This window comes from Ruegeria sp. 6PALISEP08, from assembly GCF_001238295.1.
Lineage (GTDB): Bacteria > Pseudomonadota > Alphaproteobacteria > Rhodobacterales > Rhodobacteraceae > Ruegeria.
Map to the genome: position 1 here is coordinate 113,766 of NZ_LGXZ01000008.1, position 57,457 is coordinate 171,222.

Below are 57,457 nucleotides of genomic sequence, written 5' to 3' on the forward strand. Positions count from 1 at the left end.
TCACACAGACCGGTTTCGTCAAAAGCTCGTGCCACCGTGTCTTAGCCGTCCTGCAAAGCGAAGGGCTGGTCGAATATGAAAGAACTGGCAGAACCTACAAACCCGGTTCGCGGTTTCAGGATTGGGCGCGTGCCGGGTTCCGCCATCCCGATCTTCAGCAAGTTGTGGCCGAACCTGTAGACCGTCTGAGCGAAGCGACCGGTATGAACATCGCGTTGTCTGTGCTGGATGGTGATACCATTCTTTACTTGCGGACGTCTAACCACGTTGCCGTACGGTATGCCGCACGCCCGGGCGATCATGCCCCGCTGCACTGCACCGCTGCGGGTAAGGTTTTTCTTGCCTTTATGTCCGAGAATCAACGCCGTTCCGTGCTCGACTCAGCCGGGTTGGAAAAGTTCACCGAGTTCACCCGGACCAGCCTGCCAGAGCTTGAAGCGGATCTGGATGTCGTTCGGAACCAGAGCTATGCAATTGTGGTAAAAGAGGAATTTCTACAGGTCATGGGCATGTCCGCCCCGATTTGGAATGAACAAGGCAAGGTGGCTGCCTGCCTTTCTGCCTGGACATTTACGGCAGAATACACGCCTGAGGAATTGCTTGCCCATCTCGACATGCTGAAACAAACCGCCGCTGAGATCTGCGCCCGGATCGGAGGCGAGGCCCCGGAAAACTTCGACTTGACGACCTGAGCACTACTATCGAATATTGGAATAACAGTTCTGATATACGAGAGTCTTATGCTCGCAACGCCGCCGCCCATAGCCACACGGCCAAACTCGCTTTGGGCCGCCACTGCGCCGCAGAAACCCGAGAGCCCAGAGTTGTCCGGTGATCTACACACGGATGTGGCCATTCTGGGCGCGGGTTTCACCGGTCTGCGCGCGGCGCTGGCCTTGGCCGAAGCAGGCACGTCTGTTGTTGTGCTTGATGCCGGTGATGTGGGCTGGGGCGCTTCCGGACGCACCGGCGGGCAGGTCAATCCGATGCTGCCCTTTAACTCTCCCGAGGATCTGCGCCGAATGCTGGGGCAGACTTACTTCGAGCGTTTGACCGAGACCTCGTTAAACTCGGCAGATGAGTTGTTTTCACTGATCGACACCTATCAGATCCCGTGTCAGGCGCGACAAAAAGGTTGGTTGAGGGTGCTGCACAATGATCGAGCTTTGCGTAAGGCCGAGGCTGATGTGAAAGCCTGGAACGACTTTGGCGCAGGAATGGAGGTTCTACGCGGCGACGATCTGAGAATCAGTTCGGGCACAAACGCCTATTCCAGTGGTGTCGTGACCCCGCGCGGCGGTGCGGTGCAACCGATGATGCTGGCGCGCGGCGTGGCAGGCGCCGCCCAACAGCGCGGCGTTTCGATTTTTGGAAACAGCGCTGTTACCTCGATGAACAAGGTCGGCGGGAAGTGGCAACTGCGCACAGATCAGGGTTCGGTCACGTCCGACACGGTGATCGTTGCAACCAATGGCTATACTGGACCACTGGTGCCGAAACTGCCCAACAGCATCCTGCCCCTGACACCGATCCAAATCGCAACAGACCCTTTGCCAGAAGATATCGTCGCTTCGATCCTGCCGCGGGGGCACACAATCTCGGACAGCCGACGTATCATCATGTATGCGCGGCGCGAGCCAGACAATCGATTGGTCTACGGTGGGTTGGGTCGCGTGGATCGCGCGGGCAATTTGGGCGGTTTCGACTGGCTTCAACGGGACGCCGAACGCGTTTTCCCTCAGTTGAAAGGTGCCAACTGGTCCTATCGCTGGGGAGGGCGTATTGCGATCACCGACGATCACCTGCCTCACCTGCATGAACCGCAGCCGGGTCTTCTAATCGGGCTTGGGTATAACGGGCGTGGCGTTGCAATGTCACATGTCATGGGTCGGGTGCTGGCCGAGCGTGCATTGGGGGCTGATCCAGGGTCTCTGACGTTTCCAACCACCCCCGTGCGAGCCATGCCCTATCGCTCGTTCAAGGTTGCAGGTTTAGGTTCGGCAGTCTGGTCGATGCGCCTGATGGACTGGCTAGAAACCCGATAGCGCCTATTTTCATGAATCCACGCCATGAGGCTTGGGTGTTTTTTAAGAAGGCCAGAGCGAAAAAGAGGCGGCAAATGCCGCCTCAATCTTAGCTTTTCATTCCGTCCCAAAAGGATTTGACGGAAGAGAAAAAGCTCTTGGATTCCGGGTGGTTGTCTTCACCCAGATCGTCAAACTCGCGAAGCAACTCTTTCTGACGACTGGTCAGGTTGACCGGAGTTTCCACTGCCAGTTCGATGAACATGTCACCAACGCCACCACCGCGTAGCGCAGGCATGCCTTTGCTGCGCAAGCGCATTTGCCGACCCGACTGGCTTCCGGCTGGTATCTGAACGCGACCGCGACCGCCATCGATGGTCGGAACCTCGATCGATCCGCCCAGCGCCGCCTTGGCCATGCTGACCGGCACGCGGCAGTAGAGGTTCACGCTGTCGCGCTCGAATAGTTTGTGCTCGGATACTTCGACGAAAATGTAGAGGTCTCCCGGAGGGCCGCCACGCATTCCGGCCTCACCCTCGCCCGCCAGACGAATACGCGTTCCGGTTTCGACTCCAGCAGGGATGTTCACCGACAAAGCGCGGTCTTTTTCGACGCGGCCAGCACCCTGGCAGGATTTGCAAGGGTTCTTGATGATCTGACCCAGCCCCGAACAGGTCGGGCAAGTGCGTTCAACGGTGAAAAAACCCTGCTGCGCCCGCACCTTGCCCATGCCGGAACAGGTGGGACAGGTTGTGGGCTCAACACCACCTTCAGCCCCGGTCCCTTCACATGATGAACAGGCCACGGCCGTGGGTACGTTAATGGTTTTCTGCAGACCCGAGAACGCCTCTTCCAGCGTCACGCGCAGGTTATAGCGAAGGTCCGAACCTCGCGCGGCGCGACGACCGCCGCCACCGCGTTGACCGCCCATGAAATCGCCGAAAAGATCGTCGAAAACGTCCGAGAACGCGCTCGAGAAGTCGCCTTGTCCGCCAAAGCCACCACCGGGACGACCACCGCCTCCCATGCCGTTTTCAAATGCGGCATGGCCAAAGCGATCATAAGCTGCCTTTTTTTCGGCATCGCGCAGCACGTCGTAGGCCTCATTGGCTTCCTTGAACTGCGCTTCGGCATCCGGGTTGTCCTTGTTGCGGTCAGGATGCAGCGCTTTGGCTTTCGTGCGAAAACCTTTCTTGATCTCATCCGCCGAAGCGCCCTTGGCCACACCCAGCACTTCGTAATAGTCGCGCTTTGACATCAGTATTTCCTTCTGCCTCAACGTAAATAGGCCGGCCCGGCATCCGGACCGGCCCAAACTGGCCCGGTTACCCGTTACTTACGCTTGTCGTCGTCCAGATCTTCGAACTCGGCGTCGACAATGTCATCGTCCGCTGGTGCTGCATCTGCAGCCGCAGGCTCATCTTCGCCTTCTTCGGCTTGCGCCTTATAGATGGCTTCGCCCAGCTTCATGGCTGCCTCCGTGACGTTCTGGATACCCGACTTGATCTTGTCGGCATTCTCGGTTTCCAGCTCGTCCTTCAGTGCGGCGATCGCCAGCTCGATGGCTTCGATGGTGGTCGGATCGACTTTGTCGGCATGCTCTTCCATCGACTTTTCGGTCGAGTGGATGAGGCTTTCCGCCTGGTTCTTCGCCTCGATCAGCTCGCGGCGCTCCTTGTCGGCTTCCGCGTTCTCTTCGGCGTCCTTGACCATCTTGTCGATATCCTCGTCGGACAGACCGCCAGATGCCTGAATGGTGATCTTCTGCTCTTTGCCTGTGCCTTTGTCCTTGGCCGAAACCGAGACAATGCCGTTGGCGTCGATGTCAAAAGTCACCTCGATCTGAGGCATGCCGCGTGGCGCGGGCGGGATATCTTCAAGGTTAAACTGACCCAGGATCTTGTTGTCCGCAGCCATTTCGCGTTCACCTTGGAAACAGCGGATGGTCACCGCGTTCTGGTTGTCCTCGGCGGTCGAGAAGACCTGAGACTTCTTGGTCGGGATCGTGGTGTTGCGGTCGATCAGACGGGTGAACACGCCGCCCAGGGTTTCGATACCCAAGCTGAGCGGGGTCACGTCCAGCAGAACCACGTCTTTGACGTCGCCCTGCAGAACACCGGCCTGAATGGCGGCGCCCATGGCAACCACTTCGTCCGGGTTCACACCCTTGTGCGGCTCTTTGCCAAAGAACTTGGTAACCTCTTCGATCACTTTCGGCATTCGGGTCATACCACCGACCAGAACAACCTCATCAATGTCAGCAGCCGACAGACCGGCGTCTTTCAGAGCGGCCTGGCAAGGCTTCATCGACTTCTTGATCAGGTCGCCAACCAGCGATTCCAGCTTGGCACGGGTCAGTTTCATGACCATGTGCAGCGGCTGACCGTTCGAGCCCATCGAGATGAACGGCTGATTGATTTCGGTCTGCGAGGTTGAAGACAGTTCGATCTTGGCTTTTTCAGCGGCTTCTTTCAGACGCTGCAGGGCCATCTTGTCAGCAGACAGATCGACACCGTGTTCCTTTTTGAACTCGTCCGCCAGGTAGTTGACGATGCGCATGTCAAAGTCTTCACCACCCAGGAAGGTGTCACCATTGGTCGATTTGACCTCGAACAGGCCGTCGTCGATTTCCAGGATGGTCACGTCGAACGTACCGCCACCAAGGTCATAGACCGCGATGGTTTGGGTTTCTTCCTTGTCCAGACCATAGGCCAGAGCAGCCGCTGTCGGTTCGTTGATGATCCGCAGCACTTCCAGACCGGCGATCTTGCCTGCGTCTTTGGTGGCCTGACGCTGAGCGTCGTTGAAGTAGGCCGGAACGGTGATAACCGCCTGCGTGACTTCCTCACCCAAATAGCTTTCGGCGGTTTCCTTCATCTTACCCAGAGTGAAGGCCGAGATCTGGCTTGGGGAGTACTTTTCACCACGGGCTTCCACCCATGCGTCGCCATTGCCGCCGTTGACGATGGCGTACGGCACCATTTTCTTGTCTTTTTCGACTTCGGCATCATCCACGCGACGACCGATCAGACGCTTGACGCCAAAGATCGTGTTGTCGGGGTTGGTGACCGCCTGACGTTTTGCAGGCTGCCCGACCAGACGCTCATCTTCGGTGAAGGCGACGATCGAGGGCGTGGTCCGCGCCCCTTCGGCGTTTTCGATGACCTTCGGCTGTGAGCCGTCCATGATGGCCACACAAGAGTTTGTGGTACCGAGGTCAATCCCGATTACTTTTCCCATTTTTGCAATCCCTTTCTCTTCAAGGCGATGTCCCGAGGACCGGACCCGTTACGGCATCCCGCCCCCGATCTGTTGTGCGCGACAGCACTACCATCGCGCGTCCCGGCGTATATAAGGGCGAGACCAAGGGCCTGCAAGCACCGTAAAAGGCAGGTTTTCGGGAATCTGTGGCCTTTTTTGGCAAGGATTTGGAAAGGATTGGGGTTTCCGGAATGGCGCGGCTGGTTTTGCGGGGGTTCGATATCAGAAAAGCCTATCTGGATCCTGCCGCTCAGACGCAGGTCATCGCTGATTTGCGACCGATTCTGAAAGCCGCGCCCCTGTTTCGCCCCGTTACGCCCTCGGGCAAAGAGATGTCGGTGCGGATGACCTCAGCCGGGGCTTTGGGTTGGGTGACTGACAAGGCGGGCTATCGCTATCAGGATCAGCATCCCAAGGGCGGCATCTGGCCCGGCATTCCCGAAAGTATTCTGGATATCTGGCGTGATTTGGTCAGCGCCGAACGTGAACCGGATTGCTGTTTAATCAATTACTATGGTGAAGGCGCAAAGATGGGGCTTCATCAGGACAAGGACGAGGCCGATTTTTCCTGGCCCGTTTTGTCAGTTTCTCTGGGCGACGACGCCCTGTTCCGCATTGGCAACACGACCCGTGGCGGCAAGACCGAGTCAATCTGGCTAGGCTCGGGTGATGTGGTGGTCATGGGTGGGCCAGCGCGGTTGGCGTATCACGGGGTGGATCGGATCAGGTTCGGATCTTCTCGGCTGCTGCCCAAAGGCGGACGGATCAACCTTACATTGCGGGTCGCGCGTTAACGGCGAGCGTTCCAGCTTTGTGAAACGTGCTGGCGTGTAAAGAACTCACCCATCAGGCCGATCATCAGCAAGGCAATCCCGACCCAGAGCGCGTATTCCCAGCTGGAATTGCGCGGGAAATAATTCTGGAAAATGAAACCGCGACATTGGTCGATGATATGAAATAGCGGATTCCACGCAAACATCATCAGCAACCCGCCGCCCAGTGTATTAGCAACAAACATTTTGCCGGAAAACACCATGTTCAGGCGACGATAGATATTGGTGAGCATTCCGACCGTTGTCGGGAACCACGGTTTGAGTGCCATGAACACCAATCCCACAGCACACCCGGTAAACCAGGCCAGCAAAATCATTGCAAAAGCACCGCCAGGATCCTGAATCTCGATCGGTGCGATTGTGACGCTGTAGATAAAAAGGATGATGAACATGGCCAGCAATTGCTTGTACAGCGTACTGAATGCTGACGACAGGATCGTGACCATCACGTTCATCGGCGAATGCAGCATCATTGGATTATTCGCCGCCCCGACCCCTGAAATCGCGCCGATGGATTGGATATGCATCATGAAAGGAAAAACTCCCGACAGGACGTAGAGTAGAAATTCGCCTCTGATCTTGGGAACACCGCCTCGACCCATCAAAGTCATAAGCAGGTAAAACGTAGTGCCCATAACCACCAGTTGCATAACGTTGATCAGGATGGCCATCACCGCATTGGGATGTTGCGCACGCACATTTCGCACCGAAGCGTGGAACACCAGCTCAGCCGTTGTAAAGGCGCCGCCCAGTAGCGATTGATTGCGCTTGAAGTAATACACTCGAAGGTCTTTCCTGCCGCGTCGCCGCTAATCTGCCACGAATATCTTGCCGTTCCGTAACCGCCGCATCATAAGTCGGTGATGAGTTTGGATCAACAAACCACAGGAACGGAGCATTTTTGTGACCTACGACGCGCTTATTCCCGTCATTCGGCGGCTGGCCCTGGAGGCGGGCGACAAGATCATGGAGATCTATGAGGCGGATGATTTCGACGTCAAAGTCAAATCCGACTCTAGCCCTGTGACCGAAGCGGACGAGGCTGCTGACGCTTTGATTTCCGCCGGGTTGCGCGCAGCCTTCCCGGATATCCTTCTGGTCACTGAAGAACAGGCCGACTCGCATTCGGAAAAAGGCGATACCTTTCTGATTGTCGATCCGTTGGACGGCACCAAGGAATTCATCAACCGTCGCGGCGACTTCACCGTCAACATCGCGCTGGTCGAGAACGGAGTACCGACCCGGGGCGTGGTCTATGCACCAGCACGGGGGCGCATGTTCTATACACAATCGGATGGTCAGTCAGTCGAGGAAACAGGGGCGTTTGACAAGGAAACGCCCGGGACTTTGACCGGAATATCAGTCTCTAAACCGGACAATTCGGCGCTTTTTGTTGTGGCTTCGAAATCCCATCGGGATCAGGCCACCGAGGACTACATCAACAAGTATCAGGTGAAAGACAGCAAAAGCGCGGGGTCCTCGCTCAAGTTCTGCCTGGTGGCTACGGGTGAGGCGGACATTTATCCCCGCGTTGGGCGCACGATGGAATGGGATACGGCGGCAGGCCATGCAGTGCTTGCCGGGGCGGGCGGAAAGGTGGTGCGTTTTGACGACCATTCACCGCTGGCTTATGGCAAAGAAGGCTATGCCAACCCGTTTTTTATCGCTTACGCTCCGGGTGTTGAACTGAAGGAAGCCTGATGTCTGTTCTGATCGCCATCCCTGCCCGCTATGCCTCGACCCGTTATCCGGGCAAACCACTGGTGCCGCTATCGGGTGCCACAGGTGCTGCAATGACGCTGATCGAACGGTCCTGGCGCGCGGCCAAGTCTGTTTCGGGTGTTGACCGGGTGGTCGTTGCAACGGATGACGATCGTATCCGCGAGGTCTCGGAAGGGTTTGGGGCCGAAGTGGTCATGACCTCGGAAAGCTGCCAGAACGGCACCGAACGCTGCGCCGAAGCGCATGAAGTTCTGGGTGGTGGTCATGACATCGTGGTCAACCTGCAAGGCGACGCGCCGCTGACGCCACACTGGTTTGTCGAAGACCTGATCGCCGGCCTGCGCGCCGCGCCAGATGCCGGTGTTGCCACGCCCGTGCTGCGCTGCGACGGGGACGCGCTGAACAGTCTGCTGAACGATCGCAAGAATGGACGCGTAGGCGGTACAACTGCAGTGTTCGGGCGCGACCACAGCGCGATGTATTTCTCGAAAGAGGTCGTGCCTTTTACGTCCGAGACTTATGCAGGCGGCGAACCGACCCCGGTGTATCATCACGTGGGCGTATATGCTTACAGACCCGATGCGCTTGCCGCATATCCAGGCTGGCCCACCGGCCCGCTGGAGCAGCTGGAGGGTCTGGAACAGCTTCGGTTCATGGAAAACGGGCGCAAGGTTCTGTGCGTCGAGGTCGCGGCCAAGGGCCGCCAGTTCTGGGAATTGAACAACCCGCAGGACGTGCCAAAGATCGAAGAGATGATGGCGGCGATGGGGCTGGAGTAACCGATTTTCCCCATGACATCCGGCGGTCCCCATATCTTATGTAAAGGTAACTCGGCTCCAAAGGGCGCATCATGACAACTATCCTAGTGACCGGTGGTGCCGGGTATATTGGCTCGCACGCCTGCAAGGCGCTGGCGAAGGCGGGATATGTTCCGGTGACGTATGACAATCTGGTCACGGGCTGGCAGGATGCAGTGAAATACGGCCCTTTTGAACAGGGCGACCTGCTGGACCGGGCGCGTCTTGACGAGGTGTTTGCCAAACACCAACCAGCGGCGGTGATTCATTTTGCTGCCCTAAGCCAGGTGGGTGACGCGATGCGCCAGCCCGGAGTGTACTGGTCAAACAATGTTACGGGTTCACTGAACTTGATAGAAGCTGCAGTCGCAGCCGGGTGTCTGGACTTTGTGTTTTCATCCACATGCGCCACCTACGGCGAGCATGACAACGTGGTTCTGGATGAATCCACCGCGCAGCTTCCGTTGAATGCATATGGTGCCTCAAAACGCGCAATCGAGGACATCCTGAAGGACTTCGAAGCGGCCCATGGTCTGCGCCATGTCATTTTCCGCTATTTCAACGTTGCCGGGGCGGATCCCGAGGGGGAAGTGGGTGAATTTCACCGCCCCGAGACCCACCTGATCCCTCTAATGCTGGACGCGATTGATGGCAAACGGGATGGTTTGACCGTCTTTGGCACCGACTACGACACCCCCGACGGAACATGTATCCGCGACTATGTACATGTCTGCGATCTGGTGGATGCGCATGTTCTGGGGCTGGACTGGTTGGAACAGGGCAAGGAAAGTCGCGTCTTTAATCTGGGTACCGGATCCGGATTTTCCGTGCTTGAGGTCATCGAACAATCCAAATCCGTCACCAATCGACCGGTACCGTATTCTATCGGACCGCGTCGCGCCGGGGATTGCACAAAGCTGGTCTCAGGTTCTGTACGTGCTGAAACCGAACTTGGATGGTCGCCCAAAAGATCAACGTTAGAGACGATGATCGCGGATGCCTGGCGCTGGCATCAGAACGGGCATTACGAGAAGTGAGTCGCCAGTGACCTCCGGCACAGTGCATAACCTGCCCCGGATCAGTTGGCGGCAAAAGTATCAGCTGCGCTGGAAACGTCGACGGCTGCTGTGGCGGTCCTTGCGCAGTCGGCACCAATTGACCTGCCTGAAAGATCAGACAGGCGAGATCCGCGCTGGTGGAGTGCTGTGCTTTACAACATTGCGCAACGAGATCACTCGCCTGCCCTGGTTCTTTCACCACTACCGCCAGTTGGGCGTAGGTCATTTCCTTTTCGTGGATAACGGCAGCGATGACGGCTCGGCAGAATATTTGTTGGACCAACCGGATGTGTCTGTCTGGCAAACCTATTCCAGCTATCGGGGATCACGATTTGGCCTGGATTGGCTGACCTGGCTTCAGATGCGGTATGGGCACAATCACTGGTGCCTGATGGTCGATGCGGATGAACTGCTGGTCTATTCCCAGTGCGATACCCACCCCCTGCAAGACCTGACGCATTGGCTGGACCAGCAAGGGCGGGTTGGTTTTGGTGCGTTGATGCTGGACCTTTACCCCAAAGGTCCGCTGGGCCATGAGTCCTATGACCCCAATACCGACCCGACGGAGTTGTTATGTTGGTTCGACGCAGGGCCACATCGCGCAGAGCGACAAAGCCCGATGGGCAATCTGTGGGTTCAAGGCGGCGCAAGGGAACGCATGTTCTTCGCCCAAACACGGCAACGATCCCCCACGCTGAACAAGATCCCGCTTATGCGCTGGTCGCGGCGGTATGCCTATGTAAACTCTTGCCATTCCGCCCTGCCGCGTCACTTGAACGCAACTTATGACGGACCGGACGGCTCGGCCCCTTCGGGGGTTTTGCTGCACACGAAGTTCCTGCCGGAGATTGTCGAAAAATCCAAATCCGAAAAGCAACGACACCAGCATTTTCACGACCCGAACCAATTCGGGGCGTACTATGACGGGATAATTAATAAACCGGACATGTGGACCCCACAATCGGTGCGATACGCTGGTTGGACACAGTTGCAGCAAATGGGGCTGATGACAGGTGGGGATTGGGTGTTTTCATGAAAACACGACAATCAACGGCCCGTTTACCCTTTCCAGAATTTAAAGAAGTTGCCTCAGAAGATGCATAGGTGCCATAAACCGATAATGCTTTGTCGTGCCAGCGGTCATGACGGGGTCGGGGAAAGCTCGCGTTATAAAAAGGGTTGGGCAGTCACGTGAGCCTGTTTGAGTCCTACAAGATGAGATTGCGGCGCAAGCGCCGTATTCTGCGTTGCCTCAGACGAAGACGTGAACTCAAACCTGCCAGTAACAATACATCAGCAATCCGCAGCGACGACATCTTGTTGATGAGTGTTATCCGAAACGAAAAAATCCGCCTGCCATTCTTTTTGGAATATTACCGCAAACTGGGCATCAACCACTTTTTTTTCATCGACAACAACAGCGATGACGGAAGCTTTGAGTTCCTGAAAGAACAGGTCGACGTGTCAGTCTGGCGGACGACCACCAGTTACAAACGCGCGGGCTATGGTCTGGACTGGTCAAACTACATTCTGCGCAAATACGCGCACGGGCATTGGGTTCTGACCGTCGACCCGGATGAGTTCTTCATCTATCCATTTTGTGATACCCGTCCGATCCGTGCGTTGACGGATTGGCTGGATGGCAGCGCCGTGCGCAGCTTTGGAACCATGCTGATCGACATGTACCCCGAAGGCCCGGTGGATGCGGAACCCTACCACGAGGGGCAGGATCCGTTCGAAATCGCGCGTTGGTTCGATCCCGGGAATTACATGATCACCAAAAACCCAGATTATAAGAACCTGTGGATTCAAGGCGGCCCAAGGGCGCGAGTGTTTTTCAGCGAAAACCCCTCCAAGGCTCCAGCGTTGAACAAGATTCCGTTGGTGAAATGGGATCGGCGCTATGTCTATATCAGCTCGACCCATTCGCTTTTGCCGCGGGGGCTGAACCAGGTGTATGACGAATGGGGTGGGGAAAAGGCCAGCGGGTCACTGCTTCATGCCAAAATGATAAACACCCTTGGCGACAAGGCGCGCGAGGAACTGAAGCGCGGTCAGCATTATCGCGGGTCGGATGAATACAAAGCCTATGCTGCCCGGCTTGAGGACAAACCCGTTTTCTGGTGCGAATGGTCCGAGGCGTACATCAATTGGCGGCAGCTTGAGATTCTGGGCCTGATGTCCAAGGGGAATTGGGCATGAGCGGTCTGGGCATCGTCATGCTGGTCCATACATCACTGGATCGGGCCGAGCAGGTCGCGCGCCACTGGACGGCTGCAGGATGCCCGGTCGTGGTCCACGTAGATCGCAAAGTACCCGATGGTCTTTACACACGCTTTGTCGCCTCCTGCTCGAATGATCCCAGCATCGTTTTTTCCGAACGTCACAGGTGCGATTGGGGCGGGTGGGGCATTGTTGCTGCCTCGCAAAGCGCATCCGAGATGATGTTGGAACAATTCCCTGAGGTGCGGCACGTGTTTTTGTCCTCGGGGGCGTGCTTGCCGCTGCGCCCGGTTCAGGAATTGATAACATACCTGGCCGACCGGCCCCGCGTGGACTTCATCGAAAGCGCGACGACATCGGACGTCAACTGGACCATTGGCGGGCTGGACCATGAGCGCTTTACCCTGCGCTTCCCGTTTTCGTGGCGAAAACAACGCAAGCTGTTTGACACCTATGTCAGGATTCAGCGAGCGTTGGGATACCGCAGGAATATCCCCGACGGGTTGGTACCTCATATGGGTAGCCAATGGTGGTGCCTGACCCGCCAAACGCTGTCTGCCATTCTTCAAGATCCCAAGCGCAAACAGTACGACAAGTATTTCCGCCATGTTTGGATACCCGACGAAAGCTATTTCCAAACACTTTCTCGGCAATACTCCACACATATCGAAAGCCGCTCCCTGACCCTGTCCAAGTTCGACTATCAGGGCCGCCCTCACATTTTTTACGACGACCACCTGCAATTGCTACGACGCTCGGACTGCTTTGTAGCGCGCAAGATCTGGCCTCAGGCCGAACGGTTGTATCAGGCATTCCTGACCGACCAGAGCGGCGCCATGAAACCGGCCGAGCCCAATCCGAGTAAGATAGATCGCATCTTCTCGAAAGCGGTCGAACGGCGGACACGCGGGCGCGACGGGCTTTATATGCAAAGTCGCTTCCCACGTCACGGTAGCGAAAACGGCCTGACATCTTCGCCCTATTCCGTCTTTCAGGGCTTTTCCGAGCTGTTTGACGATTTTGAATCCTGGCTAGCGACCATCACGGGCACACGGGTCCACGGGCACTTGTTTGAACCCCAACACGCCGAGTTTGCGCAGGGCGAAACCATAACCAACGGGGCCCTCAGCGATTCTGCATCGTTGCGGGATTATAATCCCACAGCTTTCCTGTCGAACTTGGTCTGGAATACGCGGGGGGAGCGACAGTGTTTTCAGTTCGGACCAAGAGACACGCAAGAGATCAACTGGTTTCTGGCGCGCGACAAGAACGCCCAGATCTCGGTCATCACCGGAGCGTGGGCGATTCCGCTGTTCCGCTCGAATCTCAACTTCTCGGATATCCGATGCGAAGCAGCACGGCTGCAGCAGATTGAAACCAAGCAGCTTGAGGTTCTGACCTCGGTCTGGACCAAGGCAAGAGTGCGCAACTGGACGTTGGCGGATTTCATTGAATCGCCGATGGATCCCTTGCAGTCCATCCTTGACGAAATCGGAGTGAATCAGACCAGCCATCTAACCGAAGTGCCCGCTATGGGTGATTTGTCTGGTTTCGGTAAATTTCTACAAAACCTCAAGAATCAGGGTATGCATCCATACCTCATGGGGGACTTCCCCGTGGATGATGTGTTTGGCCCTCAGACGAAACCATTCCGCAAACCTTATCTGGTGCAGTGACGGCCCATGTCAGCCAACTTTGATTATTTCGTTGTATTGGCGGCCATGCGCACAGGCTCGAACCTGCTCGAAGCAAATCTGAATGCGCTGGACGGCGTGACCTGCCATGGCGAAGCGTTTAACCCGCATTTTGCGGGCAATCTGAAATCCGATAGCCTGCTGGGCCTGTCTCTGGAAGACCGGGATGCGGACCCGTTGAAATTACTGAAAGCCATTCGCTCTGCCCCCGGTGACATCAACGGATTCCGATATTTCGTAGAACACGACCCGCGGGTTCTAAAGCCGGTATTGAATGACCCTCGCTGCGCCAAGATCATCCTGACACGCAACCCGCTGGACAGTTACCTGTCGTTAAAGATCGCGCGGGCCACGCAGCAATGGCTGCTGAAGAACGTCAAACGGCGTGTCGATGCTGTGGTTGAATTTGATGCACAGGAGTTTTCGGACTATCAGGATCAGGTCCAAGGCCACCAGCACATGCTTCGGCGGCATCTGCAAAAGACTGGCCAAAGCGCTTTTTTCGTCACCTATGACGACCTGACCGAGCTGGACGTCCTAAACGGCCTGGCTACATGGCTGGGGGTCGACGCGCGTTTGACCAAGCTGGATGACACGCTGAAGCCGCAAAACCCGGCGCCAGCCGTGTCAAAGGTCACCAATCCTGACGACATGACGCGCGCTTTGGCAGATATCGATCAGTTTGGGCTACATCGTTCATATGGCTTCGAACCGCAGCGCGGGGCCGCCGTACCGCAATACGTCGCAGCGCCAAAGTCCGCCCTGATGTATCTACCTATTCGTAGCGGTTTAGAGCCTGTTATCGGCCAATGGCTGGCCGATCTGGATGGCTGCGTGGTTGGCGACCTGATCACCGATCGGAATCGCAAACAAATCCGCGCCTGGTTAAAGGATTACCCCGGCCATCGAAAATTCACCGTTCTGCGCCACCCGTTGGCACGAGCACATACGGCCTTTTGCCAGCACATCCTGAGCACAGGGCCGGGCAGCTATAAAATGGTGCGCAATTATCTGCGTAACCGGCTCAAAATACCGATTCCGGGGCAAGTGCGGGATAACAATTATTCCATCGAGCAACACCGGGACGCGTTTTCGGCCTTCCTGAGCTTCCTGCGCCTCAACCTCAATGGTCAAACGCCAATTCGCGTCGACGGGACGTGGTGCAGCCAATCGCGGGTGTTGGACGGTATTGCCAGTTTCCTAATGCCTGACCTGATCCTGCGAGAAGAAGAGATGGCGGCAGCACTTCCCGCACTGGCGCATGAGATTGGGCATTCGCATCCACCTGCGCCTGGCCCATGCGCGCCCGACGTGCCGTTTACGTTGGACCAGATCTATGACGCGGAACTTGAGGCGCTGGCAGCAGAGGTCTACCAGCGCGACTATGAAGTGTTTGGATTTGCTGCCTGGACGCCAGTGCCGCCTAGGGACGCAAAGTGATCAGCGTACCTTTGTTGACCATCGAATAAATCTCCTCGATCTCGTCATTCTTGACCGCGATGCATCCTGCCGTCCAATCCGGTGTTTTCCGCGCGCGCTTGAGTTCTGACCGAAGATTCGGCTGGCCGTGGATGAAAATATCTCCGCCCGGGTTAACCCCTTCTGCCTTGGCTTGAGCGACATCCTGAGAGTTGGGGTAGGAAATGCCCAGCGACAGATGATAGCGGCTGCGAGGATTCCTGCGGTCGATCAGATAGCTGCCCTCGGGCGTGCGACCATCCCCTTTTTTGATCTTTGTACCTTGAGGCGCAAATCCCAAATCCACATCATATTCTCGCAAAATCTGCCCATGATGCAGCAGATAGAGTTTGCGGGCACCCTTGTTGACCACCAACGAGGTCACCTCGGGCCCATTATAACTAAGAAATCTTGGGCTGGCTGAGGCACAAGCCGAAAGGCTCAGCGTTGCCATAGCTCCCAATCCGAATGCTCGACGATCCATGTTTCACTGCCTGCTCTGTTTTTTGGAATCAATATGCCAAAAACCTCAAGAAACGGAAATCACTTTTTGCTGTTCATCTGCTCGGTCAGGCGGCGCTCGATGCTTTCCAGCCGTTCCAGCACTTCGTCGCGATAGGCGTCGGTCTTGACTTCATCCTCGGCATGGTGGGCATCCTGCATCGAGTTCACGATCAGACCCACCAACAGGTTCACCACGGCAAAGGTCGTGACCATGATAAAAGGAACAAAGAATAGCCATGCGTATGGAAAAACCTCCATTACAGGGCGGACAATGCCCATGGACCAGCTTTCCAACGTCATGATCTGGAACAAGGTATAAGCCGACAGGCCCAGATCACCGAACCAAGTCGGAAACGAGCCTGAGAACAGTTTGGTCGAGATTACGGCGCCAATATAGAACAGGATTGCCATCAGCAGGAAGACACTGGCCATCCCCGGCAGGGCCGAGATAAACCCTTCGACCACGCGACGCAGGCGGGGCGCCACGGAAATCACGCGCAATACCCGCAGAATCCGAAGGGCACGCAGCACGGACAAGCCTCCGGCGCTGGGGATTAGGGCGATACCCACGATCAGGAAATCAAAGATATTCCAGCCATTCGTGAAAAATCTGCGCCCGGTGGCGATCAGCTTCATGGTGATTTCGGCCACGAAGATCGCAAGGCACAGCTTGTCCAGCGCCACAATCACTGGACCAGCTATTTCCATCAGGGTCGGCGACGTCTCCATTCCCAGAAGGATCGCATTGAAGATGATGACGGCCGTTATAAACCGCCCAAACACGGGCGCTTCGACAATGTTCAGCAAGCGCTGTTTGACACCCATGTGTCGCAATCTCCTGTCTGATCAAGATGCGGTGTTCTGGACAAACCGCGCTGCAAGTTCCGTATGTGACGACCACCGAAATTGGTCAACGACCTGTACCCATTCAAGAGTGTAGCCTGCGTTAACAAGGTTTTTCGCGTCCCGTGCAAATGTCACTGGGTTGCACGAGACATACGAAATGACAGGGCGCTTGGCCTGGGCCAGTTCCTCCACCTGTGCGTCGGCCCCGGCACGGGGCGGGTCCAACACGATCGCGTCAAATGTCTTTAGCTCATCGGGCATCAACGGACGGCGGAACAGGTCCCGGGCCTCGGTTGTCACGCGTTTCAGGCCCTGCGCCTTGCGCCAACCGTGATCCAGCGCCTGAACCATGGCGGCCTCGCCTTCCACCGCATGAACTTCGGCGGCTTGGGCAAGAGGAAGCGAAAATGTACCGCTACCTGCAAACAGGTCGACGACGCGCTTGGCACCTTTAGTTGCCTCCAAAACTGCCTGTAATAGAGCCTGTTCTCCGTCCTTCGTCGCCTGCAAGAACGCACCGGGCGGCGGCGTGACTTCAACTGTTCCAAAACACTGAAGCGGCGCCTGCCGCATGGCGATCACTTCATCATCCCAGCTCAACCGCGCCAAACCGTGCTTCTCGGTCGCTTGAGCCAGTGCCAGTTCCAGCGGTCCGTCCAAGGGTTTGCCACCTTTGACGGCGACGTCCAGCCCACCTTCGGACAATGTGAGCGTGACGGCCAATACGCCCTTACGGCTTCCACCCAGAACGGCCAGCGCCTCTGCCACTGGAATGGCCGAGATCAGCGCCGGGTCCAGCAACAGGCAGTCGGGGATTTCCGTGATCGTGCCCGAGGCGCGACCATGAAATCCGGCCAATGTGCCCTTTTTCGTACGCCTTACCGCAATTGTTGCGCGCCGACGCGACTGTTCGGGGGACGTGTGTATCGGGCGCATGGGCGCATCCAGACCCTGCGCCGCCAAAGCATTGCGAACGATTTCAAGCTTCCAATCAGCAACAAAGGCATCAGACGCGTGCTGCAACTGACATCCTCCGCAGGCTTTGTAATGGCGGCACCGGGCTTTGACCCGGCCTTCAGACGGCGTCTCCACCCGTATGTCGGTCAGCACTTGACCTGTCAGAGTACCACTAACGACTTCGCCGGGAAGCGTACGCGGTACATAGACGGGACCATCGGCAATGCCGTCGCCCTGATGGCCAAGCCGTGTGATTGTGAATTGCTGCGTCATGAAGTGCCTGATAGCCGGGCTTTGACGGCAACAAAACCCTTATTCCGCAGCTTCCGCCTGAATGAAGCCGCCTGACTGACGGTGCCAGAACCGCGCATACAGCCCGCCCTGATCCAGCAGAGCCTCATGCGTTCCGGATTCTGCGATCTGCCCTTGATCCAGAACAACGATCCGGTCCATCTCGCTGAGGGTAGACAGGCGGTGCGCAATGGCCAGAACGGTCTTGCCTTCCATCACCCGATGCAGCGCCGTCTGGATCGAGGCTTCGACCTCGGAATCCAGCGCCGAGGTCGCCTCATCCAGAACCAAAATCGGCGCATCCTTCAGAATGGCGCGGGCCAAAGCGATACGTTGCCGCTGCCCACCGCTGAGCTTAACGCCTCTCTCGCCCAGATGGGCGTCATAGCCTTTGCGTCCATTTGCGTCCTCAAGGCTCAGGATGAATTCATGCGCCTCGGCCTTCCTCGCGGCAGTAATCATCTCATCTTCGGATGCGTTCGGGCGACCGTACAGGATGTTCTCGCGCGCTGAGCGGTTGAACATCGCCGTTTCCTGCGTGACCATGCCAATCTCACGGCGCAGGCTGTCTTGCGTCACCTGCGACACATCCTGCCCGTCGATACAAATTGCGCCACTTTCCCTGTCATAGAGCCTGAGCAGAAGCGAAACGAGTGTGGACTTACCCGCGCCCGAGGCACCGACGATGCCCAGCTTTTCACCGGGTTCTATGGTCAAGGTCAGATCCGTGACACCGCCTATATCCCGACCATAGGCAAAACTGACATTTTCGAATGAGATCGATCCGTCGTGCACGGTCAGGTCTTTTGCGTCGCCCGCATCTTCGACCCGGTCACGCTTGGCCAGTGTTTTCATTCCGTTTTCGATCTCACCCACGTTGGCGTAAAGACCCATCAGCGTGAAACTGACCCAACCGGTCATCTGCGCGATGCGGATCGAAACCGCACCTGCCGCCACAATATCCCCTGCGGTCGCCATGCCGAGTTGCCACAACCAAAGCGTCGCGCCCAACAACAGAACAGGCAGCACACCGGCCAGCGTCATCAGAATGAATCGAAAACTGGCCGAAAGCTTGCCGAAATCCAGCGATCGTTCGCGCAATTCCACCATCGAGTCGCGCGCGGCCTGATCTTCGAAAGCGGAATGCGCGAACAGCTTGACGGTCTTGATGTTGGTGATCGTGTCGACCACCTGCCCCGACACCATCGCCCGCGCCCCGGCCCGCGCGGCAGAACGCACGCGGATGCGCGGCAGGTACCAGCGTACAAGTAGGAAATAGACCACCAGCCAGGCGGCAAAGGGCAACATCACCAATGGATGAATAGATCCTAACAAAAGCAAAGATCCGGCCAGAGACGCCAAGGCAAACACAATCGCGCTGATCGTTTCCGACACGACAGAAGCCATGGCGTTCGACGTCTGCATCTGTTTCTGCGCGATCCGACCGGCAAAATCGTCGTCGAAATAAGTCACCGACTGGCCCAACGTCCAACGGTTCAACTTGGCCAGCACCAAAGGTGTGATGTTGGGCATGACGATGTAGTTGTTCGACAGAGACGACAGGCCAAACAGGATCGGGCGCAGCAGCATAAAGAACGCAGCTGCGCCAAAGATCATCCACATATTTGCTGCGGTCAGAAAACTTTCGGGCCCGCTGGAGGTTGCCACATCTATCACGCGACCCAGAATCCACGCTGTCCCTGCCTCCATCGCGCCTGCTGTGGCCGAGAAGAAAGCCGCGACAAACAGCATGGGCCAGGCCCCGGACAGGCTCCAGCGAATGAACGCCCCCAAAGTCTGCGGTGGGGGCGTTTCGATGTTTTTGAACGGGTAGATGAGGTCAGCAACCCTCATTCAGCGGCCTCCGGGTTCATGAAGCCGCCAGACTGCCGCGCCCAGAACTGCGCGTAAAGGCCACCCTGCGCCAGAAGGTCTGAATGTGAGCCTTCTTCCACGATGCGGCCAGCATCCATCACCAAAATGCGGTCCATCTGCGCGATGGTGCTGAGCCTGTGCGCAATTGCGATCACGGTTTTGCCTTGCATCATGCCGTAGAGAGTTTCCTGAATTGACGCTTCAACCTCGGAATCTAGGGCAGATGTCGCTTCATCCAACAACAAGATCGGCGCATCCTTCAGGACAACTCGCGCTAGGGTCACCCTCTGACGCTGACCCCCGGACAGCTTCACGCCGCGTTCCCCCACATGTGCATCATACCCGGTCCGACCCTGCGGGTCTTGCAGATCAAGGATGAACTCATGCGCTTCGGCCTGTTTGGCGGCGGCGATCATCTGCGCCTCGGACGCATCCGGCCGACCATACAGGATGTTGTCGCGCACAGACCGGTGCAGCAACGCGCTGTCTTGCTGGACCATGCCGATATGACTGCGCAGGCTGTCTTGCGTGACCTGCGCGATGTTCTGATCATCGATCAAAATTGCACCGCGCTCGACGTCGTAAAACCGCAAAAGAAGCTTAACCAGAGTCGATTTACCGGCGCCGGAACGCCCAATCAATCCGATCTTTTCACCAGGCTGGATGGTCAGGTTGACATGGTCCAAGCCTCCGGTCTCACGACCGTAGTGGTGCGAAAGATCGCGGATCTGAATCTCGCCCTTGCTGAGATGCAGGGGTTTCGCAGTCGGTGCATCCAGCAGATTGATGGGTTGCGCAATGGTCTCCATCCCCTCGGCCACGATACCCAACTGGCGGAAAAAGCTGGTCAATGCCCACATGATCCATCCGGTCATGGCGTTCAGGCGCAGGGTCAACGCAGTCGCCGCTGCAACAACACCAACCGAAGCTGTTCCCTGCATCCAAAGCCCAATCGCCCAGCCAACAACGCCCACGATCAGCATACCGTTCAGCGTGACCAAAACCGCATCCATGATGGTGAAAATCCGCATCTCGATCTGGAAGGTCCGGCGGGTTTCCTGGATGGCTTCGCGGGCATAGTCCAGCTCTTGCGGGCCATGGGCGAACATTTTGACCGAGTGGATGTTCGTATAGCTGTCCACCACCCGACCCGTCACTGTCGAGCGCGCATCCGAGGCAGCCTTTGACGCCGGGCCCACACGCTGCACCGTCCAGCGCACCAGCATCGCGTAAAATGCAAACCAGATCAGCAACGGGATCAGCAAGCGTGCGTCCGCAACATACAACAGGATTGCCGCGCCGATCAGATAGGCCAACGAGAAGGAAATCGCGTCAAAAACCTGAAAAACCACTTCGCCCGCGGCGGGCGGCGTCTGCATGATTCGGTTGGCGATCCGACCGGCAAAGTCGTTCTCAAACCACCCAACTGATTGGCGCAGAACATGTTTATGCGCACGCCAGCGGATCAGGGTGCCAAAGCTCGGCAGGATCGTGTTGTTAAGCAACAGCACGTCGATCAGATGCAGCAACGGGCGCAACAGCAGTACAAATGCAGCCACCAACAACAGTTCTGTTCCGTGATTCTGCCAGACCTCGGCCGGGGTGCCCCCCAAAAGATCGACAACGCGGCCCATGTAGTAGATCAGTCCGACTTCAACCCCCGCGACGATGATGGAAATCAACGCGGTCCAGACAAATACCCGAAAGAAGGGCCGCGAATAGTCCAACATAAACGGCCACAGCCTGGTCGGCGGTTTGTCGGATTCCGTATAGGCGACAAAAGGGTCAACAAGATTTTCGAAATAGCGAAACATGGAGAGTGCTCCGATTGAGCAGATAATAGACGTGCGAAGAAAGATGGCGCCTGAACACCACCCGTTACGGGGCAAGTGTCCTGGCTTTAGCCGAACCAGATCCCGTAATACATTCGCATTCCTCCATCCATGTGTCAGGCGCACCTAAGCACAAAGGAAAAAAGTTGTCATCCCCTTTTGAGACTTCGCGCTAAGTTGCGAGCAACTCCTCACGCGAAAGCGCAAAGCCGGACGCGATCCAGCGGCTTTCAAGCTCTGCCAGCTTTTTGCCCAGCGCCGGCCCGGTAAAGCTGGGAATCAGGTCCTTGGCCTGTATCGGGAAGCGGGCCGTTGACCCTGCATGCAAGTCACGCCTTAGGTCTTCGGACCATGGTCGTTCCAGAAAGGCGCAGCGCAAGAGGGTCTCGTGCAAGCCACCTTCGTCGCCATAGCGGTACCCAAGCTCTGCCACACTGGTTGTGGCCTGCGCCTCCTCACGCATTCGGGTCAGGCGTTGCAGCTGCGCACGGCTTAACCGCAGTGTCGCTGCATCCTCGGGCTTGGTGATGGCTGCCAGACGCCGCACCGGATCGGGATCGGCACCCGCCGCCTGTTCCAGCGCAATCAAAGGTGCCAAAGACCGATCGTCCGCACCCGGCAACAACCGGGTCAAAACGCCTGTGCTGCGCATTGTTGCAACGGCGGGGGCTGGATCAGGCGCACCCAGAAGCTTCAGCAATTCTGCCCCGACCCGTTCGCGCGACAGCGATTCCAACCCTTCAAGGTTGGCACTGATGGCCACCAGCGCATCGGGATCAAAACCGGCGTCAGGATCACCATACCAGGCGTGAAAGCGGAAATAACGAAGTGAGCGAAGATAGTCTTCGCGGATCCGATTTTCGGCCGTTCCGATAAACCGCACTGACCGAGCTTTAAGGTCAGGAAGGCCACCAAGTGGGTCTAACACAGCCCCATCGGGCAGTGCGTAAAGCGCGTTCATGGTAAAATCGCGCCGCGCAGCGTCTTCTTCAACGTGTTTGGAAAAGGCGACGACTGCTCGCCGACCGTCGGTTTCCACGTCACGTCGGAAGGTCGTGATCTCGTGCGGGATACCTGCGCTGACCACCGTGATCGTACCGTGGTCTATACCGGTTGGAATAGCTTTGAGCCCCGCAGCTTGTGCCATCTGAACCACCTGCTCTGGTCGGGCATCGGTGGCAATATCGATGTCCGAGACAGGAGCGCCCAGAAGAGCGTTGCGCACACAGCCACCCACAAAAAGCGCCTGTGCGCCGGATGAGGTCAGGGCTGCGCATACCTGTTGGGTCGCTAGTTCACTGACCCAAGGCTCATTAATCTGCATCATTCATTCACCCGTGCTGCAAGCCCGCGCAATATGCGGGCCGTCGCGCCCCATATGTAATAAGGGCCGTACGGAGCTGCGTAGTATCTGCGTTTCTGGCCGCGCCAGCGACGCGACTCAACCAGATAATTCTCGGGATTCAAGAGATGAGCAAGAGGGGTCGAGAATACCTCGTCCACTTCGCCGGGTTCAGGCACAGGTTCGAATCTGTCACGCACGACTGCGACCACGGGTGTGACGTTGAAAGAGGTGACTGTTTCATGCATCGGCAGAAACCCCAGAACCTCTGGCAAATCAGGTGGCAGCCCGATCTCTTCCTGTGCTTCCCTCAAAGCCGCTGCCGTGACATCGGCATCCGTTTCATCCTGTTTGCCTCCGGGAAAGGCGATTTGCCCCGGATGGTGCTTTAATGCAGAAGACCTTTTGGTCAGGATCACCCGAGGCGTATCACCGGCCAATGAGATGGCCACAAGAACACCTGCAGGGCGCAGCCGCCGCCCGGGTGGCAGAACGGTTTCGGGGTTCAGGTCAAAATCGCTGGATCCGTGACCGGGGCGGCGCAAGGCCGCCCGGATCTGTTCAACCGGATCATGCACCTTCGCTGTCTTCAGCTTCAAAGCCCACTGTGGCCGGATCCAGCACGTAATGCGCGCCGCAGAACTGGCAATCAGCTGTGACCAGACCTTCGGGAGTTGTCATCTTTTCGATGTCCTTCGCCGAATAGATCGACAAGCTCTGACGCACCCGGTCCTCGGAACAGGTACAGCCGAATTGAACCGATTGCGCGTCATAAACACGCGGCTGTTCCTCGTGGAACAGGCGAACCAAAAGGTCGGTCGGCGCAACAGAGGGGCCGATCATTTCCAGATCCTCGACAGTATCCAGCAGGATATTGACGCGACCCCAGTTTTCACCTTCTTCACCGTCTACCAGATCGGTGGCGGTCAGGATTTCACCCGTACCTTCACCTGATGCTGCAAAGGGCGACGCTTTGGGCATGTGCTGCAACATAATGCCGCCTGCACGCCAATGCTCGCCCGCGCCGGGCTCGGTCGATTTGCCAAAGCTCAGCGAAAACCGCGTCGGCAACTGTTCGGATTGCGCGAAATACGCCTCGGCGCACGCACTCAGCGATCCGCCAGCCAGCGGCGTGATGCCCTGATACGGTTGCGTGCCTTCACCCTGGTCGATCATGATGGCGAAATACCCTTCGCCCACCTGATCAAAGGGGGCAGCATCGGTCAGACGGTCGTGGTCAAAACTGGCATAAGCGCGAATTTGGGCGGGCTGGCCCTCTTCCTGCGGCGCGTAATAGTCGGTCGCGATCATGCGGACCGCCCCTTTGGACTGCACTTGCAGCGACAGCTTCCAGCGCAGTGCAACGGTCTGGCCGATCAACGCGGTCAGCAAGGCCATTTCAGCCACCAGCGCTTCGACTTGCTGCGGATAATCGTGCTGCTTCAAGATGCCATCCAGCACGCCATCCAGACGGGCCACGCGGCCGCGCATGTCGGATGCATCAAGTTGAAAGGGCAGGACGGTGTCGTCCCACGCGATTTTTGTTCCAAGAGACATGGGGTTTCCTTACACGCCACGGGTTGGCATACCGGCACCATATAGGTCGTACAGATTGGGTTTTAAGGGGCCATACATGATCAGACGGTTTGGCGAAACCCCTCAGGCAGGGCAGAAATATACGCAAAGACCCGGAGTGTACGTGCTTTTGCCTCGAGGACGGTCCTTGCTGGTGACATGGTATGACGACGGCCTCAACCCAGAGCTGCAACTGCCGGGTGGAGGCATTGATCCGGGCGAATCGCCGATCACGGCACTGCATCGCGAGGTCTATGAAGAAACCGGGTGGCTGGTTGCCAACCCGCGCCGTGTCGGTGCCTTTCGCCGCTTTAGCTATATGCCGGAATACGATCTGTGGGCGGAAAAGATCTGCATGATCTATCGCGCGCGCCCCGTCCGCCGCATGGGCCCGCCAGCCGAAGCGTTTCACGAAGCGCGATGGGTGGATGCGTCAGATGCGGTTGAAAATCTTGGCAATGACGGTGATCGGCATTTTGCCAGAATGCATCTTTGGTCGCTCTAGGGGCCGTTATATTCGAAGAACACGGCCGAGACGTCATCCCCTACCCCCTCTTTGGGCGACATAACCTGGGTCAGACGCCAGAACATGTCATCCAGAAACTCGGACCCGCCATGTTCCGAAACGCAGAGTTGTGCCATCTCTTGCAAACCACCTTCGTCCAACAGGCTACCATCGGCCAGAGCGCATTCGGTAAGACCGTCTGAATACAACAATAGTTTGTCGCCAGGCTGCAGCTGAGTCTCGATTTGCTGAAAACTCGCACCTTCGATCAATCCGACGGGCAACCCTCCTTCGCCCAGGAAACAGCTGCTGCTATCCCGTCGAAGCAGAAGGGGGTGTGGATGCCCGGCTTGCACCATTTTCAGATGCCCGTTGCGCAAATCTACGATGGCGTAAACCATCGTGAAATATTCTTCGATCCCTTCGTCCGCCATAAGACGGGAATTGAGCGTTCTCGCAACCTCCTCCGGCGGCAAAAGCGCGTAGAACTTGTTGAACCGCTGCTCCATCGCGACATTCTGATCAAAATGCTTGCTGGACAGATAGCTGCCCAACCGGGCCGTCATCATGGCCGAGGTGATCCCGTGGCCGGACACATCAATGCTATAAAACCCCAGCCGATTCACGCCAGGTGAGAACATACCGACAAGATCCCCACCAATGTGACCACAAGGTTTCAGTAACAGGCTGACTCGCGAGTTGCCAAATTCCCGCGTTAGTTCAGGCACCAGCGATTCCTGGATCTTGCGGGCCTGCATCAGGTCTTTATCGATCGCGTCATGCGCCAGTTTCAATTCGTCCAGTGCGGATTCAATCAGGCGGTTCTTTTGCGAAAGCTGGCGCTGCATGTCTAATATGCGCGCGCCGGCCGAAATGCGCGCGCGCAACTCGTCCGCTTCCAAAGGTTTGATAAGAAAATCATCCGCCCCGGCGTCCAAACCACGCGCGACTTCTTGCTTTTCGCTTTTGGACGTCAACAGAATGAAATAGCTGTATTGGTCTGTATCCAGCGCGCGAAACGTGCAGCAGAACTCCAGACCGCTCATCCCCGGCATGACCCAGTCGCTGAGCACAAGATCGGGCGGGTCTGCCTGGCAAAGCTCCAACGCGGCCTCGCCGGTATCAGCCTCGACCACGTCAAACCCCCATTTCCTGAGCGAGGCCACCAGAATGCGACGCTGCAAACGGCTGTTATCCACAACCAGCACCTTGCGGATCGCGCCGAAGTCCAGATCTGATCTGGTGTCCTCAAGACTCGCCCCTGGTACCATTTACCCTCTGCTCTCATGAGATTGACCGGTCAGGGCGACCTTAGCGTCCGCAAGTTTAACATCCGATGAAGGCCCGACCCGCGTTCAAATGGTGCCATTAACCGGGTTTTTACCAGCCGTGGTTTACGCAGAACCTTGAAGGTTAAATGGCAGGTATTTCACCATGATCCGTTGGGACAGAGTCATGCAATTGCGGGACGAAGTTGGCCCAGATGAATTTGACGAGGTGGTCGAGATTTTTCTGGAAGAGGTGCAGGAGATCATCGCGCGCCTGCATCGCGACATCGACCGGGTTGAGCTGGAACAAAACCTGCATTTCCTGAAAGGCAGCGCGCTCAGCCTTGGGTTCGATCAGTTCTCGAAACTCTGCCAGGATGGTGAACGGCAGGCATCCGCAGGTCAGGGCGCAGACGTTGATCTGCCTGCCCTTCTTGCCGTTTTTGACAGTTCGAAACTCAAGTTCGAAGCGGAACTGAACCAGAAGCTGGGCTAGATCACGAACTGCGCCAGCGTTTCGTCTTCGGTAATATCAGTATAGGTAAACCCGGCCTCGTCCAGATGCGCAAACAGGCGCATGAAGTTTTCAGGCTTGCGGGTTTCGATCCCGATCAGGACCGAACCGAAATTGCGCGCTGACTTTTTCATGTACTCAAAGCGGGCAATGTCATCCTCGGGGCCAAGTATGCCAAGAAATTCTTTCAACGCACCCGGGCGCTGCGGCAGGCGCAGAATGAAGTACTTCTTCACCCCGGAATAGCGCTGCGCGCGCTCTTTGACCTCAGGCAGGCGTTCAAAATCAAAGTTGCCACCAGACGTCACGCAGACCACGGTCTTGCCACGCACAAAGCTTTGGATATCGCCCACTGCTTCGACCGCCAGCGCGCCAGCGGGTTCCAAGACGATGCCTTCGACATTCAGCATCTCGATCATCGTGGTACAAATACGGTCTTCGGACAGGACCAGCACATCCGACAGGTGGCGTGATTTCAGTAGTTCGAACGGTTTCTCACCGATCCGCCCAACGGCAGCACCATCGACGAAAGTGTCCACATGATCCAGCGAAACGGGATGTCCTGCCGCCAATGCGGCACGCAGACACGCGCCTCCAGCGGGTTCAACAAACAGACAATGGCTGCGATCCCCGAACCATGTGGCCACACCCGAGGACATGCCGCCACCACCGACCGGCAACACGACGTGATCCGGCACACCGCCCAGTTGCTCTTCGATCTCGGCCGCCAGCGAAGCCTGCCCTTCAATCACATCCGCATCGTCAAACGGTGACAGGAAATGTCCGCCCTGCTGCGTGCACCAGGTTTGCGCGGCAGCTAGCGTGTCATCGAAATAGTCGCCGGTCAGGTGGATCTCGATATTGTCGCCGCCGAAGATACGGGTTTTCTGGATCTTCTGTTGCGGGGTTGTCACCGGCATGAAGATCACGCCGCGCACGCCCAGATGCTTGCACATGAACGCCACGCCCTGCGCGTGATTTCCCGCGCTGGCACAGACGAACAGGTCCTGCCCCTGTTGCTTGCGCATCGCATTGAACGCGCCGCGGATTTTATACGACCGCACCGGGCTCAGGTCCTCGCGCTTTAGCCAGATATCGGCCCCATAGCGTTCAGACAAATGGGCATTCCGCTGCAACGGTGTCGCCGGAAAGACAGAGCGCATCGCCTGTTCGGCGGCGCGGGCGCGGGTCATGAAATCAGTCATGCCGGTTTCCCTGCCCGATCACCGCTGAAAGGGCAAGGAATACATATGTGTACGGGTTCAGGACAGCTCGCGCTTTTCGATGAAGACGCCGTACATGGTGGTAAAGATACTGACGTTGATCATTGGAAGTACGAGTGTACCGAAGAACACGGTCAGCAAAACGCCCAAAACCGGGATTATTGCCAGAACAGTGAAAGCCAGCTGCACCAAAACCTGGAACAGGAAGGCAACAAGTAGCAGTAACAAGATTGCACTGCCGACTCCCGCTGTTTTGTTCCATGCATCGCTGAGCGAAATGGGGTCACCAATCGCCGCCGCCGGCAAGATAATTGACAGGCGATAGAAGCAAACAACCAGAAAAACGGTGTAAACAATCACCAGAATGATCGAAAGCCCTGCAAGACTTTCGCCTAATGCAGCAGCGACCAGACCCATGGGGATATACGCGATCACCATCAAAATCCCCAACATCAGAAAGCGACCGAAATAGGCAAGAATCCTGTCGAAACGGAATGTCGGGAATATTCCCGTGGGATATTCTTCCATCAAGATGAAGCGGTGCCATGACACCGCGATCCAGAACATGGTTACGAACATTACCGCCAGCAAAACGACCACAAATACAAAAGCCGAACCTGCGGTTGCACCTGGCGGCAAGTCGCCTGCATTGTCTTCAAGCGCCTCAAGCGGAATACCAAGTGCCAAAAACACGCCCACAATTATGATTGTCGCAATCAGAGCTGGGCCAACCGTAATCTGCAGGACCTGCTTCAGGTTTCCGAACACCATCCGCACCGAATGCAAAAATATTTGCCATCCCAACATTTGAAACTGCCCCTTCAACCAAACATTGTTTAAATTGCGTATGTTTCACCCCAAATCCCGTTCTGCGTCAATCCTCACAACTTGCTCCCGGTCACAAAACCCGTTAGGGGCCAATCGTTCTACGCATAAAGGGAAGTCAGATGTCCGCGCCCAAGAAAGTTGTTCTGGCCTATTCCGGTGGCCTTGATACCTCGATCATTCTGAAATGGCTGCAGACCGAGTATGGTTGTGAAGTTGTGACCTTCACTGCCGATCTGGGTCAGGGCGAGGAGCTTGAGCCCGCTCGCCAAAAAGCCGAACTGCTGGGGATCAAGCCCGAGAACATCTATATCGAAGACATCCGCGAAGAATTCGTCCGCGATTTCGTTTTCCCGATGTTCCGCGCCAACGCCCAGTATGAAGGTCTGTACCTGCTGGGCACTTCGATCGCGCGCCCGTTGATCTCGAAACGTCTGGTTGAGATTGCCGAGGCCACCGGTGCCGATGCTGTCGCACACGGTGCGACCGGCAAGGGCAACGATCAGGTGCGGTTCGAACTGGCCGCTTATGCGCTGAACCCCGAGATCAAGGTGATCGCGCCCTGGCGCGAATGGGACCTGACCAGTCGCACCAAGCTGCTGGAATGGGCCGAAGCACACCAGATTCCGATTGCCAAAGACAAACGCGGCGAGGCTCCGTTCTCGGTTGACGCGAACCTGCTGCATACCTCGTCCGAAGGCAAGGTTCTGGAAGACCCCGCCGATATGGCACCCGACTATGTCTATCAGCGCACCGTTCACCCAGAGGATGCGCCGAACGAGCCTGAATTCATCGAAATCGGCTTCGAAAAAGGCGACGCGGTCAGCATCAATGGCGAGGCGATGAGCCCGGCCACCATCCTGACCAAGCTGAACGAATATGGCGGCAAGCACGGCATTGGCCGTCTGGACCTGGTCGAAGGCCGTTTCGTGGGCATGAAGTCGCGTGGCATCTATGAAACGCCCGGCGGCACCATCCTGTTGGAAGCGCATCGCGGGATCGAGTCCATCACCATGGACCGTGGCGCGATGCACCTGAAAGATCAGCTGATGCCGCAATATGCTGAGCTGATCTATAACGGCTTTTGGTATTCGCCCGAGCGTGAGATGCTGCAAGCTGCCATTGATAAATCGCAAGAGCACGTCACCGGCACCGTTCGTTTGAAACTGTACAAGGGTCTGGCCTCGACCGTGGGCCGCTGGTCAGATCACTCGCTGTACTCTGAGGCGCATGTGACGTTTGAGGAAGACGCCGGCGCGTATGATCAGACAGACGCGGCAGGTTTCATTCAGCTGAATGCGCTGCGTCTGAAACTGCTGGCCGCACGCGACAAGCGTTTGTCCAAGTGATTGACGAAGACGATAACGACGACGAACTCGATATGTTCATCGAGGCGCAGGACACGGTTTGGGCCGATGTCCTGCGTGAATTGGAGCAGGGGCAGAAAACCAGCCACTGGATGTGGTTTGTGTTTCCGCAACTGGCCGAGCTGGGTCAATCCCATATGGCTCAGCTCTACGGGATCGAAGATCTGGATGAGGCCACGGCCTATCTGAACCACCCGGAACTGCGCCGTCGCCTGACCAAAGCAGCGTCGCTTATACTGTTGCACAAAGGGCGGGATGCCGCTGACATTCTGGGTGGGATCGATGCGAAAAAGCTTCGGTCTTCGATGACACTGTTTTCTTCCGTAGCGGACGCTCCGGAAGAGTTTCAAGCTGTTCTCGACACCTTTTTTGGTGGTGAACCCTGCAATCGGACAGTTCAGAGCCTTGCCACTTCGTAATCGGAAGTTCCCGTTGGGTCAGCCTTGCCTGCGCGCCAGCTGACCCTTTACGCATTCGGAAACTGCGAAAGGAACCCGGATGCTTCAAGACATCGCTGACGGAATTCAAAAGGGTCTGAACGGCAAAACCTTTGATGGATCGTTGAAATTCGATTGTGGCGAGGACGGGGTGATTGTTCTGGCTGACAGTCAGGCCACGACGCAGGATCAAGAAACGGATTGCACCATCCGCATCTCACAGGACAACCTGACCAAGCTGCTGACTGGAAAGCTGAACCCGATGACAGGTGTTGCTATGGGTAAGCTCAAGATCTCGGGCAATATGGGCGTCGCGATGAAGCTGGGGCAGCTGCTGGGCTAAGCTCAGCGGAACTCCGCAATAGATTTCTGCATCGCCAGGATCAATGCGTCCCGCTGCCCAGACAGCTCGGCTGGCGTTTTCCCTGCGGCCTCAGCGATCACACCGTCTACAAGCTGCTGAGCGACCTCATCGGTCAAATAGACCTGACCTAAATCGTCCCACCATCCATTGAACGTATCGGAGAAATGGTCGCAAAACGCCCTGAGCCCACCTTCCCCGGCACCGAGATTGAACAACATGGTTGGCCCCATTGCCGCCCATCTGACGCCCGGTCCGGCCCAGACGGCCTTGTCCACATCCTCGACCGATGCAACGCCCGATACCACTAGATGGATAGCTTCGCGCCACAGCGCAGCTTGCAGCCGGTTTGCAACGTGGCCAGGCACCTCTTTGTTGACCCGGATCGTGGTCTTGCCCAAGCTTTCATAAAACACCTGCGCTGCATCAACGACGCCGTTGGCTGTTTTTTCATTTCCCATCACCTCGACCAGCGGGATCAGGTGTGGCGGGTTGAACGGATGTCCCAATACAAAGCGTGACGGGTCAGACCAGCCCGGCTGCATTTGTCCCAGTGTTAAACCTGACGCGGAGCTGGCGACAATTGCGCTCTTTGACAGAGCGGATTCGATCTCGGCAAAGGTTGTATGTTTGATCTGCAGACGCTCGGGCACATTTTCCTGAACAAATCCTGCACCGGCCACCGCAGCAGCAGCGCTGGAATGAAACGTAATCACGTCCGGATTTCCGTTATCCGTCAGACCTAGCGCATCCAGCGTCGGCCATGCGTCCTCGATGTATTGGCGTACTTTCCATTCGACTTTTGGATCGGGATCAAAGAGGGCAACGGAACGCCCGGACGCCAGAAAAAGCGCTGCCCAACTGGCACCAATGACGCCTCCGCCCAGGCAGGCCGTGTGTTGTATTTTCATTAGAACAATCCCGGGTTCAAAGGTGAGGCGGCCGTCATACCACCGTCCACCGTGAAAAGTTGACCTGTCGCAAAGCTTGCCTCATTCGACGCCAGCCAGACGGCAATACTCGCAATATCCTCGGGCTTGCCAAAGCGGCGCGTGGCATGGCGGGCGATCGCATCCCGGCGCGCGGCGTCGGGATCATTGGCCAACTCAAACGCGGCGTCCAACATTCCTGTTTCGATCCAACCGGGACAAATCGCGTTGCAGCGGATTTTTGGCCCATGATCGACCGCGATAGAACGGGTCAAACCATGCACAAAGGCCTTGGAGGCGTTGTACAGCGCCATGGATGGATCGGCGAATTGCCCAGAAATAGAGCCTATATTGATGATTGAAGCGCCCTCATCCATCCTTGGGATATAGGCCCGGCACATGTTGAAAACGCCCCGACAATTGGTGCCGATCACTGCGTCCCAATCCGCGTCCGAACTGTCAGGGACAGCCTTTTCGACCTGAACGCCTGCGTTGTTCACAAGAATGTCGGTGCCGTTTGTGGTTGCGGCCAACGCTTTGACCGCATCCGGGTCCGTAACATCCAGCGGATACCAGATGATGTCGTCAGCCAGCCCATCGGGCCGCGCCCCGCGCCCGCACGTCGTCACTGTCGCGCCTTCACTGCAAAAGGCCTCGACAATCCCGCGACCGATGCCTTGCCGTCCACCTGTCACCAGCGCTCTTTTCCCAGTCAACCGCATCAGTATACCTTCCCTCGGCACCCGTCGCCAAAACGCGTGTTTGTTTGCATATCTTCCCCCGTCAAAATGCGGTCTGGTCGTTGCCCTTCAAGCCTAACCGTTGGCGGGCCTCATCCGGAGAGGCGACCGTCAGGCCAAGGTTTTCGATGATTGAGCGGATCTTGCGGACCTGATCAGCGTTGGATTTCGCCTTTTCACCGGGCCCGATGTAAAGGCTGTCTTCCAGCCCAACCCGCACGTTGCCGCCAAGAATTGCGGCCTGAGTGGTAAAGGCCATCTGGTGCCGACCGGCGGCCAGAACCGACCATTCATAGCTGTCGCCGAACAGCTTTTCAGCAATCGAATGCATGTGCATCAGGTTATCGAGGTCGGCCCCCACGCCGCCCAGAATTCCAAAAACCATCTGGATGAAAAACGGCGGCTTTACCCAACCTTGGTCGACGACCCAGGCCAGGTTGTAGAGGTGCCCCAGATCGTAGCATTCAAACTCGAACTTCGTGCCGTGGCCTTCACCCAGTTCCTTCATCGCATATTCGATATCAGCGAATGTATTGCGGAAGATGAAGTCGCGGGTCATATCCAGAAAATCGGGCTCCCAGTCATGTTTCCAGCCCGAGTATTTCTGCATCATCGGGAAAATGCCGAAATTCATCGACCCCATATTCATGCTGGCCATTTCGGGGCTGGCACGCAGCGCCGCGCGCAGGCGTTCTTCGCGCGTCATGCCCAGCCCGCCTCCGGTTGAGACATTCATGACAGCACCCGTCGCCTGCTTTATGCGGGGAAGGAATTGCATAAAGAGGTCCGGATCCGGGTCGGGGCGACCGTTTTCGGGGTTGCGGGCATGCAAGTGAATGATCGATGCCCCAGCCTCGACCGCACCGATGCTGGCCTCGGTTATCTCATTCGGTGTGATAGGAAGATGTTCAGACATGGTGGGCGTGTGAATCCCGCCAGTCGGAGCACAGGTGATGATGACCGGTTTGCTCATAGCTTCATCTGCTGAACTTGCGCGCTCAGCCCTCCGTCCAGAACCCAAAGCTGACCGCTGGCATAGCGCGCCTCGTCCGAAGCCAGCCAGTTCACCAGATTGGCAATATCGTCAGGCGTTCCATATGTGCGCATCGGATGCACGTCACGCACGGCCTGTTGTAGTTGATCGATGGTCTTACCGCCTCCGCCAGAACCATCGCCGGTAAAAAAGCTCTGCAACATGGGCGTGTCGACATAGCCGGGACATATGGCATTCACGCGAATACCCTCCGGCCCGTGATCACACGCCATCGCACGGGTCAGAGCGTGAACCGCCCCTTTGGTTGCGCAATAGGCGGCAAGGCCGGGGTCAGCAATAAACCCGTCATAGCTGCCAAAATTGATGATTGAGGCTGATGCTCCCGACGCAGCCCCTTTGCGCAAAAGTGGCAGCGCGTGTTTTGAAGTTAAAAATGTGCCAGTGACATTCACCGCAAAGGACAGGTTCCATTCTTCCAGCGTGGTTTGTTCAATGGTCTTTTCAATCTCGATGCCAGCGGCGTTGACCAAAATGTCCAATTGGCCGACTTCGGCCCCAACCTGTTCCATCGCCGCAATTGCGTCAGCTTCCTGCGTGACGTCCAGTTTCACAAAGATGCTGCCGTCGTCGTTATGGACCGTCAGAGATCCCTCGGGCGTCAGATCAGCTGCATAGACCCGCGCACCCTCGCGCAGGAAACGCGCCACGATCGCGCGCCCGATCCCGCCGCGTCCACCGGTCACAAGGGCTGTTTTTCCTTCCAGCATCATTCTTTGGTCTCCTTCAAAGGCGGATAGCGATAGCGGGTCGCAGCGACCGTCCAATCCATATGGTTGCGCACGTATTCCTGAGTGGCATCTCGTGGCGGGTTGTAGTCCCAGGCCTCACCGGCACCCGCCTCCATCGCAGAGTGAAGGGCGCGACGGGACCTTTGTGTCGAGATCACGTCCGCGCGCAGGCTTTCGCTGTTCCAACGTCGTGCAACTTCTTCAGCAAACTGTGCGGACAGTTCAGCGTAGGCAGGGTCGCCAGCACGATTCACTTTCTCCAGCGGGTCTTTTGAAAGATCGTAAAGTTGTGGAGGGTCCGGGTCGCAGTGAATGTATTTCAGGGGGCCGCGCCGGATCATGAACACCGGATATGGCGTCATCTCGGCGCAATACTCTCCGATGGCTTCATCCACTGGGTCGGTTTCTCTGCGCGCAAGAGGCATTAGGGATCGACCGTCAATCGGTTCGCCGTAGATCGCATCAGAGCCTCCGGCGATGTCCACAAATGTCGGCAACAGATCAAGCAAGGAACAGGCGTTGGAAGCGCAACCTTTGGCTACGCCCGGGCCTGCCATGATCAACGGAACACGGGCTGAGTGCTCGAAGAAGTTCATCTTGTACCAAAGGCCTCGCTCACCCAGCATATCGCCGTGGTCTGCGGTGACGATGACGATGGTGTTGTCCAATTCTCCGATATCTTCCAGCGCCTTCACCATCGCGCCAACCTTGCTGTCGAAAAAGCTGACGTTTGCCAGATAGGCACGTCGCGCTCGTCGGATTTCTTCTTCGGTCAAAGGGACATAGCTCGCCTCAATCCCATCCATGACGCGGCGCGAGAACGGGTCTTGTTCCTCAGGCGTCAGAGTGAGCTCCGGCATCGGAACGTCTGCGTCGGAATACAGGTTCCACCATTCCGGTTTGGCCACATAAGGGTCATGCGGATGGATAAAGCTGGCCACCATGCAGAACGGGGCTTCCTCCCCAGCCGCCCGGTCTCGGCCCCTGTCGATCAACCAGCGGCGCGCCGCAAACTCGACCTCGTCGTCATAGTCTGTCTGGAAGGTGGCGACCGCCTCGCCACTTTCCTTAATCGTTTGCATATTGTGATACCACTTGTCGATCCGCTCGTCCGGGGCTTCCCAATCCGGGGTCCAGGCGAAATCGGCGGGGTAAATGTCGGTGGTCACACGGTCTTGAAACCCGTGTTTCTGGTCCGGTCCAACAAAGTGCATTTTGCCCGACAGGCAGGTGCGATAGCCCAGCGATTTGAGGTAATGCGCAAAGGTCGGGACCGAGGCGCGAAACTCGCTGGCATTGTCATAGGCCGCGATCCGACTGATCAACTGCCCGGACATGAACGCAAACCGTGACGGTGCGCAGAGAGGCGAGTTGCAATAGGCCGCATCAAATCGCATCCCGCGCGCGGCAAGTGCGTCGATATGAGGGGTCTTGACCGTTGGATGGCCGTAAGCGCCGCAAAAATGCGGCGCCAGTTGATCGGCCATGATCACAACGATGTTGGGTCGTGTCACGGTGCGGCCTTTGCGTAGGCGTCCAGAACAAGCCCGTGGAAGTGATGTACCGCATGTTCCGATTTGCCCGACCCATTCGGGTCATGCACGATCCGGCCTTGCGTAAAGGCCGGAGTGCTCATCCCGCGCTGAACACTTTCAACAATGTCGATGTCTTCGCGTTGCAGAACCTCATCGAGGTAGCGGATGGCCTCCAGCTCGGCCTCGTCTGGTTCAGGGGTTTCGAGAAAGAAATCATAGGTCTCGAGCGTCCGGTCAGGACCAATCGGGATGATGTTCAGCACGATCATCGAAGACCGCCCCGGATAGCGCATCAGACATGTGGTGGGCCACAGCCACCAAACAGCATGGGTGCGCACAGAGGCGTTGGAAACGTCATAAGCCGTGTTGGCACCCTTGCCCGCCTCGGCCATATGGCTGGAGTAGATGCCGTATGTGGTCACCTTGTAGGTTTCCATATCAACCAGATCGCAGAAGTCCTTGTGGGCGGTGGGGCAGTGGTAGCATTCAAGGAAGTTGTCGACGACGTTCTTCCAATTCGACTTGATGTCATAGGTCAGGCGATGACCAAATGTCAGCTGCTCGATATCTGGTGCCCAGTGGCGGATTTCGGTTTCCAGATTTCCGGAAACGTCGCGTAAAGATGCTGCGTTAGAGTCTAGATTTACATAGATGAAGCCCGCAAATTCTTCGACTTGTACCTGATCGAGGCAGATATCTGACGTATTGAAGTTGGCCAGATCCTCGGTCTCGGGAGCACGTACCAGTTGGCCGTTCAGTTTGTAGACCCAGGCGTGATATGGGCACATGATACGGGTGGTTTCGCCTTCGCCCGACAGCAGATGATGGGCTCGGTGTTTGCACACGTTGTAAAAGGCGCGAAGTGCACCCTCGCGGTCGCGCACCACCGCAATTGGTCGCCCGCCAATTTCAACTGTTGTGTAAGAGCCCGGAGCGCGCAGCTTTTCGACATGACAGACCCATTGCCATGTCTTGGCCAGGATTTCATTTTGATCGACCTGATACCAGGCCGGGTCAACATAGGCCTCAGCCTTCAGGGAACTGGTGTTGAAAGGATCGGTGCTAAAACCATCAGAAATCCGTTTGAACTGGGTTTTGGACGGCAGCTGGTTCATTGGTTGCTCCACAGCTCAGGGGCAGCTCTGCCCCAATGATTGACGTGTGACGCGTATGATCTTCTGAGTCTCAGCTAAACTCTTTACTTTTTTCGCCGCACTATATTCATTTTTAGCCAACTTGATAAATACCACAGCGTCAGGCTTTGGGCTTGCGATGCATTGGCCAGGCGCGGAATTCGAACGGAACCCTGCCCTCGACCCTGTCGCGCGTCGGAGGCAAGCCAAACCTTTCTTTATATGCGCGGCTGAAATGCACGGGGCCGGAAAAGCCTGAGGCCAAAGCGACCTCTGCAATAGGAAGCTCAGTCTGTGTGACCAGACCACGGGCCCGATCCAGCCGAATGTCACGGTAGTAAAGCGCAGGTGTTTTCTTGATATACGTCGCGAACAACCGATCCAGCTGACGATGAGAAATCCCGACACGCCTGCAAATCTCGGGAACGGGTACAGTTTCCTCCAGGTTGGCCTCCATCACCTGAATCGCCATTTTTAGCTTGGTTGGCACCGTTGTTCCCAAAGGCTCAGTACCTTGCGGCTGCTGTTGTTCCGCCGGGCCACGCAACCGGTCATGAAACACGTATCTGGCTGCTGCGTTGGCAAGGGCGCTGCCATGTACCCCCTGAAGAATTTGCAGCCCAAAGTCGATTGCCGCCGATCCACCGCAGCAAGTGAGCCGATTGCCGTCCATGACATACAGGTTCTCGACAACTTCTATGTCCGGGTAAAGCTCTTGCAATGCATCAATGTGCTCATAGTGGACAGTCGCGCGCCGTCCATTCAGCAGCCCGGCTTGCGCCAGTATGAAAGCGCCGGTATCCAAGGCGCCCAAAGTCGCACCGCTTCGTGCAAGCTGTCGCAAAACTGTTCCCAGTTTAGATGTCAGGTGCCGCTCTGGCGTCCAGCTTGAGGACACAATGACAATGTCAGCTTCGGTTAAACGTTGTTTTTCAAGCGCCCGAGTCTCGATACCCGCACCATTGCTGGATACGCAGAAGCCCCCCGTTTCGGACAGGAACTCCCATGTGAAATAAGGTTTTCCGTCCAGATAGTTCGCGGCCCGAAACGGGTCAATGAACCCCATGGTTGCCGCCATGTTGAAGCTGGGTGCAACAATGACCAACAAACGGGTTGATACCTGCGCCTCCTGAACCATCGATCCTGATCCCAACCTTGCTTCGCCAAATTTCAGAAGAGTTCTTTTACTACCGATACACAAGGTTTCTTCAGACATGACCGTTGTCGATAAACTCGTCTCACCAGCGCGTGACATGAGATGTCAGGCAATTGCAAGTTGGTCGATCTCGGGTCACCTTGGTCCCAAAAGGAGACCTGATATGACACGGACTGCTTATCTCGACACGCTCAAACCAGCCCTTCTTTTCACGCTGATCACCTTGGTTGCAATTCTGCGCGCGCTTCCGGCACCGGCGGCAGGAACCGAAACGCTGACCGTGGCCGGTGGATGTTTTTGGTGCGTGGAATCGGATTTTGAATCCGTGCCGGGCGTCATCGAAGCAGTTTCAGGCTATACCGGCGGCAAGTCGGCAAGTCCCACATATGATCAGGTCTCGAAAGGAGGAACCGGCCACTATGAGGCGGTCCAGATCACGTTTGATCCGGGTCAGGTCTCACGCGAAACGCTTCTGAATATGTTCTTCCGCTCGGTCGATCCAACAGATGCCGGAGGTCAGTTCTGCGACCGTGGAGACAGCTATCGCACTGCGGTTTTCGTCTCTAACACAGGGGAAAAGGCTTTGGCCACGGAAGCAAAAGCTGATGCGCAGCGGGCCTTGGGCCAAGCCGTTGTGACCCCGATCCTGAACGCGGGCACCTTTTATCCTGCTGAGGCGTATCATCAGGACTACTACAAGGGGAACAAACTGATCTTGACGCGGTTCGGCCCCAAGCGACAGCACAATGCCTACAAAGCCTACCGCAAAGCCTGCGGCCGTGACGCGCGTGTCAAACAGCTTTGGGGCTCAGATGCACCATTTGTCGGGTCTTAATCGAAGGACGCGTCGCGCACTTCTTTCAGATCAGGAATTACATCAGCCGTTCCGTGCCGCATCACCATTAGGGCCGCGGCGCGGTTTGCTTGTAAAATGGCCTGCTCCATCGGCATCCCGCGATCCATACCTGCAAGAACATAACCGGTGAATGTATCGCCCGCCCCAGTTGTATCCACGGCCTGCACCTTATGTGCCGCAAACTCGACCGGGTCGCTGCCCTGCTGCAGATACCGCGCGCCTTTTGAGCCCAGCGTGACGATGACGTGCCGAACCGGCATATCAGATGCGCTCAACCCGGTTTCCTGACGCAGTTGTTCAGCCTCGACCTCGTTGAGGATGAGGAAATCCAAATAGGGCAGAACCGCCTTCACCGCCTGTGCCTGAAACGGCGCTGCGGCATAACACACGGTTAATCCCAACCGGTGCCCCAATTGCGCAGCTTCCACCTGCGCGTTGGTTTCATTCTGCAAGATCAGCAGATCACCCGTGTTTGCCGATGACAGCGCCTGCCCCAGATGGCTGACATCCAACGCATGGTTGGCACCTGGATAAAGGATGATCAGGTTCTCACCCTCAGCATCCACCGCAATGATCGCGTGCCCAGTAGGCAAATCCACCTCAGAAATAAAAAGCGTATCCACGCCATATTCCGTCAATCGATCTTTCGCCCAGCGCCCATCCTGGCCAACAGCGCCAATATGGCTGACACGCGATCCGGCCCGAGCTGCCGCCACCGACATGTTGGCCCCCTTGCCGCCCAGAAACCGATCCAGTCCAAGGGCAGCCAGGGTTTCCCCCGGCGCGGGCAGATGCGGCAAATCATAGACCATATCCGCGTTGATTGAGCCGAGGTTCCAGATTGTCATGACTTATCCAATGTCACATGAAGCCAGAATGGCCATGTTCAGAATATCGTTGGCGGTCGACACGGTCGAACAGACCTGAATCGGTTTGTCGATGCCCGACAGGATCGGACCGATCACGGTCGCGCCACCCATTTCCTGCATCAATTTAGTTGAGATCGACGCCGAGTGCCGCGCCGGAACGATCAGGATATTTGCCGGGCCGGTCAGCCGCGAGAACGGATAGGCAACCTGCTGATCCACGTTCAGCGCCACATCCACAGTCATCTCGCCTTCATATTCAAAATCAACGCCGCGTTGGTCCAGAACCGCTGGCGCACGGTGCATTTTCTCAGCGCGCTCCGAAACCGGATAGCCAAAGGTAGAGAAACTGACAAAAGCCACCCGGGGCTCCAGGCCCATGTGTTGGGCGACGGCTGCGGAACGCTCGGCAATGTTGGCCAGATCGTTTTCGTCCGGCCATTCATGCACCAGCGTGTCGCCAATCAGAACGATCCGACCCTTGTGCAACAATGCCGTCACACCAGCAGCGCCATGAGCGGCATCCGCGTCAAACACATGGTTGATCCGGTCAAGCACATGTGCAGACTTGCGCGTTGCTCCGGTGACCAGGCCGTCGCCATGACCATGCGCCAACATCAGCGACGAAAATACGTGCCGATCCCGCGCCGCCAGGCGGTGAATATCCTTGCGATCAAAGCCTTTACGCTGCAGGCGTTCGTAGAGGAAATTCGAATAGGTCTCGAGATGCGCCGTGTTGGCGGCATTCACCACCTCCAACTCGCGTACGGCATCGCCCAATCCCGCTTCTTCCAGCTTCAGTTTGACGTCGTCGGCTCGGCCAACCACCAGCGCTTTGCCAAAGCCCGAGCGCTGATACATGACTGCTGCACGCAACACGCGGGGATCATCGCCCTCGGCAAATATCATGCGGCTTTGCGCCTGACGCGCGCGCGCGTTCAAGCCACGCAGGATGCTGGCCGTCGGGTCCATCCGGGATTTGAGGCTCAACTCATAGGCTTCCATGTCAATGATCGGACGGCGTGCGGCCCCTGTGTTCATCCCGGCTTTCGCAACAGCTGGAGGAATACGGTGGATCAGGCGCGGGTCAAACGGCGTCGGGATGATATAGTCGCGCCCAAAGGTCAGCGATTTGCCATACGCCATGGCAACCTCATCCGGTACATCTTCGCGCGCCAGATTGGCCAGCGCATGGGCACAGGCAATTTTCATCTCGTCATTGATAGCCCTGGCGTGGATGTCCAAGGCGCCTCGGAACAGATAGGGGAAGCCCAGAACGTTGTTCACCTGGTTCGGGTAGTCGCTGCGCCCGGTCGCCACGATGGCATCAACGCGGACTTCGTGCGCTTCTTCTGGTGTGATCTCGGGATCGGGGTTCGCCATCGCGAAAATCACCGGATTATCGGCCATGCTGGCGACCATCTCCTGCGTGACTGCACCTTTGACCGACACGCCCAGGAACACATCCGCGTCCTTCATGGCATCTTCCAGCGTGCGCAGATCCGTGGTGATTGCGTGGGCGGACTTCCACTGGTTCATACCTTCGGTCCGGCCCTGATAGATCACACCTTTGGTGTCACAGACGATGCAATTCTCGTGCCGCGCGCCCATCGCTTTCAGCAATTCGATACAAGCGATCCCTGCCGCACCCGCACCATTCAAGACGATTTTCACATCCTCGATCTTTTTGCCCGAGATATGCAGGGCGTTCAGCAGGCCCGCCGCACAAATCACCGCAGTACCGTGCTGGTCATCGTGGAAGACTGGGATGTCCATCTCTTCCTTCAGGCGCTGTTCGATGATGAAACATTCGGGCGCCTTGATGTCCTCAAGGTTGATACCGCCAAATGTCGGTCCCATCAGGCGCACGGCGCGACAGAACTCATCCGGGTCTTCGGTGTCCAGTTCGATATCGATCGAGTTCACATCGGCGAACCGTTTGAACAGGACCGATTTACCCTCCATCACCGGCTTCGAGCCCAGTGCACCAAGGTTGCCAAGACCCAGAACCGCGGTTCCGTTTGAAATCACGGCCACCAAGTTGCCCTTGTTGGTGTAGTCATAAGCCGTTTCGGGATTTGCCGCGATTGCTTCACATGGAACAGCCACACCGGGGCTATAAGCAAGCGACAGATCACGCTGTGTGGTCATGGGAACGGTGGCCTGCACCTCCCACTTGCCGGGGGTGGGGTCGAGGTGAAAGGCCAGTGCTTCTTCTTTGGTGATCTTCGCTTTGGGCATGGAATAGGTCGTTTCTTTACAACTGTGGGACTTGTGCGTGATAGCGCAGGCAACGGCGCGCCTCAACGAGAATACGTTTTCGCCTTTCGTCGCGGGGGCCGGGTTTGTAAGGTCGCGCCCGGAATACGCCAAAAGGGGGCCGCTTTTGTCCACAGTCACGCCGATGATGGCGCAATATCTCGAAATTAAAAAGGCCCACGCCGATGCCCTGCTGTTTTATCGCATGGGCGACTTTTACGAGATGTTCTTTGAAGATGCCGTCAATGCAGCCGAAGCGCTGGACATCGCCCTGACCAAGCGCGGCAAGCACAACGGCGAAGACATTCCGATGTGCGGCGTGCCGGTGCATTCGGCCGAAGGTTACTTGCTAACTCTGATCCGCAAGGGTTTTCGTGTCGCTGTATGCGAACAGATGGAAAGCCCCGCAGAAGCCAAAAAAAGAGGCTCTAAATCAGTCGTAAGGCGCGATGTGGTGCGTCTGGTCACGCCCGGAACGCTGACCGAAGACGCCCTGCTTGAAGCCCGCCGCCACAACTTTCTGGCCGCCTATGCCGAGGTGCGGGATGAAGCCGCGCTGGCTTGGGCCGACATCTCGACCGGCGCGTTTCACGTGATGCCTTTGACCGGCGCGCGCCTCAGCCCCGAACTGGCGCGGCTGGCCCCTTCCGAGTTGATCGTGGCCGACGGAGTGCAAGACAAGATCAATGAACCGGTTCGGGATCTGGGGATTTCTCTGACACCTGTGGGACGCGCCAGCTTTGACAGCGCAGCGGCGGAAAAGCGCATTTGCGGTTTGTTTCACGTCGGTGCGCTGGATGCATTCGGGAATTTCGGTCGCGCCGAAGTTTCGGCGATGGGTGCACTGATCGACTATCTTGAGATCACGCAAAAAGGCAAATTGCCCCTGCTGCAAACCCCTCTCAAGGAATCAGAAGACCGCGTCGTGCAGATCGATGCCGCCACGCGCCGCAATCTGGAACTGACGCGATCTCTCTCTGGTGGTCGCGCCGGGTCTTTGTTGTCCGTGGTCGATCGCACCGTGACACCGGGCGGAGCACGATTGTTGGAACAACGCCTGTCCAGCCCGTCCCGAAATCTGGACGTGATCCATGCGCGCCTGGATGCAGTAAGCTTCGCAGCGGAAGACAGCCTGATTGCGTCAGACCTGCGTGAAGCACTGCGGAAAACACCGGATCTGGACCGCGCCTTGTCTCGCTTGTCGCTGGAACGGGGTGGTCCGCGCGATCTGGCTGCCATCCGCAACGGGTTGGAGCAAGCGGCCGCAATTGCCAACTTGTGCAGTGTTCAAGAGTTGCCAGTATTGCTATCTACCGCCGTTCAAAACCTGACCGGGTTTGACGATCTCTTAAACCTTCTGGACGAAGCGTTGGTTGCGGAACCGCCCCTGCTGGCGCGTGACGGCGGCTTCATCGCCCCCGGTTTCGAAGCCGAACTGGACGAAGCCCGCACCCTGCGCGACGAAGGCCGCTCGGTCATCGCCGGCTTTCAGCAGAAATACGCGGAACACACGGGTATCACCTCGCTTAAGATCAAGCACAACAACGTGCTGGGGTATTTCATCGAAACCACGGCAACCCATGCCGAGAAGATGCTGAGCCCACCGTTCAGCGAGACCTATATTCATCGTCAGACTACCGCCAATCAGGTGCGGTTCACCACCGTTGAACTCTCTGAGATCGAAACCCGTATCCTAAACGCCGGGAATCTGGCACTTGAGATCGAAAAGCGGCTCTATCAAGGGCTTTCTGATGATATTTTGGCCCTTGCGGCGCGACTTAATCAAGCCGCCCGTGGGTTGGCGGAGCTGGATTTGACCGCCGCGCTCGCCGATTTGGCGCGCGGAGAAAACTGGTGCCGACCACAAGTGGACACATCGCGCACGTTCAGCGTGGTGGGCGGTCGACATCCGGTCGTTGAACACGCCCTGCGGCAGCAAAGCGGCGATGCCTTCATTGCCAACGACTGCGATCTCAGCGCGGATGACGGTGCGGCCATCTGGTTGCTGACCGGCCCCAACATGGCTGGTAAATCGACCTTCCTGCGCCAAAACGCCCTGATCGCTCTGCTGGCACAAATAGGTAGCTATGTGCCTGCTGAACAAGCCCATATCGGTGTTGTCAGCCAATTGTTCAGCCGGGTCGGCGCGTCGGATGACCTGGCCCGAGGACGCTCGACTTTCATGGTCGAAATGGTCGAAACCGCTGCAATTCTAAACCAGGCCGATGACCGCGCCCTGGTTATCCTCGATGAAATCGGGCGTGGAACAGCAACTTATGATGGGTTGTCCATTGCCTGGGCGACTCTGGAGCATCTGCACGCCATCAACAAATGCCGCGCTCTGTTCGCCACACACTATCACGAGCTTACCGCTTTGGCTGGTAAACTGGAAGGCGTGGACAACGCAACCGTTGCGGTCAAGGAATGGGAAGGTGAGGTGATCTTCCTGCACGAGGTCCACAAAGGCGCCGCCGACCGATCTTACGGTGTGCAAGTTGCACAGCTTGCCGGCCTGCCCACGTCGGTCGTGGAACGAGCCCGTATCGTATTGGATCAACTCGAGAAAACCGAGCGGGAAGGCGGCAAGCAGAAGGCCCTGATCGACGATCTGCCGTTGTTTTCAGCCGTGTCGCCACCTCCGCCACCTGCCCCAAAGGCATCTCCTGTCACGGATATGTTGAACGATGTCTTGCCCGACGAACTCAGCCCCCGCGAAGCGCTCGACCTGATCTACAAACTGAAAGAGGCGGCCAGATCCTGACCGCCCCTATATCTTCAATAATTCTTGCGCTAAATGCTTAGCTTCTTTGAAGCCAATTAGCTTGCAGGCATCGAAGACACGCCCACCTGCGCCGGACGCAGCAGGCGGTCGTGCAGCATAAACCCTTCGGCGGAAACCTGAATGATGTCTCCGGCCTTGGTGCCCGGCACCGGTGCCTCAAACATGGCCTCATGCACATTGGGATCGAACCGGTCGCCAACCTCAGGTGTGATCACCTCAATCCCGTGCTTCTGGAACACATCCTTCAACGCACGCATCGTCAGCTCAACGCCTTCCAGCAGACCGGCGGCAACTTCTTTCTGCTCATCCGTCGCGGCTTCAAGCGCACGTTTCATGTTGTCGTAAACCGGCAGCATGTCGCGGGCCAGTCTCGACCCGCCATACTGTTCCGCATCGCGACGCGCCTTGTCGCCACGTTTACGCGCATTCTCGGCATCTGCCAATGCGCGCATGAATTTGTCTTTGTAGTCGTCCCGCTCGGCACGCAGCGCGTCCAGCTCCAGTTCTTCTTCGCTGATATCCATCAGCTCTTCGGCCAGCTCTTCCGCTTCGGCGGTTGCGATATCGTCCAGAAAATCTTCGTTCTTGGGCTCTGCCATCTCTTACCCTCTAGCTCCGGTCGGATATCAGTTTTCCGACCAGTTGCGCCGTATAATCCACAATCGGCACGATCCGTCCATAATTCAGACGCGTGGGTCCGATGACCCCGACCGCACCGATTATCTTTCGATCAGCGTTCATATATGGAGACACCACCAAAGAGGAACCCGAAAGTGAGAAAAGTTTGTTCTCAGACCCAATAAAAATGCGCACACCTTCGCCATCTTCGGTCAATTCAAGAAATTCTGCGATGTCCCGCTTGCGTTCCAGATCATCAAACAGGGTCCGAATCCGTTCAAGTTCCTCGACCTGACCCGGTTCGTTCAACAGATTCGCTCGCCCGCGCACGATCAAACGGGCCGAGTCGCTACCATCTCCGTCCCAGGCGGCCATTCCGCTTTCCACCATCTCACGCGCCAGAATGTCGATTTCCTGCTTGCGTGCATCGATCTGCGTCTGCATCTGCCGACGCACTTCGCTAAGCGTTCGCCCCTCGATGAGCGCATTGAGGAAGTTCGCGGCCTCGCGCATTGAACTGGGGGTTTGTCCAGGTGGTGGGCTGAACAGACGGTTTTCCACATGACCATCCGAGAAAACCAGAACCACCAAAGCCCGATCATGGCCCAGCGATACGAATTCAATATGCTTGATTTCCGATTCATACTTGGGCGTCAATACCAGCGACGCCCCTTGTGTCACGTGTGACAAAGCCGAACCCACACGGTCGAGCATACCGCCAACATCGCCCGTGTTAGAGCCTAAAGTCTGTTCCAGTTTCTGCCGATCATCCGCGCCCAGATCTCCGACCTCAAGCAACCCGTCCACAAACATCCGCAGACCCTGCTGCGTCGGAATTCGACCGGCACTGACATGAGGGCTGTCCAAAAGGCCCAGGAATTCCAGATCCTGCATCACATTGCGAACGGTGGCGGCGCTGACTTTCTCGGACAAGGTACGCGTCAACGTACGGCTGCCGACGGGTTCACCGCTTTCCAGATAGCTCTCGACAATCAGCCGGAACACTTCCCGTGACCGGGTGTTCATTTCGTCCAGAATCTTGCTTGCTTCGCTCATGCGTCTTCCCCTGCTCGTTCGTCATTAAATAGCAGGCAAATGAAAGGTCAATCGGGGTTGCATCGTAACGCTGCGGGGCGTTATCCCCAACTCAGCAAACAAAGGAATTCCGATGCGACCCTCTGGAAGAGATTTAAGCGAAATGCGCGCCGTTTCAATCGAAACGGGGTTCACCAAACATGCCGAAGGTTCCTGCCTGATCAAAATGGGCGACACACACGTATTGTGCACTGCAACGATCGAGGATCGCGTGCCGCCCTTTATCAAGGGTTCGGGCCTGGGCTGGGTCACAGCAGAGTACGGTATGCTACCCCGCGCCACCAACACCCGGATGCGGCGTGAAGCTGCCAGTGGCAAGCAAGGCGGTCGTACTGTGGAAATCCAGCGTCTGATCGGCCGCGCCCTGCGCGCCGGTGTGGATCGCGTTGCACTGGGTGAGCGTCAGATCACCGTGGACTGCGATGTGATTCAGGCAGATGGTGGGACACGTTGCGCCTCGATCACCGGCGGATGGGTGGCCCTGCGCCTGGCTGTGAACAAGCTGATGAAAACGGGCGACGTGATCTCGGACCCCTTGGTAGACCCTGTTGCGGCTGTGTCCTGCGGTATTTATGCCGGTCAGCCGGTGCTGGATTTGGATTATCCCGAAGACAGCGAAGCCGGTGTCGATGGCAACTTCATCATGACCGGATCGGGTAAACTGATCGAAGTGCAGATGAGTGCCGAAGGTTCTGTCTTTAGCCGTGCGCAAATGGATCAGCTGATGGATCTGGCCGAAAAGGGCGTCGGCGAATTGGCTGCTGCCCAGAAAGCCGCAACGGCATGACCCGCACGTTCGATGGGGACAGGCTGCTGGTCGCCACCCATAACAAAGGCAAACTTGAAGAGGTGACGCATCTCCTCGAGCCATTTGGTGTCACTGTTGTGGGTGCTGGGGATATGAACTTGCCCGAGCCGGAAGAAACCGAGGACACATTTGTAGGCAACGCGCGGATCAAAGCCCACGCCGCCGCCAAAGCCACGGGTCTGCCTGCCCTGTCGGACGATTCCGGGATCACCATCGATGCGCTGGACGGCGCGCCCGGTGTCTACACTGCGGATTGGGCGGAAACCGGCAACGGCCGCGATTTCCTGATGGCCATGACCCGCGCGCATGATGAGTTGGAGGCAAAAAACGCCCCACACCCCCGCACCGCGCAATTCCGTAGTACTCTGGTGCTGGCTTGGCCCGACGGCCATGATGAAGTGTTCGAAGGCATCGCCCCCGGCCACCTGGTCTGGCCCATTCGTGGTGAAGGCGGATTTGGCTACGACCCGATGTTTGTTCCTGACGGGTACGACATTACATTTGCCGAGATGGATCGCTGGGAAAAGAACAAGATCAGCCACCGCGGCCGCGCGGTTGAGAAGTTCGTGAAAGGCTGCTTTGGCAGATGATTGGCGCAACGGGGGCTTTGGCCTGTATGTCCATTGGCCTTTTTGCGAGGCCAAATGCCCCTATTGCGATTTCAACAGCCATGTTTCAAATAAAATTGATCAAAAACAATGGCTTGGCTGTTATCTGATCGAGCTGAAACGCTCTGCCGCTGAAACGCCAGATCGGGTACTGAACACGATCTTTTTTGGGGGTGGCACCCCCTCCCTGATGGACCCGGAAACCGTTTCTGCGGTTATTGATGAGGCGCGCGCGCTCTGGCACCCCTCCAACGACATGGAAATCACGCTGGAGGCCAATCCCGGCTCGGTCGAGGCTGGCCGGTTTGCGGCCTATCGGGACGCGGGCGTCAATAGAATCTCGATGGGGGTTCAGGCCCTGAATGACGAAGATTTGCGTCGCCTGGGCCGCATTCATTCAGTTGCCGAGGCCCGCGCCGCCTTTGACATCGCCCGGACCTGCTTTGATCGCGTCAGTTTTGATCTGATCTATGCCAGACAGCACCAAACACCCGAAGCCTGGCGTGCGGAACTAAGCGAAGCCCTGTCGATGGCCGTGGACCACCTGTCGCTGTACCAATTGACGATCGAGGACGGAACTGCCTTTGGCGACCGCTATGCCGTTGGAAAACTACGTGGTCTGCCAGAGGACGACAGCGCCGCCGACATGTATCTGATCACGCAGGAAATTTGTGAAGCACATGGGTTACCCGCTTATGAGGTGTCCAACCACGCGCGCACGGGCGCGCAGTCGCAACACAATCTGATCTATTGGCGTTACGGAGACTATGTGGGCATTGGTCCCGGTGCCCATGGGCGACTTACTCTGAACGAACAGAAATACGCGACCGAGACCTACCTGAATCCACAGCGCTGGCTTGATGCGACTACGCGCAGCAGCGGAGAGAAAGGGCGAACAGCGCTAACTCTTGAAGATCAGGCCAATGAATACCTTATGATGGGTATGAGGATTTCAGAAGGCCTAGATACAGATAGGTGGGAGCGCTTAGCGGGTCGAAAGCTCTCAGAAGATACCATTGACCACCTGATCGGGATCAAAATGATTGAACATGAAAACGGCAGGCTTCGGGCAACAGCAGACGGTCGTGCCGTACTGAACGCCGTCATTCGGGAGCTTTTGAGCTAACCATGCATTACCTTTGGGCCGGACTGGGACTTTTTTGTGTTGCGCTGGCGATGGTTGGGGTTGTCCTTCCCCTTCTGCCAACTGTTCCATTCCTGCTTTTGGCAGCATTTTTCTTTGCCCGATCTTCTTCACGCTTGCACACTTGGCTGCTGACTCATCAACTGTTCGGATCGTTGATACAAGACTGGCAGAGCTCTGGCGCTATTCGACCTGCGGCAAAAAAGGCGGCGACTGTTTCAGTCGCCGCCGTATTTGGTCTCTCAATTTGGATGTCCGCCCCGAATTTCGTTCTGGCCATTCAAGCCGTCGTCCTGGGCGGTGTAATGGCCTTTATCTGGACGCGACCTAACGGCTGAGCTTGGCACACAGATCGTCAAGCTGGTCCAGGTTCTCATACGTCAGGACAACCTGACCCGTTTCAGTTCCAGCCTTGTGATTGATCGAGACCTTCATCGCCAGAATTGCAGACAGATCTTTTTCCAACGCCCGTGTATCGGCATCCTTGTCCGCGTCCAGGTTTCTGGACCGCGGCGTAGGACGCCCAGCATCACCTTGTTGCTGCTTCTTAACCAAAGCTTCGGTTGCACGCACCGACAGACCCCCTTTGACGATCTGCTTCGCCAACTCCGAAGGGTTTTCGGCCGTAATCAGCGCCCGCGCATGTCCTGCCGATATTTTCCCTTCAATAACAAGAGCTTGAACATCCAACGGCAAAGACAAAAGACGCAGAAGGTTGGCGATATGGCTACGGCTTTTACCCAAGGCCTCGGCAAGTTTTTCCTGCGTGTGGCCAAAGCGATCCATTAGCTGCTTATAGCCAGCGGCTTCTTCCACGGCGTTCAGGTCCGCACGCTGGATGTTTTCTATGATTGCAACTTCCAGAACTTCGGTGTCGTCGAAATCCCGCACAATGACCGGAATTTCATGCAGCTGAGCCATTTGCGCCGCGCGCCAACGGCGTTCACCTGCAACGATCTCATATTCATCGACTCCGGTTGAACGCACAATCAAAGGCTGGATAATGCCCTTTTCCTTAACCGAAGCGGCCAGCTCGTCCAGCTGTTCGGGCAGGAAAGTGCGGCGGGGCTGATTGGGGTTGGCCTTCAGCTTTTCAACAGGAACCTTCAGATCAGGCCGACGCGCTTCGGTCAGTACTCGCCCTTCCGTTTCGGGATTTACATCCGCCATAAGAGCGGACAGCCCGCGCCCCAACCCTCTGGATTTTGCTTTCTTGGCGCTCATGCCGCCCTCCTCACTTCCGCCTAAGCAGCGGTCTTGTTGTTCTTGTGCATGATCTCGCGGGCCAGATGCCGATAAGCCATCGCACCAAGCGAACCCGAGTCGTATTGCAAGACAGGCAGCGCATACGACGGTGCCTCACTGACCCGCACATTTCTGGGTATCTTTGTCTTAAAGACCATCTCACCCAGATTGTCACGCGCATCCTTTTCGACCTGACGGGACAAGTTGTTGCGGTTGTCATACATGGTCAACACAACACCTTCGATTCTCAGGTCAGGATTCGCGGTTTGTCGAACTTCCCGGATCGTCAGCATAAGCTGAGAGAGACCTTCCAGAGCAAAGAACTCACTTTGCAGCGGTACAAGGACCGAATGCGCCGCCACCATCGCGTTGACGGTCAACAGGTTCAACGACGGCGGGCAATCAATAAGGATAAAGTCCAGGTTGTAGACATCAACCGCAGTCTGTCGCAGCGCATCATGCAACAAATAGCTGCGTTTCTCGTTGGATATCAATTCAATGTCAGCCGAACTCAGATCGACTGTAGCTGGAACAACCAGAAGATTTTCGATTTCCGTTTCCTGAACGACGGCCTCCAACGGAGCATCGTCAAGGATGAGATCATAAGTTGTCCAATCCCGATCCTCTACACCCAAACCGGTGGACGCATTTCCCTGAGGGTCAAGATCAACCACCAAAACCCGGCAACCGGATTCCGCCAAACCCGCCGCCAAGTTGATTGCTGTGGTGGTCTTCCCTACCCCGCCCTTCTGATTGGCGACCGCTATAATCCGAGGTCCTGAAGGTCGGGACAGATCAACCACGTGATACTCCTTTGATTTTAAGGATAACGGCCTGAGGTTCAGTTAAACTTGTAATCGGCTCGACATCGAATTTCCATTCTTCTTGAGCCTCTGATAGTTCTTTTTTCCAGTTTGCGCCTTTGGGCAACAAAGCGGTACCATTCCTACTTAAATGCCTGTCGCAAAAGGACAATAATATCCGCAACTCTGCCAATGCACGGGCAGAAAGGACATCCGCATCCAAAGGATCAACACTTTCGATTCGTTTTGAAACCACAGTGCACTTAATTCCACATTCCCGCGCAACACTACGTAAGAAAGCGGACTTCCTTTGATCGCTTTCAACAAAGGAAAACTGGGAGTCCGGTGAATGTTCAGCCGCAATCAAAGCGCATACCATCCCCGGAAACCCGCCTCCGCTTCCGATATCCACCCAGTTTTCGAACTGATCAGCACAATTATAAACCTGCACAGAGTCGAGGATATGGCGATCCCAGATGTGCTCCAGACTATTGCGGGACACAAGATTGATCTTGGGATTCCAGCGTTTCACGAGATCAACGTAGGCTTCCAATCGCTCAAATGTTTCACGTGAAACATTCAAACGCTCAAATGTGGAATATTCTGCAGTCATGCCCGTCGCGCCCTGTCATCGCGGCGGAGCTTTGCGAGCACAAGCGTCAGCGCAGCGGGTGTAACCCCCTCGACCCGGCTTGCCTGGGCGATATTCGAAGGTTTCGCCTGCGAAAGCTTTTGCTTCATCTCCGATGACAAGCCTTCCAAGGAGAAATAATCGAAGTCGCGTGGAATAACATATGATTCATCCCGCTTCATCGCTTCCACATCGCGTTTCTGGCGAGCAATGTAGTTTGCATAAAGCGCATCACGTTCGACCTGAAGCCTGATTTTTTCCTCTACATCTTTCAGATCCGGGATCAAAGGCAGCAAGCTATCAAAAGATACGTCCGGAAAGGCCAGGATCGCCATCCCGTCGCGGCGATTCCCATCTTGGTTGACGTTTATCCCAGCGGAAAGCACTTCTTTTGGCGTGTAGGTTCGCTTAGTCAGCTTAGCCTTCACCTCATCAAGCTGGTCCATTTTGTCTTCAAAATGTGCCCGGCGGTGAGACCCAACGCATCCGAGCTCTATCCCGACTGGCGTCAAGCGTTGGTCTGCGTTATCTGCGCGAAGGGAAAGACGAAACTCTGCCCGCGAGGTAAACATCCGGTAGGGTTCAGCCACGCCGCGTGTTGTCAGGTCATCTATCATAACTCCGATATAGCTGTCGGATCTGGTAAAATGTACAGGATCACGGCCGTGCACTTCCAGTGCGGCATTGAGGCCGGCAACCATACCTTGCGCGGCCGCTTCCTCATACCCTGTGGTTCCATTGATCTGACCCGCCAAATACAGCCCCGGAACATCGGGAAGCGACAGAGTTCCAGTTAAAACACGAGGATCGACGTAGTCATACTCAATAGCATAACCCGGCTGTAAGATCTCTGCGCTTTCAAGGCCTTTTATGGATCGGACATACTGCAACTGCACGTCTTGAGGAAGTGACGTCGAAATACCATTGGGGTAGATTGTGTGATCGTTCACCCCTTCGGGTTCCAGGAAAATCTGATGCGATTCTTTGTCTGCAAATCGTACGATCTTATCCTCAATAGAGGGACAGTATCGAGGACCTATGCCGTCAATATGGCCGCCATACATCGCTGACTTCGAAAGATTGGCCTCGATGATCTCATGTGTTTTTGCGTTGGTATGTGTGATTCCACAGGAAATCTGCGGTGCGACCACGTCCGTAGATAGAAACGAGAACAGTGTTGGCTTTTCGTCCCCGTCTTGACGCTCTAGGTCGGACCAGTCGATTGTCCGCCCGTCCAGGCGAGGTGGCGTACCTGTTTTCAAACGTCCCAACGGTAAATCATAACTATCCAGACGTTCGGCAAGCTTGACAGAAGGGCGGTCTCCCATCCGTCCACCAGGGCGGGACACATCACCGATATGAATGACACCACGCAGAAATGTCCCGGATGTCAGTATAACTGCGCGACCAGCAATCTCTGATCCGTCCGAAAGTAGCACGCCGGAAACGCGCGATCCATCCATGAGAAAGTCGACAACCTCACCGACGATAACAGACAGGTTGATCTGATTCTGCGTTTCTCCCTGCATCGCTGCCCGATAAAGGGCGCGGTCTGCTTGTGTTCTAGGACCCTGCACTGCCGGTCCCTTTCGGCGGTTCAATAAACGAAATTGAATGCCCGCTTGGTCCGCGACAAGTCCCATAACGCCATCAAGCGCGTCAATCTCGCGAACCAGGTGGCCTTTCCCCAAGCCCCCAATCGCCGGGTTACAAGACATAACACCTATGTCTGACGCTGATAGGGTTACCAACGCGGTATTAGCACCCATCCGCGCAGAGGCATGAGCGGCCTCGGTCCCGGCGTGTCCTGCGCCAATTACGATGACATCAAACTTCGAATGTTTCACGTGAAACACTCCTTACTTTCCCAAACAGAAGCTAGAGAAGATTTCATCCAGCAGTGTTTCGACATCTATTCTGCCAACCAGAGATTCAAGAGCGCGTATGGCGGTTCTCAGTTCTTCTGCCACGATATCATACAGGTCTGGGCCTGATTCCAGAACCGATATCGCCGACTGGAGAGAATCCAACGCCCTATTGATCGCAACGCGATGGCGTTCCCGTGTTGCAATACCATGGGTAGTGGTTCTTTCACCCAATACATACGAAATCTGGTCTACAAGCGCATCGAGCCCCTGCCCTGTTTTTCCAGATACACCATGACTTTTTTCACCTCGAAGGTCAGCCTTTGGCAGAACATGAATATCGCCCTCTTGCTTCCCAACACCAAGTTCTTCCGGTGTATCTGACAGGAAAACACGTAGGTCGGCAGCCTCTGCTCTGCTACGCGCCAGCTCGATGCCCAGGTTTTCGACATGGTCTTCGGTTTCTCGCAACCCGGCCGTATCCAACAAAGTCACTGGTAATCCAGCAAGATCCATCCGAACTTCAATCACATCACGCGTGGTTCCAGCATATTCTGAGGTAATTGCGGCCTCTCGACCGGCTAAAGCATTCAAAAGAGTAGATTTACCTGCATTCGGAAGCCCCACGATTGCAACTTCAAACCCAGTGCGTATACGTTCGGCGATTTTCACACCATCTGCCTCGCGGCGAAGGTCAGACATGACGCCCTGGATCAGTTCACGGACTTCAGGCGTTACATCTGTTGGAACCTCTTCATCAGCAAAGTCGATAACAGCTTCCAACAAGGACGCAGCCCGTATCAAATCCTGACGCCACCGTTCTGCCAAAGTGCCCAGCTCGCCAGCCAAAATGGTTTGTGCTTGCTTGCGCTGCGCCTCGGTTTCAGCGTCGATCAGGTCGGCCAAACCTTCGACCTGCGTCAGGTCCATTTTACCATTTTCAAGCGCCCGGCGCGTGAACTCACCCGGTTCCGCGATGCGCAGCCCATCAGTATCCGACAAGCATCGCAGCACAGCGTTGACGGACGCAGTACTGCCATGGATCTGAAGCTCTGCCACATCTTCGCCGGTGAAACTGGCCGGAGCTTGGAATGTGAGGACCAATCCGTCGTCCAGACGTGCTCCGCCCTGATCTCGCAGGGTACGCAGAACCATTCCACGTTCAGGTAGCGTGCCGCCTGTCAATCGCGCCGCCGCAGAATGCGAGTCTTGGCCCGAGAGGCGTATGACCGCCACTCCAGCTTTGCCTTGCGCGCTGGCCAGGGCAAATATCGTATCCATGAATAGCCCCCGCGTCAGAACCGGTTCGGCGTCAGGTGTTCATTGAATCGAAGAATTCCGAGTTTGTCTTGGTCTGCTTCAACTTCGACAGCAGGAACTCGATTGCGTCTGTCGTTCCCATCGGGTTGAGAATACGGCGCAGAACAAAAGTCTTGGCCAAATCACCCTTGTCGACCAGCAGGTCCTCTTTCCGGGTGCCGGATTTGAGGATGTCGATGGCCGGGAACACGCGCTTGTCTGCAATCTTGCGATCCAGAACGATTTCCGAGTTACCTGTGCCTTTGAATTCTTCAAAAATCACCTCGTCCATACGGCTGCCGGTGTCGATCAGCGCGGTGGCGATAATGGTCAGCGAACCGCCCTCTTCAATGTTCCGCGCGGCACCAAAGAACCGCTTGGGCCGTTGCAGGGCGTTGGCATCCACACCGCCGGTCAGAACTTTACCCGAGGATGGGACCACAGTGTTAAACGCCCTACCAAGTCTTGTTATCGAGTCGAGAAGAATAACAACATCTCGTTTATGTTCGACCAAACGCTTGGCTTTTTCGATAACCATTTCTGACACGGCCACGTGGCGCGTTGCCGGTTCGTCAAAGGTCGAGGATACAACCTCACCCTTCACCGAGCGCTGCATGTCGGTCACCTCTTCGGGGCGTTCATCGATCAGCAGGACGATCAGATAGCATTCAGGGTGGTTCTTTTCGATCGAGTTGGCGATGTTTTGCAGGATCACGGTCTTACCGGTCCGCGGTGGCGCCACGATCAAAGAACGCTGACCCTTACCTATGGGAGACACCAGATCGATGACACGCGCGGATTTGTCTTTGATGGTGGGATCTTCGACCTCCATTTTCAGACGCTCATCGGGATAGAGCGGTGTCAGGTTGTCAAAGGCGATCTTGTGCTTGGCTTTTTCAGGATCTTCAAAGTTGATCTTTGTAACTTTGATCAGTGCAAAATAGCGCTCATTTTCGTCGGGAGCCTTAATATCGCCTTCAACCGTATCCCCGGTCCGCAACGAGTGCTGGCGGATCATCTCGGGCGAGACATAGATGTCGTCCGGACCCGGCAGATAGTTCGCCTCGGGCGAGCGCAGGAAACCGAAACCGTCCTGAAGAACCTCCAGCACGCCATCGCCGCCAACGGTCCAGCCTTCATCCGCGCGTTCACGCAGGATCTGGAACATCATCTCGCCTTTTCGCATGGTCGAGGCGTTTTCGATCTCCAGCTCTTCGGCCATCGCCAAAAGGTCTTTGGGGCTTTTGGCTTTCAGATCGGCCAGATTCAGAGATTCTGTTGTCATGATACAAACCTTCACCGCTGAGTTTGCGGCACGAAGTGGAATTTCAGTACGGAAGATACGCCGCCCGGACGGGCGTGTTGGTTCTTACATAAGCGCGACAGCGTTCGGAGTCAAATAGGCCCTCAGAACTTCAGAACGACCGCCAGAACGATGACAACCATCAGAATGGTGGGAACCTCGTTCATCATGCGATACTGCCGCCCAGTGAGCTTGTTTTGCCCTTCCAGAAAATCTTTGCGCCGTGCCATCAGCCAGTGATGAAACCAGGTCATGCCGATTACTGCGGCACCCTTTACCCACGGCCACGCCCAATCCCATCCAACAATGCCCGGCGTGAACACCATGATCAGGCCACAGACCCAAGCCACGATCATCGCAGGGCGCATGATCACACGCAGCAGCTTTTCTTCCATTTCAAAGAAGATGTCCTGCGCACCTTCGACTGATTGCGCTTTCTCAACATGATAGACGAATAGTCTAGGCAGATAGAACAGACCTGCCATCCATGAGATCACAGCCATGATATGGAGTGACTTCACCCACGGGTACAGCGTGAAAAGAAGATCTGTCATTTCGGCTCCGGGCGTTGTTCGGGACTCTCCCTAATAAAAAAATAAGAAAAGAAAAAGGATGATGGTTTTGTAGGGTAGGCAAATTCCGTGGATTACTTTTTTACACAAGTGTTTTCCCCATGTGGACAGAGCATTCGAAATTTAGGGTGATTCTGTTGAAACTAAAAATTATACAATAAAAACAATATCTTATGACACTGATACTAAGATGGGATTTGGGGATAACTCTTTGGGTATCATGGGATAATCAGGTTATCCCGGTTTTCAAAGTTATCCTTGTCCCGGCTGGATGGGATTTGAGCGACTCGAGGATCTTTGTTGCGAATTTCCCGGGGTTGCGTGTCAACCGGAAAACCATACAAAGCACCCCAGAACTCTCATCGACTTGCACACGGGGTTTTCCACATGTCTGTCCCCATTCTTCTCGCCTCAGGATCTGCCATTCGGGCGCAGCTGCTCAAGAACGCAGGTGTTCCATTCACGGTTCAAACTGCACGCGTGGATGAAGAGATGGCCAAACGCGCCCTACTGGCCGAAAACGCATCACCACGGGATATTGCTGATACGCTTGCCGAAATGAAAGCCCGCAAGGTCAGTCACAAGAACCCTGGTGCTATGGTTATGGGTTGTGATCAGGTTCTGGATTTTGACGGT

General features: G+C 56.3%; 54 protein-coding genes (2 of these 54 only partly in view). 22 read left to right on the forward strand and 32 right to left on the reverse strand.

What is annotated here, in order from left to right; all coding sequences use genetic code 11:
- A protein-coding gene (locus ALB80_RS13500; RefSeq protein WP_050604602.1) for an IclR family transcriptional regulator crosses the window boundary here: on the forward strand, window positions 1–692 show its 3' portion. The gene continues 97 nt to the left of window position 1, outside the view; only the last 692 of its 789 coding nucleotides appear in the window; the start codon falls outside the window, past its left edge; it ends in the stop codon at window positions 690–692.
- Between the two features lie 48 nt (window positions 693–740).
- Window positions 741–2,045 carry an FAD-binding oxidoreductase gene (locus tag ALB80_RS13505; protein WP_050604603.1) on the forward strand — a complete coding sequence of 435 codons (1,305 nt, stop codon included), beginning with the start codon at window positions 741–743 and terminating at the stop codon, window positions 2,043–2,045.
- An 88-nt stretch (window positions 2,046–2,133) separates the two neighbouring features.
- Here the strand turns inward: ALB80_RS13505 and dnaJ are convergent, their stop codons facing one another.
- Complete coding sequence (dnaJ, locus tag ALB80_RS13510) at window positions 2,134–3,282, reverse strand: molecular chaperone DnaJ (RefSeq protein ID WP_050604604.1); 1,149 nt, start codon at window positions 3,280–3,282, stop codon at window positions 2,134–2,136.
- A gap of 74 nt (window positions 3,283–3,356) precedes the next feature.
- The gene (gene dnaK / locus ALB80_RS13515) at window positions 3,357–5,264 is read right to left on the reverse strand and encodes a molecular chaperone DnaK (RefSeq protein WP_050604605.1); all 1,908 of its coding nucleotides are present in this window, start codon (window positions 5,262–5,264) and stop codon (window positions 3,357–3,359) included.
- Between the two features lie 212 nt (window positions 5,265–5,476).
- On the opposite strand from dnaK, the gene ALB80_RS13520 reads away from it, so the two are divergent.
- Window positions 5,477–6,079: an alpha-ketoglutarate-dependent dioxygenase AlkB gene (locus ALB80_RS13520; protein WP_050604606.1), complete on the forward strand. Its 603-nt coding sequence runs from the start codon at window positions 5,477–5,479 to the stop codon at window positions 6,077–6,079.
- Here the strand turns inward: ALB80_RS13520 and ALB80_RS13525 are convergent.
- Entirely contained in the window at window positions 6,076–6,900 is an 825-nt protein-coding gene (locus ALB80_RS13525) for an ABC transporter permease (protein WP_050604607.1), read from the reverse strand. The two genes, ALB80_RS13520 and ALB80_RS13525, sit on opposite strands and share 4 nt — an antisense overlap.
- 121 nt (window positions 6,901–7,021) lie before the next feature.
- Here ALB80_RS13525 and cysQ point away from each other — a divergent pair, with 121 nt between their 5' ends.
- The 7 genes from cysQ to ALB80_RS13560 all read left to right on the forward strand — a co-directional run bounded on the left by cysQ (window position 7,022) and on the right by ALB80_RS13560 (window position 15,052).
- Window positions 7,022–7,819, forward strand: coding sequence for a 3'(2'),5'-bisphosphate nucleotidase CysQ (gene cysQ, locus ALB80_RS13530; protein ID WP_050604608.1), 798 nt, complete (start codon window positions 7,022–7,024; stop codon window positions 7,817–7,819).
- Entirely contained in the window at window positions 7,819–8,619 is an 801-nt protein-coding gene (locus tag ALB80_RS13535; protein WP_050604609.1) for a 3-deoxy-manno-octulosonate cytidylyltransferase, read from the forward strand. The genes cysQ and ALB80_RS13535 overlap by 1 nt, the downstream gene beginning before the upstream one ends.
- A 71-nt stretch (window positions 8,620–8,690) precedes the next feature.
- Window positions 8,691–9,674 (forward strand): UDP-glucose 4-epimerase GalE, encoded by a 984-nt coding sequence (gene galE / locus ALB80_RS13540; protein ID WP_050604610.1) that lies wholly within the window; start codon window positions 8,691–8,693, stop codon window positions 9,672–9,674.
- A gap of 7 nt (window positions 9,675–9,681) precedes the next feature.
- A complete protein-coding gene (locus ALB80_RS13545; RefSeq protein WP_253276884.1) occupies window positions 9,682–10,731 on the forward strand; it encodes a glycosyltransferase family 2 protein in 1,050 nt (349 codons plus the stop codon).
- 179 nt (window positions 10,732–10,910) lie between these two features.
- Window positions 10,911–11,897: a glycosyltransferase family 2 protein gene (locus tag ALB80_RS13550; protein WP_050604698.1), complete on the forward strand. Its 987-nt coding sequence runs from the start codon at window positions 10,911–10,913 to the stop codon at window positions 11,895–11,897.
- Window positions 11,894–13,594 carry a beta-1,6-N-acetylglucosaminyltransferase gene (locus tag ALB80_RS13555; protein WP_050604611.1) on the forward strand — a complete coding sequence of 567 codons (1,701 nt, stop codon included), beginning with the start codon at window positions 11,894–11,896 and terminating at the stop codon, window positions 13,592–13,594. The genes ALB80_RS13550 and ALB80_RS13555 overlap by 4 nt, the downstream gene beginning before the upstream one ends.
- Window positions 13,595–13,600: 6 nt before the next feature.
- Complete coding sequence (locus tag ALB80_RS13560; protein ID WP_050604612.1) at window positions 13,601–15,052, forward strand: hypothetical protein; 1,452 nt, start codon at window positions 13,601–13,603, stop codon at window positions 15,050–15,052.
- Here the strand turns inward: ALB80_RS13560 and ALB80_RS13565 are convergent.
- The 8 genes from ALB80_RS13565 to ALB80_RS13600 all read right to left on the reverse strand — a co-directional run bounded on the left by ALB80_RS13565 (window position 15,036) and on the right by ALB80_RS13600 (window position 24,274).
- Complete coding sequence (locus tag ALB80_RS13565) at window positions 15,036–15,554, reverse strand: murein L,D-transpeptidase family protein (protein ID WP_050604613.1); 519 nt, start codon at window positions 15,552–15,554, stop codon at window positions 15,036–15,038. The genes ALB80_RS13560 and ALB80_RS13565 overlap by 17 nt on opposite strands.
- Window positions 15,555–15,613: 59 nt before the next feature.
- Window positions 15,614–16,399, reverse strand: a complete 786-nt coding sequence (locus ALB80_RS13570; protein WP_050604614.1) for an ion transporter — start codon at window positions 16,397–16,399, stop codon at window positions 15,614–15,616.
- 21 nt (window positions 16,400–16,420) lie between these two features.
- Window positions 16,421–17,650, reverse strand: a complete 1,230-nt coding sequence (locus ALB80_RS13575; protein ID WP_050604615.1) for a class I SAM-dependent RNA methyltransferase — start codon at window positions 17,648–17,650, stop codon at window positions 16,421–16,423.
- A 39-nt stretch (window positions 17,651–17,689) separates the two neighbouring features.
- Entirely contained in the window at window positions 17,690–19,522 is a 1,833-nt protein-coding gene (locus ALB80_RS13580; RefSeq protein WP_050604616.1) for an ABC transporter ATP-binding protein, read from the reverse strand.
- A complete protein-coding gene (locus ALB80_RS13585) occupies window positions 19,519–21,357 on the reverse strand; it encodes an ABC transporter ATP-binding protein (RefSeq protein ID WP_050604617.1) in 1,839 nt (612 codons plus the stop codon). Before ALB80_RS13585 ends, ALB80_RS13580 begins: the two co-directional genes overlap by 4 nt.
- A 190-nt stretch (window positions 21,358–21,547) precedes the next feature.
- Window positions 21,548–22,702: a CCA tRNA nucleotidyltransferase gene (locus ALB80_RS13590; protein WP_050604618.1), complete on the reverse strand. Its 1,155-nt coding sequence runs from the start codon at window positions 22,700–22,702 to the stop codon at window positions 21,548–21,550.
- Window positions 22,699–23,316, reverse strand: a complete 618-nt coding sequence (locus ALB80_RS13595; RefSeq protein ID WP_371255984.1) for a CoA pyrophosphatase — start codon at window positions 23,314–23,316, stop codon at window positions 22,699–22,701. The genes ALB80_RS13590 and ALB80_RS13595 overlap by 4 nt, the downstream gene beginning before the upstream one ends.
- Window positions 23,288–24,274 carry an Hsp33 family molecular chaperone HslO gene (locus tag ALB80_RS13600; RefSeq protein WP_050604620.1) on the reverse strand — a complete coding sequence of 329 codons (987 nt, stop codon included), beginning with the start codon at window positions 24,272–24,274 and terminating at the stop codon, window positions 23,288–23,290. The genes ALB80_RS13595 and ALB80_RS13600 overlap by 29 nt, the downstream gene beginning before the upstream one ends.
- Window positions 24,275–24,350: 76 nt before the next feature.
- On the opposite strand from ALB80_RS13600, the gene ALB80_RS13605 reads away from it, so the two are divergent.
- The gene (locus tag ALB80_RS13605) at window positions 24,351–24,797 is read left to right on the forward strand and encodes an NUDIX hydrolase (RefSeq protein WP_050604621.1); all 447 of its coding nucleotides are present in this window, start codon (window positions 24,351–24,353) and stop codon (window positions 24,795–24,797) included.
- Here ALB80_RS13605 and ALB80_RS13610 read toward each other — a convergent pair.
- Window positions 24,794–26,068 carry a PP2C family protein-serine/threonine phosphatase gene (locus ALB80_RS13610; RefSeq protein ID WP_050604622.1) on the reverse strand — a complete coding sequence of 425 codons (1,275 nt, stop codon included), beginning with the start codon at window positions 26,066–26,068 and terminating at the stop codon, window positions 24,794–24,796. The genes ALB80_RS13605 and ALB80_RS13610 overlap by 4 nt on opposite strands.
- 163 nt (window positions 26,069–26,231) lie before the next feature.
- Between ALB80_RS13610 and ALB80_RS13615 the strand changes: the two genes are divergently transcribed.
- Window positions 26,232–26,561 carry an Hpt domain-containing protein gene (locus ALB80_RS13615; protein ID WP_050604623.1) on the forward strand — a complete coding sequence of 110 codons (330 nt, stop codon included), beginning with the start codon at window positions 26,232–26,234 and terminating at the stop codon, window positions 26,559–26,561.
- On the opposite strand, the gene ilvA is transcribed toward ALB80_RS13615, so the two are convergent.
- Window positions 26,558–27,784, reverse strand: a complete 1,227-nt coding sequence (gene ilvA / locus ALB80_RS13620; protein WP_050604624.1) for a threonine ammonia-lyase IlvA — start codon at window positions 27,782–27,784, stop codon at window positions 26,558–26,560. The genes ALB80_RS13615 and ilvA overlap by 4 nt on opposite strands.
- A 57-nt stretch (window positions 27,785–27,841) precedes the next feature.
- A complete protein-coding gene (locus ALB80_RS13625) occupies window positions 27,842–28,609 on the reverse strand; it encodes a hypothetical protein (RefSeq protein ID WP_050604625.1) in 768 nt (255 codons plus the stop codon).
- Window positions 28,610–28,749: 140 nt separating this feature from the next.
- On the opposite strand from ALB80_RS13625, the gene ALB80_RS13630 reads away from it, so the two are divergent.
- From ALB80_RS13630 to ALB80_RS13640, 3 genes are all read left to right on the forward strand, one after another.
- Complete coding sequence (locus tag ALB80_RS13630; protein ID WP_050604626.1) at window positions 28,750–29,976, forward strand: argininosuccinate synthase; 1,227 nt, start codon at window positions 28,750–28,752, stop codon at window positions 29,974–29,976.
- A 32-nt stretch (window positions 29,977–30,008) separates the two neighbouring features.
- Entirely contained in the window at window positions 30,009–30,413 is a 405-nt protein-coding gene (locus ALB80_RS13635) for a DUF1810 domain-containing protein (protein ID WP_083445313.1), read from the forward strand.
- A 79-nt stretch (window positions 30,414–30,492) separates the two neighbouring features.
- Window positions 30,493–30,774 carry an SCP2 sterol-binding domain-containing protein gene (locus ALB80_RS13640; protein WP_050604628.1) on the forward strand — a complete coding sequence of 94 codons (282 nt, stop codon included), beginning with the start codon at window positions 30,493–30,495 and terminating at the stop codon, window positions 30,772–30,774.
- 2 nt (window positions 30,775–30,776) lie between these two features.
- Here the strand turns inward: ALB80_RS13640 and ALB80_RS13645 are convergent, their stop codons facing one another.
- The 7 genes from ALB80_RS13645 to ALB80_RS13675 all read right to left on the reverse strand — a co-directional run bounded on the left by ALB80_RS13645 (window position 30,777) and on the right by ALB80_RS13675 (window position 38,127).
- Window positions 30,777–31,703, reverse strand: a complete 927-nt coding sequence (locus tag ALB80_RS13645) for a 3-hydroxyacyl-CoA dehydrogenase NAD-binding domain-containing protein (protein ID WP_050604629.1) — start codon at window positions 31,701–31,703, stop codon at window positions 30,777–30,779.
- Window positions 31,703–32,443, reverse strand: a complete 741-nt coding sequence (locus ALB80_RS13650) for an SDR family NAD(P)-dependent oxidoreductase (protein ID WP_050604630.1) — start codon at window positions 32,441–32,443, stop codon at window positions 31,703–31,705. Before ALB80_RS13650 ends, ALB80_RS13645 begins: the two co-directional genes overlap by 1 nt.
- A 61-nt stretch (window positions 32,444–32,504) precedes the next feature.
- Window positions 32,505–33,434: a 3-keto-5-aminohexanoate cleavage protein gene (locus ALB80_RS13655; protein ID WP_050604631.1), complete on the reverse strand. Its 930-nt coding sequence runs from the start codon at window positions 33,432–33,434 to the stop codon at window positions 32,505–32,507.
- Window positions 33,431–34,225: an SDR family NAD(P)-dependent oxidoreductase gene (locus ALB80_RS13660; protein ID WP_050604632.1), complete on the reverse strand. Its 795-nt coding sequence runs from the start codon at window positions 34,223–34,225 to the stop codon at window positions 33,431–33,433. The genes ALB80_RS13655 and ALB80_RS13660 overlap by 4 nt, the downstream gene beginning before the upstream one ends.
- On the reverse strand, window positions 34,222–35,757 hold the full coding sequence (betC, locus tag ALB80_RS13665) for a choline-sulfatase (RefSeq protein ID WP_083445310.1): 1,536 nt from the start codon (window positions 35,755–35,757) through the stop codon (window positions 34,222–34,224). Before betC ends, ALB80_RS13660 begins: the two co-directional genes overlap by 4 nt.
- Window positions 35,754–36,893 (reverse strand): SRPBCC family protein, encoded by a 1,140-nt coding sequence (locus ALB80_RS13670; protein WP_050604633.1) that lies wholly within the window; start codon window positions 36,891–36,893, stop codon window positions 35,754–35,756. The genes betC and ALB80_RS13670 overlap by 4 nt, the downstream gene beginning before the upstream one ends.
- Window positions 36,894–37,032: 139 nt before the next feature.
- On the reverse strand, window positions 37,033–38,127 hold the full coding sequence (locus ALB80_RS13675) for a GlxA family transcriptional regulator (RefSeq protein ID WP_253276885.1): 1,095 nt from the start codon (window positions 38,125–38,127) through the stop codon (window positions 37,033–37,035).
- Between the two features lie 103 nt (window positions 38,128–38,230).
- Between ALB80_RS13675 and msrA the strand changes: the two genes are divergently transcribed.
- Window positions 38,231–38,902, forward strand: a complete 672-nt coding sequence (gene msrA / locus ALB80_RS13680; RefSeq protein ID WP_050604634.1) for a peptide-methionine (S)-S-oxide reductase MsrA — start codon at window positions 38,231–38,233, stop codon at window positions 38,900–38,902.
- Here the strand turns inward: msrA and ALB80_RS13685 are convergent.
- The gene (locus ALB80_RS13685; RefSeq protein WP_050604635.1) at window positions 38,899–39,771 is read right to left on the reverse strand and encodes a ribokinase; all 873 of its coding nucleotides are present in this window, start codon (window positions 39,769–39,771) and stop codon (window positions 38,899–38,901) included. The genes msrA and ALB80_RS13685 overlap by 4 nt on opposite strands.
- Window positions 39,772–39,774: 3 nt before the next feature.
- The gene (locus ALB80_RS13690) at window positions 39,775–42,030 is read right to left on the reverse strand and encodes an NADP-dependent malic enzyme (RefSeq protein ID WP_050604636.1); all 2,256 of its coding nucleotides are present in this window, start codon (window positions 42,028–42,030) and stop codon (window positions 39,775–39,777) included.
- A gap of 163 nt (window positions 42,031–42,193) precedes the next feature.
- Here ALB80_RS13690 and mutS point away from each other — a divergent pair, with 163 nt between their 5' ends.
- Complete coding sequence (mutS, locus tag ALB80_RS13695) at window positions 42,194–44,809, forward strand: DNA mismatch repair protein MutS (RefSeq protein WP_050604637.1); 2,616 nt, start codon at window positions 42,194–42,196, stop codon at window positions 44,807–44,809.
- A 56-nt stretch (window positions 44,810–44,865) separates the two neighbouring features.
- Here mutS and ALB80_RS13700 read toward each other — a convergent pair whose 3' ends face one another.
- Both ALB80_RS13700 and hrcA read right to left on the reverse strand, forming a co-directional pair.
- Window positions 44,866–45,429, reverse strand: coding sequence for a nucleotide exchange factor GrpE (locus ALB80_RS13700; protein WP_050604638.1), 564 nt, complete (start codon window positions 45,427–45,429; stop codon window positions 44,866–44,868).
- Window positions 45,430–45,439: 10 nt separating this feature from the next.
- Entirely contained in the window at window positions 45,440–46,504 is a 1,065-nt protein-coding gene (hrcA, locus tag ALB80_RS13705) for a heat-inducible transcriptional repressor HrcA (RefSeq protein ID WP_050604639.1), read from the reverse strand.
- A gap of 112 nt (window positions 46,505–46,616) precedes the next feature.
- Between hrcA and rph the strand changes: the two genes are divergently transcribed.
- Genes rph through ALB80_RS13725 form a run of 4 tightly spaced genes read left to right on the forward strand, consistent with a single transcriptional unit; the run spans window position 46,617 to window position 49,441 of the window.
- The gene (gene rph / locus ALB80_RS13710; RefSeq protein ID WP_050604640.1) at window positions 46,617–47,330 is read left to right on the forward strand and encodes a ribonuclease PH; all 714 of its coding nucleotides are present in this window, start codon (window positions 46,617–46,619) and stop codon (window positions 47,328–47,330) included.
- Window positions 47,327–47,941, forward strand: coding sequence for an RdgB/HAM1 family non-canonical purine NTP pyrophosphatase (rdgB, locus tag ALB80_RS13715; protein ID WP_050604641.1), 615 nt, complete (start codon window positions 47,327–47,329; stop codon window positions 47,939–47,941). The genes rph and rdgB overlap by 4 nt, the downstream gene beginning before the upstream one ends.
- Window positions 47,931–49,085 (forward strand): radical SAM family heme chaperone HemW, encoded by a 1,155-nt coding sequence (hemW, locus tag ALB80_RS13720; RefSeq protein ID WP_050604642.1) that lies wholly within the window; start codon window positions 47,931–47,933, stop codon window positions 49,083–49,085. Before rdgB ends, hemW begins: the two co-directional genes overlap by 11 nt.
- Before the next feature lie 2 nt (window positions 49,086–49,087).
- Window positions 49,088–49,441: a YbaN family protein gene (locus ALB80_RS13725; protein ID WP_050604643.1), complete on the forward strand. Its 354-nt coding sequence runs from the start codon at window positions 49,088–49,090 to the stop codon at window positions 49,439–49,441.
- Here ALB80_RS13725 and ALB80_RS13730 read toward each other — a convergent pair.
- The 7 genes from ALB80_RS13730 to ALB80_RS13760 all read right to left on the reverse strand — a co-directional run bounded on the left by ALB80_RS13730 (window position 49,431) and on the right by ALB80_RS13760 (window position 56,803).
- Entirely contained in the window at window positions 49,431–50,327 is an 897-nt protein-coding gene (locus ALB80_RS13730) for a ParB/RepB/Spo0J family partition protein (protein ID WP_050604644.1), read from the reverse strand. The genes ALB80_RS13725 and ALB80_RS13730 overlap by 11 nt on opposite strands.
- 20 nt (window positions 50,328–50,347) lie before the next feature.
- A complete protein-coding gene (locus ALB80_RS13735) occupies window positions 50,348–51,151 on the reverse strand; it encodes a ParA family protein (protein ID WP_050604645.1) in 804 nt (267 codons plus the stop codon).
- The gene (rsmG, locus tag ALB80_RS13740) at window positions 51,144–51,764 is read right to left on the reverse strand and encodes a 16S rRNA (guanine(527)-N(7))-methyltransferase RsmG (protein ID WP_050604646.1); all 621 of its coding nucleotides are present in this window, start codon (window positions 51,762–51,764) and stop codon (window positions 51,144–51,146) included. The genes ALB80_RS13735 and rsmG overlap by 8 nt, the downstream gene beginning before the upstream one ends.
- On the reverse strand, window positions 51,761–53,629 hold the full coding sequence (gene mnmG / locus ALB80_RS13745; RefSeq protein ID WP_050604701.1) for a tRNA uridine-5-carboxymethylaminomethyl(34) synthesis enzyme MnmG: 1,869 nt from the start codon (window positions 53,627–53,629) through the stop codon (window positions 51,761–51,763). The genes rsmG and mnmG overlap by 4 nt, the downstream gene beginning before the upstream one ends.
- Before the next feature lie 12 nt (window positions 53,630–53,641).
- Complete coding sequence (mnmE, locus tag ALB80_RS13750) at window positions 53,642–54,928, reverse strand: tRNA uridine-5-carboxymethylaminomethyl(34) synthesis GTPase MnmE (protein WP_050604647.1); 1,287 nt, start codon at window positions 54,926–54,928, stop codon at window positions 53,642–53,644.
- Between the two features lie 31 nt (window positions 54,929–54,959).
- Window positions 54,960–56,231, reverse strand: coding sequence for a transcription termination factor Rho (gene rho / locus ALB80_RS13755; protein ID WP_050604648.1), 1,272 nt, complete (start codon window positions 56,229–56,231; stop codon window positions 54,960–54,962).
- A gap of 122 nt (window positions 56,232–56,353) precedes the next feature.
- Window positions 56,354–56,803, reverse strand: a complete 450-nt coding sequence (locus ALB80_RS13760; protein WP_050604649.1) for a CopD family protein — start codon at window positions 56,801–56,803, stop codon at window positions 56,354–56,356.
- A gap of 405 nt (window positions 56,804–57,208) precedes the next feature.
- Between ALB80_RS13760 and ALB80_RS13765 the strand changes: the two genes are divergently transcribed.
- Window positions 57,209–57,457 carry the 5' portion of a nucleoside triphosphate pyrophosphatase gene (locus ALB80_RS13765; protein ID WP_050604650.1) on the forward strand. 351 nt of this gene lie beyond the right edge of the window, so the window shows 249 of its 600 coding nt (coding positions 1–249); it begins with the start codon at window positions 57,209–57,211; the stop codon falls past the right edge of the window.

Excerpts from the sequence above, each read along its gene's own strand:
- ALB80_RS13505 (WP_050604603.1), top strand. The coding sequence starts at position 741 with ATGCTCGCAACGCCGCCGCCCATAGCCACACGGCCAAACTCGCTTTGG.
- dnaJ (WP_050604604.1), bottom strand. The coding sequence starts at position 3,282 with ATGTCAAAGCGCGACTATTACGAAGTGCTGGGTGTGGCCAAGGGCGCT.
- dnaK (WP_050604605.1), bottom strand. The coding sequence starts at position 5,264 with ATGGGAAAAGTAATCGGGATTGACCTCGGTACCACAAACTCTTGTGTG.
- ALB80_RS13520 (WP_050604606.1), top strand. The coding sequence starts at position 5,477 with ATGGCGCGGCTGGTTTTGCGGGGGTTCGATATCAGAAAAGCCTATCTG.
- ALB80_RS13535 (WP_050604609.1), top strand. The coding sequence starts at position 7,819 with ATGTCTGTTCTGATCGCCATCCCTGCCCGCTATGCCTCGACCCGTTAT.
- galE (WP_050604610.1), top strand. The coding sequence starts at position 8,691 with ATGACAACTATCCTAGTGACCGGTGGTGCCGGGTATATTGGCTCGCAC.
- ALB80_RS13550 (WP_050604698.1), top strand. The coding sequence starts at position 10,911 with ATGAGATTGCGGCGCAAGCGCCGTATTCTGCGTTGCCTCAGACGAAGA.
- ALB80_RS13555 (WP_050604611.1), top strand. The coding sequence starts at position 11,894 with ATGAGCGGTCTGGGCATCGTCATGCTGGTCCATACATCACTGGATCGG.
- ALB80_RS13560 (WP_050604612.1), top strand. The coding sequence starts at position 13,601 with ATGTCAGCCAACTTTGATTATTTCGTTGTATTGGCGGCCATGCGCACA.
- ALB80_RS13565 (WP_050604613.1), bottom strand. The coding sequence starts at position 15,554 with ATGGATCGTCGAGCATTCGGATTGGGAGCTATGGCAACGCTGAGCCTT.
- ALB80_RS13570 (WP_050604614.1), bottom strand. The coding sequence starts at position 16,399 with ATGGGTGTCAAACAGCGCTTGCTGAACATTGTCGAAGCGCCCGTGTTT.
- ALB80_RS13575 (WP_050604615.1), bottom strand. The coding sequence starts at position 17,650 with ATGACGCAGCAATTCACAATCACACGGCTTGGCCATCAGGGCGACGGC.
- ALB80_RS13580 (WP_050604616.1), bottom strand. The coding sequence starts at position 19,522 with ATGAGGGTTGCTGACCTCATCTACCCGTTCAAAAACATCGAAACGCCC.
- ALB80_RS13585 (WP_050604617.1), bottom strand. The coding sequence starts at position 21,357 with ATGTTTCGCTATTTCGAAAATCTTGTTGACCCTTTTGTCGCCTATACG.
- ALB80_RS13590 (WP_050604618.1), bottom strand. The coding sequence starts at position 22,702 with ATGATGCAGATTAATGAGCCTTGGGTCAGTGAACTAGCGACCCAACAG.
- ALB80_RS13600 (WP_050604620.1), bottom strand. The coding sequence starts at position 24,274 with ATGTCTCTTGGAACAAAAATCGCGTGGGACGACACCGTCCTGCCCTTT.
- ALB80_RS13605 (WP_050604621.1), top strand. The coding sequence starts at position 24,351 with ATGATCAGACGGTTTGGCGAAACCCCTCAGGCAGGGCAGAAATATACG.
- ALB80_RS13610 (WP_050604622.1), bottom strand. The coding sequence starts at position 26,068 with ATGGTACCAGGGGCGAGTCTTGAGGACACCAGATCAGATCTGGACTTC.
- ALB80_RS13615 (WP_050604623.1), top strand. The coding sequence starts at position 26,232 with ATGATCCGTTGGGACAGAGTCATGCAATTGCGGGACGAAGTTGGCCCA.
- ilvA (WP_050604624.1), bottom strand. The coding sequence starts at position 27,784 with ATGACTGATTTCATGACCCGCGCCCGCGCCGCCGAACAGGCGATGCGC.
- ALB80_RS13625 (WP_050604625.1), bottom strand. The coding sequence starts at position 28,609 with ATGTTGGGATGGCAAATATTTTTGCATTCGGTGCGGATGGTGTTCGGA.
- ALB80_RS13630 (WP_050604626.1), top strand. The coding sequence starts at position 28,750 with ATGTCCGCGCCCAAGAAAGTTGTTCTGGCCTATTCCGGTGGCCTTGAT.
- ALB80_RS13635 (WP_083445313.1), top strand. The coding sequence starts at position 30,009 with ATGTTCATCGAGGCGCAGGACACGGTTTGGGCCGATGTCCTGCGTGAA.
- ALB80_RS13640 (WP_050604628.1), top strand. The coding sequence starts at position 30,493 with ATGCTTCAAGACATCGCTGACGGAATTCAAAAGGGTCTGAACGGCAAA.
- ALB80_RS13645 (WP_050604629.1), bottom strand. The coding sequence starts at position 31,703 with ATGAAAATACAACACACGGCCTGCCTGGGCGGAGGCGTCATTGGTGCC.
- ALB80_RS13650 (WP_050604630.1), bottom strand. The coding sequence starts at position 32,443 with ATGCGGTTGACTGGGAAAAGAGCGCTGGTGACAGGTGGACGGCAAGGC.
- ALB80_RS13655 (WP_050604631.1), bottom strand. The coding sequence starts at position 33,434 with ATGAGCAAACCGGTCATCATCACCTGTGCTCCGACTGGCGGGATTCAC.
- ALB80_RS13660 (WP_050604632.1), bottom strand. The coding sequence starts at position 34,225 with ATGATGCTGGAAGGAAAAACAGCCCTTGTGACCGGTGGACGCGGCGGG.
- ALB80_RS13670 (WP_050604633.1), bottom strand. The coding sequence starts at position 36,893 with ATGAACCAGCTGCCGTCCAAAACCCAGTTCAAACGGATTTCTGATGGT.
- ALB80_RS13675 (WP_253276885.1), bottom strand. The coding sequence starts at position 38,127 with ATGTCTGAAGAAACCTTGTGTATCGGTAGTAAAAGAACTCTTCTGAAA.
- msrA (WP_050604634.1), top strand. The coding sequence starts at position 38,231 with ATGACACGGACTGCTTATCTCGACACGCTCAAACCAGCCCTTCTTTTC.
- ALB80_RS13685 (WP_050604635.1), bottom strand. The coding sequence starts at position 39,771 with ATGACAATCTGGAACCTCGGCTCAATCAACGCGGATATGGTCTATGAT.
- ALB80_RS13690 (WP_050604636.1), bottom strand. The coding sequence starts at position 42,030 with ATGCCCAAAGCGAAGATCACCAAAGAAGAAGCACTGGCCTTTCACCTC.
- mutS (WP_050604637.1), top strand. The coding sequence starts at position 42,194 with ATGATGGCGCAATATCTCGAAATTAAAAAGGCCCACGCCGATGCCCTG.
- ALB80_RS13700 (WP_050604638.1), bottom strand. The coding sequence starts at position 45,429 with ATGGCAGAGCCCAAGAACGAAGATTTTCTGGACGATATCGCAACCGCC.
- hrcA (WP_050604639.1), bottom strand. The coding sequence starts at position 46,504 with ATGAGCGAAGCAAGCAAGATTCTGGACGAAATGAACACCCGGTCACGG.
- rph (WP_050604640.1), top strand. The coding sequence starts at position 46,617 with ATGCGACCCTCTGGAAGAGATTTAAGCGAAATGCGCGCCGTTTCAATC.
- rdgB (WP_050604641.1), top strand. The coding sequence starts at position 47,327 with ATGACCCGCACGTTCGATGGGGACAGGCTGCTGGTCGCCACCCATAAC.
- ALB80_RS13725 (WP_050604643.1), top strand. The coding sequence starts at position 49,088 with ATGCATTACCTTTGGGCCGGACTGGGACTTTTTTGTGTTGCGCTGGCG.
- ALB80_RS13730 (WP_050604644.1), bottom strand. The coding sequence starts at position 50,327 with ATGAGCGCCAAGAAAGCAAAATCCAGAGGGTTGGGGCGCGGGCTGTCC.
- rsmG (WP_050604646.1), bottom strand. The coding sequence starts at position 51,764 with ATGACTGCAGAATATTCCACATTTGAGCGTTTGAATGTTTCACGTGAA.
- mnmE (WP_050604647.1), bottom strand. The coding sequence starts at position 54,928 with ATGGATACGATATTTGCCCTGGCCAGCGCGCAAGGCAAAGCTGGAGTG.
- rho (WP_050604648.1), bottom strand. The coding sequence starts at position 56,231 with ATGACAACAGAATCTCTGAATCTGGCCGATCTGAAAGCCAAAAGCCCC.
- ALB80_RS13760 (WP_050604649.1), bottom strand. The coding sequence starts at position 56,803 with ATGACAGATCTTCTTTTCACGCTGTACCCGTGGGTGAAGTCACTCCAT.